Origin of the sequence: Aliirhizobium wenxiniae (genome assembly GCF_019511445.1) — a bacterium.
GTDB classification, from domain to species: domain Bacteria; phylum Pseudomonadota; class Alphaproteobacteria; order Rhizobiales; family Rhizobiaceae; genus Neorhizobium; species Neorhizobium wenxiniae_A.
In genome coordinates this window covers 1-45,189 of record NZ_JAEUAN010000035.1, presented here as the reverse complement: position 1 = coordinate 45,189, position 45,189 = coordinate 1, and the positions used below count along the sequence as shown (strand labels likewise).

47 protein-coding genes and 11 pseudogenes are annotated in these 45,189 nt (G+C 58.0%); 30 read left to right on the top strand and 28 right to left on the bottom strand.

Translation table 11 applies throughout. The features are described from left to right. Nucleotides 1-116: 116 nt before the first annotated feature. Both JNB91_RS28755 and istB (JNB91_RS28750) read left to right on the top strand, forming a co-directional pair. Nucleotides 117-1,058: pseudogene (locus JNB91_RS28755) on the top strand (Mu transposase domain-containing protein); the annotation flags it as partial. Next, entirely contained in the window at nucleotides 1,048-1,830 is a 783-nt protein-coding gene (gene istB / locus JNB91_RS28750) for an IS21-like element helper ATPase IstB (protein ID WP_220328857.1), read from the top strand. The pseudogene JNB91_RS28755 and the gene istB (JNB91_RS28750), both read left to right, overlap by 11 nt. Before the next feature lie 60 nt (nucleotides 1,831-1,890). Here istB (JNB91_RS28750) and JNB91_RS28745 read toward each other — a convergent pair whose 3' ends face one another. Continuing rightward, on the bottom strand, nucleotides 1,891-2,109 hold the full coding sequence (locus JNB91_RS28745; RefSeq protein WP_220328865.1) for a hypothetical protein: 219 nt from the start codon (nucleotides 2,107-2,109) through the stop codon (nucleotides 1,891-1,893). Between JNB91_RS28745 and JNB91_RS28740 the strand changes: the two genes are divergently transcribed. Continuing rightward, complete coding sequence (locus JNB91_RS28740; protein WP_220328856.1) at nucleotides 2,023-2,271, top strand: HNH endonuclease; 249 nt, start codon at nucleotides 2,023-2,025, stop codon at nucleotides 2,269-2,271. The genes JNB91_RS28745 and JNB91_RS28740 overlap by 87 nt on opposite strands. A 121-nt stretch (nucleotides 2,272-2,392) precedes the next feature. On the opposite strand, the gene JNB91_RS28735 is transcribed toward JNB91_RS28740, so the two are convergent. Continuing rightward, a complete protein-coding gene (locus JNB91_RS28735) occupies nucleotides 2,393-2,776 on the bottom strand; it encodes a hypothetical protein (RefSeq protein WP_220328864.1) in 384 nt (127 codons plus the stop codon). 32 nt (nucleotides 2,777-2,808) lie between these two features. Here JNB91_RS28735 and JNB91_RS28730 point away from each other — a divergent pair. Beyond that, nucleotides 2,809-3,243, top strand: a pseudogene (locus JNB91_RS28730) (NADP-specific glutamate dehydrogenase); the annotation flags it as partial. A 331-nt stretch (nucleotides 3,244-3,574) separates the two neighbouring features. Here JNB91_RS28730 and JNB91_RS28725 read toward each other — a convergent pair. After that, nucleotides 3,575-5,833 carry a methyl-accepting chemotaxis protein gene (locus JNB91_RS28725; RefSeq protein WP_223218449.1) on the bottom strand — a complete coding sequence of 753 codons (2,259 nt, stop codon included), beginning with the start codon at nucleotides 5,831-5,833 and terminating at the stop codon, nucleotides 3,575-3,577. 482 nt (nucleotides 5,834-6,315) lie between these two features. Between JNB91_RS28725 and JNB91_RS28720 the strand changes: the two genes are divergently transcribed. Further along, complete coding sequence (locus JNB91_RS28720) at nucleotides 6,316-7,533, top strand: GGDEF domain-containing protein (RefSeq protein ID WP_220328854.1); 1,218 nt, start codon at nucleotides 6,316-6,318, stop codon at nucleotides 7,531-7,533. A 561-nt stretch (nucleotides 7,534-8,094) separates the two neighbouring features. On the opposite strand, the pseudogene JNB91_RS28715 reads toward JNB91_RS28720, so the two are convergent. The 6 genes and pseudogenes from JNB91_RS28715 to JNB91_RS28690 form a co-directional block, all read right to left on the bottom strand. Beyond that, nucleotides 8,095-8,552, bottom strand: a pseudogene (locus JNB91_RS28715) (IS21 family transposase); the annotation flags it as partial. Between the two features lie 138 nt (nucleotides 8,553-8,690). Continuing rightward, nucleotides 8,691-9,137, bottom strand: coding sequence for a carboxymuconolactone decarboxylase family protein (locus JNB91_RS28710; protein WP_220328853.1), 447 nt, complete (start codon nucleotides 9,135-9,137; stop codon nucleotides 8,691-8,693). A gap of 94 nt (nucleotides 9,138-9,231) precedes the next feature. Beyond that, nucleotides 9,232-9,668 (bottom strand): annotated as a pseudogene (locus tag JNB91_RS28705) (cupin domain-containing protein). A 12-nt stretch (nucleotides 9,669-9,680) separates the two neighbouring features. Beyond that, complete coding sequence (locus tag JNB91_RS28700) at nucleotides 9,681-10,433, bottom strand: SDR family oxidoreductase (RefSeq protein ID WP_220328852.1); 753 nt, start codon at nucleotides 10,431-10,433, stop codon at nucleotides 9,681-9,683. 11 nt (nucleotides 10,434-10,444) lie between these two features. Further along, nucleotides 10,445-10,957 carry an RrF2 family transcriptional regulator gene (locus tag JNB91_RS28695; protein WP_112435186.1) on the bottom strand — a complete coding sequence of 171 codons (513 nt, stop codon included), beginning with the start codon at nucleotides 10,955-10,957 and terminating at the stop codon, nucleotides 10,445-10,447. 514 nt (nucleotides 10,958-11,471) lie between these two features. Then, complete coding sequence (locus tag JNB91_RS28690; protein ID WP_220328851.1) at nucleotides 11,472-12,308, bottom strand: alpha/beta fold hydrolase; 837 nt, start codon at nucleotides 12,306-12,308, stop codon at nucleotides 11,472-11,474. 229 nt (nucleotides 12,309-12,537) lie between these two features. Between JNB91_RS28690 and JNB91_RS28685 the strand changes: the two genes are divergently transcribed. After that, nucleotides 12,538-13,536, top strand: coding sequence for a GlxA family transcriptional regulator (locus JNB91_RS28685; RefSeq protein ID WP_220328862.1), 999 nt, complete (start codon nucleotides 12,538-12,540; stop codon nucleotides 13,534-13,536). Between the two features lie 390 nt (nucleotides 13,537-13,926). Here JNB91_RS28685 and tehA read toward each other — a convergent pair whose 3' ends face one another. Continuing rightward, the gene (tehA, locus tag JNB91_RS28680) at nucleotides 13,927-14,901 is read right to left on the bottom strand and encodes a dicarboxylate transporter/tellurite-resistance protein TehA (RefSeq protein WP_220328850.1); all 975 of its coding nucleotides are present in this window, start codon (nucleotides 14,899-14,901) and stop codon (nucleotides 13,927-13,929) included. A gap of 257 nt (nucleotides 14,902-15,158) precedes the next feature. Between tehA and JNB91_RS28675 the strand changes: the two are divergent. Next, nucleotides 15,159-15,263: pseudogene (locus JNB91_RS28675) on the top strand (Lrp/AsnC family transcriptional regulator); the annotation flags it as partial. Nucleotides 15,264-15,299: 36 nt separating this feature from the next. Here the strand turns inward: JNB91_RS28675 and JNB91_RS28670 are convergent. The 3 genes and pseudogenes from JNB91_RS28670 to JNB91_RS28660 all read right to left on the bottom strand — a co-directional run bounded on the left by JNB91_RS28670 (nucleotide 15,300) and on the right by JNB91_RS28660 (nucleotide 17,856). Further along, on the bottom strand, nucleotides 15,300-16,529 hold the full coding sequence (locus JNB91_RS28670) for an MFS transporter (protein WP_220328849.1): 1,230 nt from the start codon (nucleotides 16,527-16,529) through the stop codon (nucleotides 15,300-15,302). A 60-nt stretch (nucleotides 16,530-16,589) separates the two neighbouring features. Further along, entirely contained in the window at nucleotides 16,590-17,348 is a 759-nt protein-coding gene (locus tag JNB91_RS28665; protein WP_220328848.1) for an SDR family oxidoreductase, read from the bottom strand. A gap of 104 nt (nucleotides 17,349-17,452) precedes the next feature. Continuing rightward, nucleotides 17,453-17,856 (bottom strand): annotated as a pseudogene (locus tag JNB91_RS28660) (winged helix-turn-helix transcriptional regulator). A gap of 116 nt (nucleotides 17,857-17,972) precedes the next feature. Between JNB91_RS28660 and JNB91_RS28655 the strand changes: the two are divergent. The 4 genes and pseudogenes from JNB91_RS28655 (at nucleotide 17,973) to JNB91_RS28640 (ending at nucleotide 20,615) form a co-directional block, all read left to right on the top strand. Further along, the gene (locus JNB91_RS28655) at nucleotides 17,973-18,992 is read left to right on the top strand and encodes a zinc-binding alcohol dehydrogenase family protein (protein ID WP_220328847.1); all 1,020 of its coding nucleotides are present in this window, start codon (nucleotides 17,973-17,975) and stop codon (nucleotides 18,990-18,992) included. Between the two features lie 79 nt (nucleotides 18,993-19,071). After that, nucleotides 19,072-19,389 (top strand): putative quinol monooxygenase, encoded by a 318-nt coding sequence (locus JNB91_RS28650; protein WP_223218448.1) that lies wholly within the window; start codon nucleotides 19,072-19,074, stop codon nucleotides 19,387-19,389. 38 nt (nucleotides 19,390-19,427) lie between these two features. Beyond that, on the top strand, nucleotides 19,428-20,141 hold the full coding sequence (locus tag JNB91_RS28645; RefSeq protein ID WP_220328846.1) for an SDR family oxidoreductase: 714 nt from the start codon (nucleotides 19,428-19,430) through the stop codon (nucleotides 20,139-20,141). A gap of 49 nt (nucleotides 20,142-20,190) precedes the next feature. Next, nucleotides 20,191-20,615 (top strand): annotated as a pseudogene (locus JNB91_RS28640) (cupin domain-containing protein). A gap of 342 nt (nucleotides 20,616-20,957) precedes the next feature. Here the strand turns inward: JNB91_RS28640 and JNB91_RS28635 are convergent. Further along, the gene (locus tag JNB91_RS28635; RefSeq protein ID WP_220328845.1) at nucleotides 20,958-21,764 is read right to left on the bottom strand and encodes an SDR family NAD(P)-dependent oxidoreductase; all 807 of its coding nucleotides are present in this window, start codon (nucleotides 21,762-21,764) and stop codon (nucleotides 20,958-20,960) included. 121 nt (nucleotides 21,765-21,885) lie between these two features. On the opposite strand from JNB91_RS28635, the gene JNB91_RS28630 reads away from it, so the two are divergent. The 4 genes from JNB91_RS28630 to JNB91_RS28620 all read left to right on the top strand — a co-directional run bounded on the left by JNB91_RS28630 (nucleotide 21,886) and on the right by JNB91_RS28620 (nucleotide 24,362). After that, nucleotides 21,886-22,848, top strand: a complete 963-nt coding sequence (locus tag JNB91_RS28630) for a GlxA family transcriptional regulator (protein ID WP_220328844.1) — start codon at nucleotides 21,886-21,888, stop codon at nucleotides 22,846-22,848. Between the two features lie 317 nt (nucleotides 22,849-23,165). Next, nucleotides 23,166-23,627, top strand: a complete 462-nt coding sequence (locus tag JNB91_RS28625) for an alpha/beta fold hydrolase (protein ID WP_346269420.1) — start codon at nucleotides 23,166-23,168, stop codon at nucleotides 23,625-23,627. Next, nucleotides 23,627-23,770 (top strand): alpha/beta fold hydrolase, encoded by a 144-nt coding sequence (locus tag JNB91_RS31025; protein WP_223218446.1) that lies wholly within the window; start codon nucleotides 23,627-23,629, stop codon nucleotides 23,768-23,770. Before JNB91_RS28625 ends, JNB91_RS31025 begins: the two co-directional genes overlap by 1 nt. A gap of 55 nt (nucleotides 23,771-23,825) precedes the next feature. Then, a complete protein-coding gene (locus tag JNB91_RS28620) occupies nucleotides 23,826-24,362 on the top strand; it encodes a carboxymuconolactone decarboxylase family protein (RefSeq protein ID WP_220328843.1) in 537 nt (178 codons plus the stop codon). A 178-nt stretch (nucleotides 24,363-24,540) separates the two neighbouring features. On the opposite strand, the gene JNB91_RS28615 is transcribed toward JNB91_RS28620, so the two are convergent. Together JNB91_RS28615 and JNB91_RS28610 are read right to left on the bottom strand one after the other, a co-directional pair. Then, nucleotides 24,541-25,212, bottom strand: a complete 672-nt coding sequence (locus JNB91_RS28615) for an RraA family protein (protein ID WP_220328842.1) — start codon at nucleotides 25,210-25,212, stop codon at nucleotides 24,541-24,543. 31 nt (nucleotides 25,213-25,243) lie between these two features. Next, a complete protein-coding gene (locus JNB91_RS28610) occupies nucleotides 25,244-26,245 on the bottom strand; it encodes a hydroxyacid dehydrogenase (protein WP_223218445.1) in 1,002 nt (333 codons plus the stop codon). A gap of 148 nt (nucleotides 26,246-26,393) precedes the next feature. On the opposite strand from JNB91_RS28610, the gene JNB91_RS28605 reads away from it, so the two are divergent. From JNB91_RS28605 to JNB91_RS28575, 7 genes are all read left to right on the top strand, one after another. Then, entirely contained in the window at nucleotides 26,394-27,095 is a 702-nt protein-coding gene (locus tag JNB91_RS28605) for an IclR family transcriptional regulator (RefSeq protein WP_220328841.1), read from the top strand. 41 nt (nucleotides 27,096-27,136) lie between these two features. Then, the gene (locus tag JNB91_RS28600; RefSeq protein WP_112504271.1) at nucleotides 27,137-28,096 is read left to right on the top strand and encodes a tripartite tricarboxylate transporter substrate binding protein; all 960 of its coding nucleotides are present in this window, start codon (nucleotides 27,137-27,139) and stop codon (nucleotides 28,094-28,096) included. Next, entirely contained in the window at nucleotides 28,096-28,554 is a 459-nt protein-coding gene (locus tag JNB91_RS28595; protein ID WP_112504269.1) for a tripartite tricarboxylate transporter TctB family protein, read from the top strand. The genes JNB91_RS28600 and JNB91_RS28595 overlap by 1 nt, the downstream gene beginning before the upstream one ends. A gap of 21 nt (nucleotides 28,555-28,575) precedes the next feature. Continuing rightward, complete coding sequence (locus tag JNB91_RS28590) at nucleotides 28,576-30,084, top strand: tripartite tricarboxylate transporter permease (protein ID WP_220328840.1); 1,509 nt, start codon at nucleotides 28,576-28,578, stop codon at nucleotides 30,082-30,084. 73 nt (nucleotides 30,085-30,157) lie between these two features. After that, entirely contained in the window at nucleotides 30,158-31,345 is a 1,188-nt protein-coding gene (locus JNB91_RS28585; protein WP_220328839.1) for an alpha-hydroxy acid oxidase, read from the top strand. A gap of 394 nt (nucleotides 31,346-31,739) precedes the next feature. After that, a complete protein-coding gene (locus JNB91_RS28580; protein ID WP_220328838.1) occupies nucleotides 31,740-33,524 on the top strand; it encodes a PAS domain-containing protein in 1,785 nt (594 codons plus the stop codon). A 2-nt stretch (nucleotides 33,525-33,526) separates the two neighbouring features. Further along, nucleotides 33,527-33,907, top strand: coding sequence for a response regulator (locus JNB91_RS28575; RefSeq protein WP_220328837.1), 381 nt, complete (start codon nucleotides 33,527-33,529; stop codon nucleotides 33,905-33,907). A 271-nt stretch (nucleotides 33,908-34,178) separates the two neighbouring features. Here JNB91_RS28575 and JNB91_RS28570 read toward each other — a convergent pair. From JNB91_RS28570 to JNB91_RS28555, 4 genes and pseudogenes are all read right to left on the bottom strand, one after another. After that, nucleotides 34,179-34,652: pseudogene (locus tag JNB91_RS28570) on the bottom strand (penicillin-binding transpeptidase domain-containing protein); the annotation flags it as partial. 31 nt (nucleotides 34,653-34,683) lie between these two features. Then, nucleotides 34,684-35,064: pseudogene (locus JNB91_RS28565) on the bottom strand (PrpF domain-containing protein); the annotation flags it as partial. Nucleotides 35,065-35,109: 45 nt separating this feature from the next. Further along, a complete protein-coding gene (locus JNB91_RS28560; RefSeq protein WP_223218450.1) occupies nucleotides 35,110-35,568 on the bottom strand; it encodes a GNAT family N-acetyltransferase in 459 nt (152 codons plus the stop codon). Between the two features lie 192 nt (nucleotides 35,569-35,760). Beyond that, nucleotides 35,761-36,171: pseudogene (locus tag JNB91_RS28555) on the bottom strand (DUF1349 domain-containing protein); the annotation flags it as partial. Here JNB91_RS28555 and JNB91_RS31020 point away from each other — a divergent pair. After that, on the top strand, nucleotides 36,151-36,465 hold the full coding sequence (locus tag JNB91_RS31020; RefSeq protein ID WP_223218444.1) for a hypothetical protein: 315 nt from the start codon (nucleotides 36,151-36,153) through the stop codon (nucleotides 36,463-36,465). The pseudogene JNB91_RS28555 and the gene JNB91_RS31020 sit on opposite strands and share 21 nt — an antisense overlap. Before the next feature lie 241 nt (nucleotides 36,466-36,706). Here the strand turns inward: JNB91_RS31020 and JNB91_RS28545 are convergent. After that, a pseudogene (locus JNB91_RS28545) lies at nucleotides 36,707-36,877 on the bottom strand (DUF3606 domain-containing protein); the annotation flags it as partial. 462 nt (nucleotides 36,878-37,339) lie between these two features. Between JNB91_RS28545 and JNB91_RS28540 the strand changes: the two are divergent. Further along, nucleotides 37,340-37,621 carry a hypothetical protein gene (locus tag JNB91_RS28540; protein ID WP_220328834.1) on the top strand — a complete coding sequence of 94 codons (282 nt, stop codon included), beginning with the start codon at nucleotides 37,340-37,342 and terminating at the stop codon, nucleotides 37,619-37,621. A 12-nt stretch (nucleotides 37,622-37,633) separates the two neighbouring features. On the opposite strand, the gene JNB91_RS28535 is transcribed toward JNB91_RS28540, so the two are convergent. Together JNB91_RS28535 and JNB91_RS28530 are read right to left on the bottom strand one after the other, a co-directional pair. Then, nucleotides 37,634-37,993, bottom strand: a complete 360-nt coding sequence (locus JNB91_RS28535; RefSeq protein ID WP_220328833.1) for a hypothetical protein — start codon at nucleotides 37,991-37,993, stop codon at nucleotides 37,634-37,636. After that, the gene (locus JNB91_RS28530; RefSeq protein ID WP_222857659.1) at nucleotides 37,990-38,208 is read right to left on the bottom strand and encodes a hypothetical protein; all 219 of its coding nucleotides are present in this window, start codon (nucleotides 38,206-38,208) and stop codon (nucleotides 37,990-37,992) included. The genes JNB91_RS28535 and JNB91_RS28530 overlap by 4 nt, the downstream gene beginning before the upstream one ends. A gap of 226 nt (nucleotides 38,209-38,434) precedes the next feature. On the opposite strand from JNB91_RS28530, the gene JNB91_RS28525 reads away from it, so the two are divergent. The 3 genes from JNB91_RS28525 (at nucleotide 38,435) to JNB91_RS28515 (ending at nucleotide 41,276) form a co-directional block, all read left to right on the top strand. Next, on the top strand, nucleotides 38,435-38,575 hold the full coding sequence (locus tag JNB91_RS28525) for a hypothetical protein (RefSeq protein ID WP_220328863.1): 141 nt from the start codon (nucleotides 38,435-38,437) through the stop codon (nucleotides 38,573-38,575). Between the two features lie 181 nt (nucleotides 38,576-38,756). Beyond that, entirely contained in the window at nucleotides 38,757-39,554 is a 798-nt protein-coding gene (locus JNB91_RS28520; RefSeq protein WP_220328832.1) for an aminoglycoside adenylyltransferase domain-containing protein, read from the top strand. A 1,206-nt stretch (nucleotides 39,555-40,760) separates the two neighbouring features. Continuing rightward, nucleotides 40,761-41,276: a DUF6428 family protein gene (locus JNB91_RS28515; RefSeq protein WP_220328831.1), complete on the top strand. Its 516-nt coding sequence runs from the start codon at nucleotides 40,761-40,763 to the stop codon at nucleotides 41,274-41,276. 263 nt (nucleotides 41,277-41,539) lie between these two features. Here the strand turns inward: JNB91_RS28515 and JNB91_RS28510 are convergent, their stop codons facing one another. The 4 genes from JNB91_RS28510 to JNB91_RS28495 all read right to left on the bottom strand — a co-directional run bounded on the left by JNB91_RS28510 (nucleotide 41,540) and on the right by JNB91_RS28495 (nucleotide 42,822). Then, complete coding sequence (locus tag JNB91_RS28510) at nucleotides 41,540-41,893, bottom strand: YkgJ family cysteine cluster protein (protein WP_430736374.1); 354 nt, start codon at nucleotides 41,891-41,893, stop codon at nucleotides 41,540-41,542. A gap of 23 nt (nucleotides 41,894-41,916) precedes the next feature. Next, the gene (locus JNB91_RS28505) at nucleotides 41,917-42,231 is read right to left on the bottom strand and encodes a hypothetical protein (protein ID WP_220328830.1); all 315 of its coding nucleotides are present in this window, start codon (nucleotides 42,229-42,231) and stop codon (nucleotides 41,917-41,919) included. A gap of 56 nt (nucleotides 42,232-42,287) precedes the next feature. Next, nucleotides 42,288-42,485 carry a hypothetical protein gene (locus JNB91_RS28500; protein WP_220328829.1) on the bottom strand — a complete coding sequence of 66 codons (198 nt, stop codon included), beginning with the start codon at nucleotides 42,483-42,485 and terminating at the stop codon, nucleotides 42,288-42,290. A gap of 127 nt (nucleotides 42,486-42,612) precedes the next feature. Continuing rightward, entirely contained in the window at nucleotides 42,613-42,822 is a 210-nt protein-coding gene (locus tag JNB91_RS28495) for a cold-shock protein (protein ID WP_220328828.1), read from the bottom strand. 472 nt (nucleotides 42,823-43,294) lie between these two features. Between JNB91_RS28495 and JNB91_RS28490 the strand changes: the two genes are divergently transcribed. The 3 genes from JNB91_RS28490 to JNB91_RS28485 all read left to right on the top strand — a co-directional run bounded on the left by JNB91_RS28490 (nucleotide 43,295) and on the right by JNB91_RS28485 (nucleotide 44,562). Next, nucleotides 43,295-43,483, top strand: a complete 189-nt coding sequence (locus JNB91_RS28490) for a hypothetical protein (protein WP_112506273.1) — start codon at nucleotides 43,295-43,297, stop codon at nucleotides 43,481-43,483. Between the two features lie 666 nt (nucleotides 43,484-44,149). Then, the gene (locus JNB91_RS31300) at nucleotides 44,150-44,278 is read left to right on the top strand and encodes a hypothetical protein (protein ID WP_262928043.1); all 129 of its coding nucleotides are present in this window, start codon (nucleotides 44,150-44,152) and stop codon (nucleotides 44,276-44,278) included. Then, the gene (locus JNB91_RS28485; RefSeq protein WP_220328827.1) at nucleotides 44,278-44,562 is read left to right on the top strand and encodes a hypothetical protein; all 285 of its coding nucleotides are present in this window, start codon (nucleotides 44,278-44,280) and stop codon (nucleotides 44,560-44,562) included. Before JNB91_RS31300 ends, JNB91_RS28485 begins: the two co-directional genes overlap by 1 nt. Here the strand turns inward: JNB91_RS28485 and istB (JNB91_RS28480) are convergent. Continuing rightward, nucleotides 44,553-45,189 (bottom strand): IS21-like element helper ATPase IstB (gene istB / locus JNB91_RS28480; RefSeq protein ID WP_220328826.1); only part of this gene is annotated, 637 nt, incomplete at its 5' end. The two genes, JNB91_RS28485 and istB (JNB91_RS28480), sit on opposite strands and share 10 nt — an antisense overlap.

Sequence of the window (45,189 nt, the reverse complement as noted above, 5' to 3'; positions counted from 1 at the left end):
TGCTGTGCAGATGAAACGACGACTTTCCGAGATCGATTGCGAGCAATTCGAATGTCATGACTTCCTCCTTTGGTGGCCTTTCATTCTGAAGGTTCGGAGGGAGGCGTCCATCCCATAATATGAAGACAGCGGTCGATCGCGTCGGCCGGGGCAAGGAGCGACAGGTCAACATCCGGTTCCTTGCGATGACGAACCACTACGTCTTTGCACCTGAGTTCTGCAATCCTGCTGCGGGCTGGGAGAAAGGGCAGGTCGAGAAAAACGTTCAGGATTCTCGTCCACGCCTGTGGCAACAGATGCCCGACTTCCCGGATTTGGCAACGTTGAACCTCTGGCTGGAGCAGCACTGCCAGAACCTGTGGCAGGAGACACCGCACGGGAGCCTGCCCGGTTCGATCGCCGATGTTTGGGCTGATGAGCAGCCTGCTTTGATGGCATTGCCCGCTATGTTTGACGGCTTCGTCGAGCAGAGCAAGCGGGTCTCGCCGACATGCCTGATCACCTTCGAACGGAACCGCTACAGCGTGCCGGCCTCCTTTGCTAACCGGCCCGTCAGCCTGCGGATTTATCCTGAGCGGCTGGTCGTTGCAGCCGAGGGCAATATCCTCTGCGAACATCCGCGGATCATAGAACGCAGTCACGACAAACCACCGCGAACGATTTATGATTGGCGGCATTACCTTGCCGTTATCCAACGCAAGCCTCGTGCCCTGCGCAATGGTGCTCCCTTCCTGGAATTGCCGCTGGCCTTTCGACAGTTGCAGGACCAGATGCTGCGTCGCCTGGGCGGCGATCGGGAGATGGCCGACATCCTCGCTCTGGTGCTTCATCACGACGAACAGGTTGTCGTCAGGGCTGTGGAACTGGCTCTGGATCAAGGCGTCGCGACCAAGACGCATGTGCTGAACCTGCTGCATCGTCTGATCGATGGGAAGACAACCGACGGTCCTGACATCGACACGCCACAGGCGCTAACCTTGGCTCGCGAACCCAAAGCAAACGTGGAGCGCTATGATGGCCTGCGTGTTCGGATCGTGGGAGGTCGTCATGCGTCATGATCCTGCCAGCGCCGCCGTCGTCATCATGCTGCGTAGCCTGAAGATGTATGGCATGGCCCAAGCGGTCACCGACCTGATCGAGCAAGGAGCACCAGCATTCGATGCGGCCGTACCGATCCTGTCCCAGTTGCTGAAAGCCGAGATGGCCGAGCGCGAGGTTCGCTCGATTGCCTATCACATGAAGGCTGCCCGCTTCCCAGCCTACAAGGATATCTCCGGCTACGACTTCGCCGCCAGCGAGATCAACGAGGCGACGGTGCGTCAACTGCATCGATGCGAGTTCATGGACGGAGCACAGAACATTGTTCTCGTCGGCGGGCCGGGCACAGGTAAAACACACGTCGCGACTGCTCTCGGCGTCCAGGCTATCGAGCATCACCGCCGAAAGGTCCGCTTCTTCTCGACCATCGAATTGGTCAATGCGCTCGAGCAGGAGAAGGCAAAGGGCAAGGCAGGCCAGATCGCCGAGACCCTGGTCCGTCTCGATCTGCTGATCCTCGATGAGCTCGGATACCTTCCGTTCAGTGCCTCAGGTGGAGCGCTGCTCTTCCATCTGTTGAGCAAGCTTTATGAGCGCACCAGCGTCGTCATCACCACCAATCTCAGCTTCAGCGAATGGGCCACCGTCTTCGGCGACGCCAAGATGACGACAGCTCTGCTCGACCGTCTCACCCACCGTTGCCACATCCTGGAAACCGGTAACGACAGCTTCCGCTTCAAGGCCAGCTCGGCCGCAGCAGCACAGAAGAGAGGAGAAAAGCCGATCCCTTGACCAAACCCTGATCAGAAAACCATACTTAGAGGTGGCTCACTTCTCGGTGGAAAAACCGGCTCAGTTCTGCGTGGAAACCAACAGGTCGAGCCAAAAAAAGCTGATGATGGCGTCTCTGAAGGGTTGAGGATCGTACGGGAGCTGAACGTCATCAAGCGCAATCGGGCAATTGTCGAGAGAGCTAAAGCTGCGATGATGCCACTCGTATGTGAAGCCTGCGGCTTTGATTTTGAGAAACGTTACGGGGCGCATGGTCGAGGCTTCATTGAGGCCCATCATTTGGAGCCCCTCTCCGACAGAAAAGGTGTCGATAAGCCAACCACTCCAACGGATTTCGCAATGCTATGCGCGAATTGTCACCGCATGGTTCACTATGGTGGTGGCTGCCTGACCCTTGATGCGCTTAAAAGCCTTATTCGAGCTCACGCCGAGCAGGGATAGTAGCGGGTTAGAGAGAACGCCCTCTCAAAGCTGCACTCCGTTCCGCGCTTTGCAGATTGACCTGATTTGCTTCCAGCCATTTTTCGTCAGCCGGTCCGAGCAGCTCATACGCGTTCAGATATCAAGCTCCCTCGGCCTTAATAAACATCCGCAGACCAGCCTTCTCCTTCGGGCCGATGACCAAACCCAGGCTTGGAAAATCGAATTGATAGCGGTCGCGCCAGCACCAGTCCGGATGTTCGTTCCTCAAAATAGAGAGAGCCGGGTTGAAACGGCGGAGAGGCCAACCTGTCAGTTCGTGGAGTTCTGGGCTTTGCGCCTCGACATGTTCAAGCATCAATAGCGCATTTTGAACCGCGTCTTGTCGCGTCCCGCCTCCACCCCAATTCATGAACTGATGATCGAAGCTCTGATAAAACTGCTGAGTTGGCCGAATCCGCCATGCTCCAATTAAAGTCTGCACGCTCAAAAATCCAAGATATGCGAGTTTCGTCGAGCCTTCCATGTTCAGGGTTGGTCGGTAAAAAGGATCGTCCGGGAGCTGCATGTGTCCCGCAAGGGATCATCTGGGATGTGCCTTGCGACGTTGCACTACCTGCGCCACGCAGAACGAACTTTCCGGGCGTGATGCAAAGGCATTGATCGCAAATGGCGTTATTGCAGTGGCGGAAGGTGCAAATATGCCATCGACACCGGAGGCCGTTCGTGCGTTTCAGGAAGCCGGTGTTTTTTTCGGTCGGGGAACGCAGCGAATGCAGGTGGGGTGGCAACCTCCGCTTTGGAAATGCAGCAAAACGCCAGCCGTGACAGCTGGAGCTTTGAAATGGCGCGCGACCGGCTTCGCCAGATCATGAAGGGCTTCACGATCGTTGCGCGGAAACCGCCGAGGAATACGGCGCCAAGGCCAATTACGTGCTGGGGGCAGGCTTCACCCAAGTTGCCGAGGCAATGCGCGCGCAGGGCGTGGTCTAAAATCTAAATCTACTGAAGTTGGATGATGCAAAATAGCCGCCCTGCGGGTCGTTCTCATCGAGAGCGGCCCGCCGCTGTTCGTGGGCCACTAGTCCCGCCTAGGAAGGCGGACCAATGGCCCAGGCAAGCGCGGCGGTTGCCTAGTGCAACTCCACGACGATACGCATGAGTAACGGCGTTTTGGACCCGGCAGTTTGGAATGCTAGTATACGCAATCGGCTAACCACAGGGCGAACTTGCTCTGAAGGCGAGGGACGGGCTGAGGTCGCAGTCATGAAACGCCATGTTGGCGGGCCCCCGCCCGCCGTCATGGCGAATTACTATAACTCGGTCAGAATTCTTGCCAGTTATCTCGCGCTGCAGCAGCTGCCGCACTGCCGCGACCGGTTAAGGCCTGAGCAATATTGCCGACCATGCCGCGAGCCGGCGATGGTGCCGGGGTAGAGCGTGGAGAGGCGGCCATCACGGCTGCAGTCAGGCGCAGGGCGGCAGCTTGGTTTGCCGTGCCGCTCCCCTGATCAAGCTGAAACTGGCTGATCAACTCACGCAGACGGCCTGCTTCTGTGGCCAGTGTAGCGCCGGCGGCATTGGCTTCTTCCACCATCGCGGCGTTCTGCTGGGTCACCTGATCCATCTGGTTGACGGCAGTGTTGACTTCCGAGAGGCCGACCGACTGCTCGCGCGATGACGTGGCAATCGAATCCATGTGGTGGTTGATGGTGACGATATGCGCTTCGATGGCGCGCAGCGACTCTCCGGTCTCGCTCACCAGCTTCACGCCGCTCGCAACCTCGATCGAGGATTTGCCGATGAGATCCTTGATTTCCTTCGCTGCACTCGCCGAACGCTGAGCCAGCTCGCGGACTTCTTGTGCAACCACGGCAAAACCCTTGCCTGCTTCGCCGGCGCGAGCGGCCTCCACACCGGCGTTGAGTGCAAGCAGGTTGGTCTGGAACGCGATATCGTCGATCACGCCGATGATGTTGGAAATCTGGCCGGACGATTCCTCGATACGCCCCATTGCCTGCACGGCATTGGCAACGACCTTGCCCGACTGACGAGCACTTTCATTGGCCTGGATTGCGACCGCGCGGGCCTCCTCAGCGCGCTTGGACGAGTTGGACACGTTGACGGTAATCTGGTCGAGCGCGGCAGCGGTTTCTTCCAACGAGGCGGCCTGCTGTTCGGTCCGCTTGGAAAGATCGTCGGCGCTCTGGCTGACTTCGCGCGAACCGCTGTCGATCGAGTTGGTGGCCTGTGCCACCGAGCCGAGCGTGCCTCGCAACTGGCTGACAGCTCCGTTGAAATCGGCGCGCAGGCTTTCGAAGTCAGCGGCAAACGGGCGGTCGAGCTGAAAAGTCAGGTCACCGGAAGAGAGATGCTTCAGGCCGATTGCGAGACCATTGGTGGCCTCCGCCATCTGCTCGGCGCGAATGCGCGCCTCCTCAGCGTTCTGGCGACGCTGTTCTTCGGTCATGTTGCGCTGCTCGTCGGCCTGACGCTCCAGTTCCTTCGTCTTCAGCGCATTGTCCTTGAAGACCTGCACGGCGCGTGCCATGGCTCCTGTCTCGTCCGGACGGTTTTCGCCTTCGATCGTGGCATTCAGGTCACCGGCGGCCAGGCGTCCCATCGTGGATGTGAGACGGCCGATGACGTTGCCGAGCGACTTGGCAAACAGGAAAAAGGCCGTCAGCGCGATGATCGATGTAAGAAGTGTCACGCCGAGCATGGTCCAGAGCGCTGCACGCGCCTCTGTCATGATGTCGGTGGCATCAGTCCCGATTTCAAAGACACCAATTTTGTCGCCGGAAAACGAGGTGAAAGGCACGGCTTTGATGAGCATGTCGCGCCCATCGAGAGTGGCCGGCTCAAACACGGATTTGCCGTCAAAAGCTGCCTGGATTGCGCTAGCATCCAGAAGTGCGCCGCCTCCCTCAGTTGAGGACTGGTTCACCAACTTTCCTTCGGAGATCACATTAACCGAGATCTCTGCACCCAGGCGCTCCGCAAGCGGCGAAAAATATGCGTTTGAAAGCTCGGTTCCGACGTCAACGACGCCGACGACCGTACCGTTAACAAGAACAGGCGCAACGGCGTAGATGCCAATCCCTGTTCGTCCCGGCTCTATGCCAGCCGCCACCCTTCCGGTCGATATGGATGATGCAACCGTCTTACGACGAGCCAGATAGTTGTCACCAAATTTCTCTGGTGCGTGTGCCCGGATGATGACATTGCCTTGCGCGTCGGCGACAGTGATGTTCTGTAAGCCACCTAGCTGGGCAACCGCTTTGATGTTGGTTGAAAATTTGTCGAGCAGGTGCTGGCGATCGTTTGCGCGTATGTATCCCGCGATATCGGGTTCTCCTGCGAACGCCAAAGCAAGCGCTGAGGCGGACCGCTGGATGGCTGCCATGTCAGTCTGAATGACGTTGAGATCACTCGCCGCTCTATTGTAGAGCGCCTTCTCGTTCATGTCAGCTTGGCGGTACCAAGCCAGGCCGCCGATCGCAGCACTCGCGAAAAGGACGGCGGCAAATCCGTATCCTGTGATCTTGATCCAAAGCGGTTTTCTTACAGCGTCTGCAGTCAATTCAATCCCCTCCGCGAGATGCGTTCCCATCCGTCGGGACACTGTCTGAAAAGGATCAACATTTAATAAATCATCGCCTAGGTACGGACACGGTTTGGGGTATCGCTTGTGCCGCCGCAAACCAACCGGAAGAAGCAGACCGACAGCTGCATAGTGCCGTTAACTCGTACAACCCCTTTGGGAGGCCCTATGGCGGCCGCGCGAGTGTCGGATAAGCAAGTATGCGCGTGGTGAACGCTAATGACATGAAGTATCTGGTTGATTGATCTGTCGCAGTAGAAATTCTGCTCCTAACAATTCGAACAGTGCTACCACGAGCCGCCCCATGGTGTAGAGAATGATGCAGGTGAACCACAAGTACCGTGCATCAGTGGCGACCCATATGCAATCGAGCGGAAATCGTCGGATTTGAGCGAATTCGTTAACGCGGTATTTCATGCCCGCGGGTAGCTGTCGGCGCTCCTCCAAAAAAAGGGGCCGGTATGCCAGATTTTTTCACACTCTATCTCGTCGTGCTGCTTCTTAATCTCTCCCACTGTATCATCTGGGGGCTTATCGTTTTCCGCTACCCTGATCTGCGCGCCGCGCGTTACTGGCTCGTGGGGAGTGCGCTTAACGCCGCAGGTGGAGTACTTCTCTCAGTACAAGGCGAAGTAGCGCATATCGCATTGACGGTCGGAGCAAACACTCTCGTCGTATTGGGCTTCTACCTCAATATGTGTGGCGTCCGGCGCTTCCACGGCGCGGCCATAAGATGGAAATTGGTCGTTTCTCTGATCTGTATCAGCAGCCTGGTCATGCTGGGAACGTTCAACATGTGGTACGGACGCAACCCGATGTACACCGCCGCTCAAGCGCTGCCGCTTTTCTTAACAGCCACCTTTTTAGTGCGGAATTACCGACGAGAACTTGGTGCGATTGTGTCGAGCTCGGCGCTGATAGCGGGGGGTCTCACCCACGGAACTATAGCCGTCGGCAACACCCTGATCGTCACTGGGCTGGCGCCTGAGATGAATATGCGCAGTGCTGCATCGATTGATCTGCTTGTTTTCCTCTTTGCGGGTGTCGTTTGGAATTTCGGGTTCCTGCTTTCAAGCGTCGACGAACTGCGGGCTGAGGTGGAACGGCTGGTCAACGAAGACGACCTCACAGGGCTTGCCAGCCGGCGTCTATTCCTGAACCGCCTCTCGACGGAGTGCGCGGCGATGGGGCAAAACTCTGTATTCAGCCTCATGGTGTTCGATCTTGATCGGTTCAAATCGATTAACGACAAGCATGGTCATGCAGCAGGGGATGCGGCGCTGAAGCACGCTGCCCAGGTTATCCGTCTCCAATTGCAGCAGAGAGACGTTTTTGCGCGGCTAGGGGGCGATGAGTTCGCCCTGCTGCTACCTCGCACAGATGTGGATCGCGCGTCGGCGGTAGCCAAAAATATCGTCTCAGCGTTGATGGAAGCCCCTTTAATTTGGCGCGGTATTCAAATTCCCGTGGCTGCCAGCATAGGAATCGCTCCGGCCCAAGGGCCCGCTGTGAATGCCGAAACGTTGATGGAAGCAGCCGACAACGCACTGTACGAAACTAAACGGCGGGGACGGAATGGCTATACTGTTGCCAATGGTGCGCACCGCGCGCGGCTACCCCCAGCACAACATTTCGCCATCGAGATTCCACACAAAGAAGTGGCATTGGCAGCAGGCTGACGACCAACCGCTACGACCCGGGTGTGCACAATGACCGAACAGATCTGGATGAGGAAACTGGGTTAAGTGTTGTAGGCGACACGATCTGGTCGCAAACCAGACCGGCTCGCGGCTTCTGGAGGTGCCGCATACTGGGAGCTGACATCAATCCATGACCCGCGCCTTTGCCCGTGAGCCGGAATATGAGATCAGGGAAAGAAGTTCAGGCGACCCAGGTGCCTCGCCATAGAAAACTCATGACCCGATGTGAGTTCGCCCCCCACATATTGGCTCATTGCGATACCGAAAGCTGAGGCCGCCGATAGCATCAGGTCAAAAGGTCGAAGTTCATATCGGGTCGAAACCTTAATGACTGGCCACGAACTGCGTCCTGGGTAGTGACGTTCACTCGACGGCGGCACCGCGATCAGGTGCCAAGGTCGTCCCATTGAGAGTTGGCCGCCCTCAGCCAATCATCGGCGTCTTCCAGTTCCGATAGAGGATGAAGGCCGCGACCACGAAGATCAGTCCGGCAAACAGGCGGTTGAGGATGTTCTTGTAGGCGCTGAGGCGCGTGGCAGTCAACTTCGAGCGCTCACCGCCGATCACAGCATAGTCCTCACTCCAATCGAACTGGAATGCTTCGCCTGGGCGGAAAGACAGTGGGACGAATATGCCGCGGCCCGTCGGCTGCTGCTCACGCTGTCGTTCCGCTCGCCAATCACCGGCGAAGGCGACAACCCGACCATAGGAGCCGGTAAAGCCGAGAGCCACCAGATCGGCATGAAGCCGCTTTAGAGTTCGACGCGGTTGCGTGACCTCCCGGCCTCGGTCTTCAGTCAGGCCGCCAGCTTATCGGAAAATGGATCAAGCTTGCTAGGTCGTTCCGGTATCGTGAACGGTGGCTCGATCGTACCGGCGTTCAGATACTTCGCGATCGTGTTGCGCGACAGCCCGTTGCGCCGGCTGATCTCCCGGATCGACTGCTTCTCACGCAGCGCCATCCGACGGATGATGTTTAAAATTCCCATTTGGATCACTCCGTTGCCCCCGTCGCTCACCGCGTTGGGGAAAGGTTCACATGGCTCAATTCTCAATCGAAATTATGCCCCTAACCGGCTCAGTTCTGCGTGGAAACCAACAGGCAGGGAGGGCCCTATGCGTTGCGCTGCTAGCGATCAGGCCTTGGCTGCGACTGGAAGCCTAAATGGCGCTCCGAGGCGATTGAACGCGTTCATCGCAGCGATCGTAATCGTCAGATCGACGAGATCCTTCGGTTCGAAAGCGGCGGCGGCGGCGGCATAGGCCGTGTCGGAGGCATGGGTCTGGCTGACATTCGTGACTTCTTCAGCCCAGGCCAGTGCTGCTCGTTCCTGCTCGCTGAACAGGTGATGCACCTCGTCCCAGACCGGTAGCAGTGTGATCTTGTCTAGGGACATCGTCTTGCGCAAATCGCGACTATGCATGTCGATGCAATGGGCGCAGCCGTTGATCTGCGACACGCGCAGGAATACGAGATGAATCAGCTCTTCAGGCAGGTTCGTTTTCTTGGTGACGTAGTGATGGACGCCGAAGAGCGCCTTTGCGCCGTCGGGGGCGACTTCGGACCAGTTCATGCGGGACATACTGTTTTCCTTTCTCGTGGACACGGTTCTCCGTTCGCCGGAGAAACCGTCGTTGCTTGTGCAGCAGGGGAGGGTGTAGGTCTGGTAGCTAGCGCTACGGCTTGCGCGGTGTCGTCAGGGCGGTGTCATCGGTATCTACGACGAAGACGGCGAGCAGTTTCGCCGGCTCGGTCTTGCTGGCGTTGGCGCTGACGTCGTGGCGTCGCCCGGCAGCTCGGTGAAGTTCTGACCGGCGATGAAGGTCTTCGTCCCGCCACCGGTCACGGCGCTTAGGATCGCTCCTTCGAGAACCGTCGCATAGATCAAGGCGGATTTTGCATGCGTATGAGCGGAACTGTAGCCGCCGGGGCCGTACTCGACGAGGACGCCCTTCACGCTCTTGCCGGGAACGTCCGGGAGGGGATGCTCGTAAACCAGCGTCACCTTCGCGTCCTTCGTGTCGTAAGCAAGTCCAGGATTGGCGACGTCATGAGCGGAAGCTGTGGCCAGAGAGACTGCAAGTGCTGTAGCGGCATAGAGGATGGTCTTCATGATTCCTTCCTCCTATGTTCTGAGCCACTCGGCGATCGTGATCGCGCCCTTGACGTAGTCTCCGCCGGGGACCAGTGAGCCGGTGACAACGGGAGCGCCGAAGTAGTCGACGGCCGCGTCGGCGTTGACCGGACGAGCGTCGCTCTTGGCATCGAGATAGGTCCGGATGAAGGATTCGAGCGGTCCCTGTTCAGGCCCGGCAAGATCAACGGATCCGTTCTTCGGCTCGCTGAGCGCGCCTTCCACCAAAGCAGCGGCGACGTCGTCGGCCGCGATCGACTGGAAGTCGATATCCGGCACTTTCACCGCGCCGTCGGCCGAGTAGGCGTCCACCAGCGTCTCCATGAACTCGTGGAACTGTGTCGCACGCACGATGGTGTAGGCCTGGCCCGATGCTGCAACGGCCTCTTCTTGGGCGAGTTTGCCGGCCATGTATGGGTTAGCGGCGAGGCGTTCCGCGTTGACGATCGAGAGGACGACGTGATGACGCACGCCCGCGGCCCGTTCGGCGCTCGTCAAGTTCCGGCTCGACGTGCCGAAGAAGTCGTTGATGACGGCCTTGTCGAAGGACAGCATGTTCGACACGTCGATGACGGCGTCAGCGCCCACGAGGGCTTCGGCTAGTCCTTCGCCCGTGTAGGCGTTGATGCCGTTGCGGGAGCTTGCGACGACGGCTTCGTGACCGGCGTCCTGCAGCAGTTTCACTGCCTTCGAGCCGATCAGTCCCGTGCCGCCGATAACGACGACCTTCTTCATCTTGGTCATGGTGCTTTCTCCTATGACGAGGCGCGATTGCCCGTCCTGCGTTCGTGGAGTTCGAGGAAGGCGCATCCGCGGGCGGCGATACCGCCGTCGTCGTCTGCACCAAGGTTCGCCAGAAGGTCTGCGACGGACACCTTGGCGAGTTCTGCGCGATAGGCCTTCTCGGCCTTCAGCATCGCGGCGTTAATCTGGCAGGGCTTTGTAAAGTAGCGCTGCGGCAGAGGGTTCGGCCCCCGCTGGCGGATCTCGGCGCACCGGAAGGCGGGCGCCGGACCTTCAACCGCGAGGACGATGTCCAGGAGACTGATGTCCTTCGGCGTCTTGGCCAGACGGTAGCCACCTTTCGGTCCAGGCGTCGTCACGACGATCCCGGCGCCGGAAAGCGCCTGCAGGTGCTTAAGGAGGTAGCTCGTCGAAACGCCGTGGAGTTCGGCCAGTGCTGCTGCAGACAGTACGCCGTCGTCCGAAAGGCCCGCCAGGAAAGCCGTGCAGTGAATGGCTTGCTCCACGCCTTCGCTTAGTTTCATGTTGCATCTCCTAATCGTGGATATAAATTATCTATGATTAGGCCGGTGTCAATCCCCGATCACGTCGTGTGCTCACAATTCATAAAATGAGATCACAAAACGGGTTTTGGGTGCGGGTGCCTCGCCTTAGTCAGAATGCTCGTATTTCCCATCTGCTGACGGGATATTCATACTGCGCCAAGAAGGATGAGGCAGGCGCGATGCCTCTGTTGCAAATATTTCAGACGGCAGCGAAGAAGCTTTCTCGGGTGCGATCATACGGGTTTGGCGTAGAAGTTCTGTTCGAGCATTGCCGCCACCTCGGGTAGCGTTTGGACCAGCCCCTAAGGCCCGTTGAACGATTTAAGCCCCTCCACGAATGCGCCGATTATGCCGTAGCAATCGGTACGGAGAACACTGCGAGGCCGAGCGCGGCCTGCGGGGCGAAGCTCGGTAAAAAGGGGCGCAGACGCCCCTTTTTATTTTCGATCGGCCACAAACGGCCGTGGCATGGTTCATCCACGCCGGATTCGGATCAGCCCTTGATAAAAGTCAGCAGATCCTCGTTCAGCACGTCGGCGTTGACGGTAAGCATGCCATGCGAGAAGCCGGGGTAGGTCTTGATCTGGCCGTTCGGCAGAAGCTTGATCGACTTCCTGGCAGCATCGGCAATCGGCACGATCTGGTCGTCTTCGCCATGGAGGACGAGTGTCGGGACGGTGATCGCCTTCAGGTCCTCAGTCTGGTCCGTTTCGGAGAAGGCCTTGATGCCGTCATAATGAGCCTTCGCGCCGCCCATCATGCCCTGACGCCACCAGTTCTGGATCACGCCTTCCTGAACCTTGGCGCCGTCACGGTTGAAACCGTAGAATGGGCCGGCCGGAACATCACGGAAGAACTGCGCGCGGTTGGCGGCAAGCGCTGAACGGAAACCGTCGAAGACTTCGATCGGCAAGCCTTCCGGATTAGCGTCCGTCTTCAGCATCAGCGGCGGGACGGCCGAGACGAGAACCGCCTTAGCGACGCGGCCGGCCTTCTGGCCGAACCTTGCGACATAGCGGGCAACTTCACCGCCGCCGGTGGAATGGCCGATATGGATGGCATTCTTCAGGTCGAGTGCCTGGACGACGGCGAATGCGTCGGCTGCGTAATGATCCATGTCGTGACCGTCGGCGACCTGGGCGGAGCGGCCGTGGCCACGCCGGTCGTGAGCAACGACGCGATATCCCTTGGAGAGGAAGAACAGCATCTGCGCATCCCAGTCGTCCGACGACAGCGGCCAGCCGTGATGGAAGACGATCGGCTGTGCGTCCTTGCGCCCCCAGTCTTTGTAAAAAATTTCAGTGCCGTCGTTGGTTGTTACGAAGCCCATGTCGATATCTCCTTGTGATGAACTGTTTGTGGAAGAGTTGTGTGAGAAGGCGAGCGCCGGAACACTCACGCTGGCAAGTGTGATGCTTCCGATCAGTACGCTGCGTCTCGACACGAAAAATCGATCTGTATCGGATTTCATTGCATTTCCCCTGTCGCGCTGTGTTTGCGAATTCCGTATTTGACAAAGAGAAAGTATCCCCATCTTCTGCCCAAGACACGTGGCGGAAATGACTTTATCCGAGGCAAAAGCGGCAAAACGCAAAGAAGCTGATTTCATTGAGGTGGGGTTGCTGGTCTACCCGGATTGTCAGTTGGCTGCGGTCTATGGATTGACCGATCTGTTTCGCGTCGCCAGCGATTGGTCGATGGATCTGCAGGCGCCGACAAGTCTTCGCAGCATCCGCGTCAGTTACTGGAAGATGGAGGACGGGCACGTGACCTGCACATGGGATTCACACCCTGGAATCCCGCACTCGCTGAGCTACGTGATCGCGCCACCGAGCATCATCATGCCGGAGAAAATGCAGAGCATGAGCCCAGCTTCGCAATGGCTCGCGTCCCAGCATGCGCGTGGTGTGACCGTGTGTTCAATCTGTGCCGGAGCGTTTGTCCTTGCCGAGACCGGGCTCATGGACGGCCGGCGCGCCACAACCCACTGGGCTTTTGCCGAAAGGCTTGCTGAACAGTTTCCCAAGATCGACGTCTCGCCCGACAACATGATCATAGACGATGGCGACGTAATCACCGCTGGCGGCATCTTGGCCTGGGCGGATCTCGGCCTGCTGCTTGTCGAAAAGCTGCTCGGACAGGCCGTGATGCTGGAGACGGCACGCTTTCTCGTCGTAGATCCACCGCGTCGCAGTCAGAGCCAGTACAAGGCTTTTCTTCCGCGCTTCGATCACGGCGATATGGAGGTCCTGCAGGTCCAGCATCAGTTTCATGCAACACCGGAGCTACAGAAATCGATTGGCGAGTTGGCGGAGAGCGTACATCTTTCAGAGAGGACGCTCCAGCGACGATTCTACCGTGCGACGCGGCTTAAGCTAACCGAATATCTGCAGAACGTGCGCATCATGAAGGCGCGGCAATTGCTTGAGACGACAAACGCTTCGGTCGAGAGCATCGCATATACAGTCGGTTATACAGATCCAGCCGCATTTCGGAAGATATTTGGCCGGCTGACGGGCGTCAAGCCAAACGTCTACCGCGGCGATGCGCGATTCTAAACATCGGCAAATTGATGCCTTCAGGTGATCGACGGGCCGCCAGTTTCTTAATGGCAGCTCGCGCCGTGCGCGGGCACCGGCGCGAATGGACCAGGACGGAGCGCGGCGCGTAGAAGCCGAAATCGTTGAGCGACGAATAAGAAACGGGAGTTAAGTGTCTTCTGAGGCCGCCGGTCTTAAGACAAGCGCGATCGAATGTAAGGGTCGAGGGTTCAGCTCTCATCAAGGCGAAGACGCTGATCGGCCATGGCGTCCGCAGCACCGGCGGCTTGCGCCCGACAACGGGTAACCCGATGTTTAACGCGCTTTCCCTTATGCTCCCAAACCAGCTCATGCCTTTCGCACTCGCAGTTGAGCCAGGGCCAAGAGAGCCAGTGCGGTACAAGCCACTCAAGCTCGTGTGGCCGGCGGACCTGCAGTCAGCAGCTGTCCCTTGATTGCCAAACGAATTGTTGCCATCGCAATGATCAGCACGACTAGATTGGCAGAGATAAAGAGCACAGGTGCGATAACGACGGTAGCGCCGTGATCGCCTTTGACAGCCAGCAGCATGCTGGCGGCGGCCAGCGCCGTCGACCCAAAGGTGAAGGCCCAGAACGATGGTGAGAAACCTTCTTCCATAATCCACGGTAGCATCCGCACGAGTAAGATCGCCTGCAGCATCGCATAGCCGAGCAACGCGTGCGCGAAGATGTCTGGAAGACCGCCGCCGACGGAAAGGTAGGCAACAGCGCCAACGGCTGGAGGTGCTAGTTGGATCCCGAGTGTGGCACGAACACTGGCTGGCATCATCGGTCCAGAATAAAGGCGATGGAGTAGGACCGATTCGATTGCGAGCCACGAGAACAGGGCGGCGCCGAAGGCTAGCTGACCCCAATCTGGTGCACCAAACAGGGCTGCCGTGGTTCCGGTCACGAAACCTCCCGCGACCGCCGGCAAGTAGAGCACTGGCGTTGTTGCTCCGATATCCCTTTCGCCTCTCAACAAGAGCCCGGTGCGCCAAATAGCGAACGCTAAGGTATAGGTCGCACCTAAAGCAAATAGGCCGGTGGCGAATGCTTTTGAATAAGGTAGGATCCCTTGCGCGACGAGCATGGTGGCAACCCCGCCAAGACCTATGAAACAGCATTGGACCGGATGCGCCGCCTCAGCTTTGGCCATGGCCGGTCGAAGAACCCATTTTGCCAAATAGAGGATGGAGACCCATAGCCAGGTGGCGGCTGCTGCGAATGTTAAGAGCTCGCCGATCAACTCCGGCAGACCCCACAGGTTGTGCGCAAGCCGCCATGTATTGGCAAGGCCCGCTAATCCGAGAACCATGCCAAAGAAAGATGCAGGGATTAGCGGCAATTTGCTAGGCTCCATCACGATTTTACCCTCTTCTACGCTTTGGGGACATCAGCTTGGTTACAAGCATCTGCCCAGCATATCGACTTAAGCTCTAGCCTCCCGACCGTTCACGTGAGGCTGCGAGCGCTAAGGATCCGTGTATGTTTGCAGGTAAGTTCAGTTGCTGAGCGATCTAGATCATTTCGGTGCGACGCTTGCCCTAGCCACCAAAACCACACGCTCACCACGTAGACTAGTCCAGTGGCAAAAGCAGGTGTGACGTCGTCTTCGTGTTGGACTGCCTGACGCGGATACTGAGTGTCGCCAACATTCGCTCGAGTTTCGCCCTCAACCAGGTCAGATACACAACGGCGCTGCCGACAGGACACCTGCGGTAGCGCCGTTGTCTGACAATAGTGGCCGTGGCCTGCGGATTAACTTCCATTCCGCTTCCAGATCTTGTCGAGAGCCAAGGCTACCAGTTCCATCACTGCGGCAGCCGCACCGACCATCCAGACATCACCCACCGCGATGATCCCCGCGCCGATTGCGCTGCCGATGGAAAAGCCGAGATACATGGTGGACGTGTTGAGGGAGAGCGCGACCGAGGCTTGGCCCTGGCCGCCCGCAACGATCAGACGGGCCATCTGGGCGGGAAAGAAGGACCAGACGCTGAAGCCCCATCCGGCGACGGCGAGAAGTGCCAGAGAGACGGCAGCCCCCGGCAATGCTGTGGCTACCGCCAAAGCTGCGAAAGAGAGGGCGAGCACGACAAGCGAGATGCTCACGACCTTGAGCGATCCGAAGCGATCGTTCAATGCGCCGCCGGTGAACACGCCGAGTGCCGCGAATATGCCCCAGAGCGTGACGGTTGCCGCAATGCCCCTGTCGGCGAAGCCCAGCGTCTGGGAGAGATAGGGGGCGATATAGGGATAGGCCGTGTAGGCGCCCATCGACCAGAACAGTGTCACCGAGAGGAGTTTCAGAACGGGAGCCTGGCGGATGACGCCGATACGGTCAGCAATGCTTATGATGGCCATATGCGCACCGGCATTGCGTCCAACGCCTGTCAGGATGCCGATGATCGCAATGGCTCCCATGGCGGCAACCATAAGAAATGTCGAGCGCCAGCCGAATGCATGGCCAATGATCGAACCGAGTGGCAGGCCGAGCGCAATCGCAATGGTCATGCCGCCGCTGACGATGGCAAGCGCACGCCCCCGTTTCGCCGTCGGTACGATCATGCCGGCAAGCGCATTGGCGTTCGGCGCATAGAGACCGGCGGCGACGGCCATCAAGATACGGGCAAACATCAGCGTGCCGAACCCGGGCGCGAAAGCCGCAATCAGATTGCCGACTGTGAATATCGTCATGGCAAGCAGCAAAGTATCCCGCCGGCGCAGTCCGCCGGTGATGACCGTTGCAATGGGCGAGCTGAGCGCCAGCACGAGTGTGAAGACGACAACCAGCGTCGCTGTCGCGGAAAGGCTCATTCCCAGATCAGCAGCGATGGTCGGCAACAATGGGGCTATCATAAAACCCTCGGTGCCGATTGCGAAAGTGCCGAGTGCCAGGAACCATGCCGGCAGCATGGATGACTCGGGCTGCCCCAAACGCTCGCCCTTCAAGGGAATGGCGGATTTCAGATCATGTTTCTGCAGCATGGTAACCTCCTGCCGAATGCCCGGCTGCCCGTTCGGCAACCGGGTCGCGGCCTGTCTCTGTCAAACGGGGATCGGGTTGGCAGCGAGAGACTCGTTGAAGGCGTTGAAGAGTGCGTGCTCCCCGCTGCCCGGATTGTCGCGGATGGCCTTGATTTCCTCGACATAGATTTCTTCGGATTCCGTGCCGAGGCCCTTCATGGTCTTCTCGATGAAAATGTCGAGCGGCATGGCGCGAGGATCCCCGCTCTTCTTGACGAGGTCGGTATCGACCCACGGCGGCGCGATTTCCTGGACGCGGACATTGGTGCCGCGCAGCTGGAAGCGTTGCGATAGCGCATAAGAATGCAACGCTGCCTTTGTGGCGGAATAGACTGCGGTGGAAGCGAGCGGCAGATAGGCCAGAACCGACGTGTTATGGATGATCGTGGCCTTCGACTGAGCCTTGAGATGGTCGATAAGAGCCGAAGTCAGGCGGATCGGACCAAGCAGGTTCGTGTCGATAATCCGACGCGACTGAGCGTCATCGATCTTTGCGCCAGCATCATCAAAAGGCATGATGCCCGCATTGTTGACGAGGACATTGAGTGTCGGGTAGTCGCGGATCAGTAGGGTAGCGACGCGATCGATATCGGCCGGATCGGCAATGTCGAGCTCGATGCCTTCCATGCCCGGATTGGCGGCGGTTACCTGATCGAGCAACGCCTTGCGGCGGCCGGCGATGATGACCTTGTTGCCAAGGCGATGGAAGGATTCCGCCAATGCGCGGCCGATGCCGGATGTGCCGCCAGTGATGAAGATCGTGTTGTTTTCGAGTTGCATGGGTCTCTCCTTTGAACCGCGCGGCTGAAGGCCGCGCTTCGATGGAGAGATCTTGCATCAAGAAATCCATGTCTGAAATGACATCTAAACGTCAATTTAGGACATTACGCTGATTGACTGCTCGGCGCATCCATGGCAATCGTATCGCGCGGATCCATCCCGCGTGGTTTGCCATAGAGACTGATATTGGCGTCACCCCAATATTTAAGGGCGAGCAGGATCGGTTCCATGCTGCGGCCGAGCTCTGAGAGCTTGTACTCTACCTTTGGCGGCACCTGAGCATAAACCTTGCGTTCGATCAGGCCGTCGTCCTCAAGCTCGCGCAACTGGTTGGTCAACATGCGGGGGTCACGTTGACGATGTGTTTGCGCAGTTCGTTGAACCGCAGTGTCCCTGAAAGTAGGTGAAAGAGCACGACCGATTTCCATTTTCCGTCAATGAGGCCAACGGCAGCCTCAACCGAGCAGCCGGGAGAACAATCGAAGCGCGAATGGCGAGCTTTGGCCACAACAGTATCCTTTTTGATACTACGTGTGTAATTTGTGCGTATTGCGCCCTGACGATAATAGCTCGATTTAGCTCCATATCAATCGACAACGCAGTCGATCATCAAAGGAGCACATCATGAAGGCCATCGGTTATGAGGCACCGGGAGCTATCGAGCGCCAAGACGCATTGCAGGACATCCAGCTTCCCCGGCCGGTTCCGGCAAACCGGGACATTCTCGTTGAGGTGAAGGCCATTTCGGTCAATCCCGTCGATACGAAAGTTCGCAAGGGCGCCAGTCCGGAAGCCGGACAATGGAAGGTGCTTGGCTGGGATGCGGTCGGCACTGTCGTGGAGACCGGACCTGCAGCGAAGGACTTCAAGATTGGCGACGAGGTATTCTATGCCGGCTCTCTAATCCGCCCCGGAGCCAACAGCCAGTTTCATCTCGTCGATGAACGTATTGTAGGGTTCAAGCCGAAATCAGTCTCCGCTGCGCAGGCCGCGGCCCTGCCGCTAACGGCCATCACCGCCTGGGAAATGCTGTTCGACCGGCTGGATATCCGCAAAAGCGTGCCGGGTGCGGCAAACGCCATCGTGATCATTGGTGGTGCTGGCGGGGTGGGCTCGATCGCCATTCAGCTCGTGCGAGCGCTGACCGATGTCACCGTCATTGCGACAGCCTCGCGGCCTGAAACGCAGGACTGGGTGAAGACGCTTGGCGCCGATCATGTGATCGATCATTCCAAGCCGATCGCCGGGCAGGTGGCAGCTCTGGGCATTGGCGCCCCCGCCTTTGTATTCTCGACAACCGAACCCCATCGCCATCTCAAAGAAATCATCGAGCTCATCGCGCCGCAGGGCCGGTTCGGGCTGATCGATGATCCGGAAAGCCTCGACGTGCTTGGCTTCAAGCGCAAGGCTGTTTCCACTCATTGGGAGCTGATGTTCACACGCTCGATCTTCGAGACCGCCGATATGGCCGAACAGGGCAAGCTGCTGAACGAGGTGTCTCGTCTGATCGATGCTGGCAGTATCCGCACGACCGTGACCGAAGTCTTGTCGCCCATCAATGCCGCAAATCTGCGCAAGGCGCATGCCGCCATCGAAAATGGGCGAACAAAGGGCAAGGTGGTGCTCGAAGGGTTTTCCGACTGAGGCAGCCCGATCTTGAGGCGGTGATCGTTCACAGTCGTTCACCGCCTGAGCTACTTGCAGTGACTTTCAACGAAAAAGGATGACCGTCATGAGTGCTCAGCCCTCTGACCAAATTGAACTTATTGCGCTTTTGCGCGCGAAGCCGGACAAAAGCGTAGCCTTGTTCAGTGCACTGGCTGCCATCGTGCCTGACGTCCGCAAGGAAGATGGATGCCTACGATACGATCTTCACGTCGATCGCGACAATCCGGAAATGGCGGTCATGATCGAGAGCTGGCGGGATGAGGCCGCTCTCGCTGCCCACGCCGCCGGCGCGCCGTTTCAATCGCTGGCCTTGCGTCTGGATGAGCTGCTTGCCGAACCTCTGCGTTTGCAACGCCTCCAGCATCTAGCCTGACAGCGCGAATTCACACGTGAAGGGAAAGGAAAAGGTTTATGACTTTGCTCAAAGATCAACGCGTCCTGGTGATCGGCGGCAGCTCCGGTATCGGACTTGCGGTCGCCGAAGCCGCAGTCGCCGCAGGCGCGCATGTCACAATTGCCTCTCGCTCACAAGATAAACTGCTCGCCGCCATTGAGAAGCTGGGACCTAGAACCGATAGCGCGGTATTGGATACCACGGATGAGCCGTCGCTTCAGAGCTTCTTCGTGTCACGGAGGGCTTTCGACCACGTCGTGGTCTCAGCGGCACAGACGCCGATTGGTCCACTGCGCAAGCTAGCTCTTACCGATGCCCAGGCGGCAATGGAGAGCAAGTTCTGGGGCGCCTATCGGGTTGCGCGTGCGGCCCGCATCGCGGAGCGGGGCTCGCTGACATTGATCTCCGGCTATCTGAGCGAACGGCCATCCGCGTCCTCGGTTCTGCAAGGAGCGATCAATGCAGCGCTTGAAGGCCTGGCGCGTGGCTTTGCGCTCGAATTTTCGCCGGTGCGTGTCAACACCGTGTCACCCGGGCTGATCGATACGCCGCTATGGTCGAAGATGGCCGACGATGCCAAGGCGGCGATGTTCTCTCGCGTGTCGGAAAACCTGCCGGCAAAGACCATCGGCAAGCCTGAGCACATCGCCAACGCGGTGCTGTTCCTCATGACCACGCCATTCGCCACCGGGTCGAACGTGCGGGTTGATGGCGGCGGTGCGATCGCCTGAGCGTGGTCGGATACTTTGTAGAGGCGAAGCAAAGATAGGGAAGATCACCATGTCTGATCAAAGCACTGCAACATCCGCCCGTTTCGACATCCTGGCGATCATGAATGAGTTTCCGCAAACGGCGGACACGTTGCTGGTGGATACGTATTTGCGCGATACGCCTGCAGCAAGCTCGCGGGTGTTTCGCGTCTACAAGGGACGCCGCCGCATTACCATCGCGGTAGCGATGAGTATCTTTACGTCCTGTCCGGGCGGGGCACCTTCTGGATGGAAGACCCTGCAACGGAGGCCGAGTTCCAGCCCGGACAACTCCTCTTCTTCGAAAAGGGCACGGTTCATGCGCTGCCAACCATCCTTGAGGAGCCGGTCGTGTTCCTTTCCGTCGATACGCCCCGCCGCGATCCGAAAGACATTGTCTTCGTGAACAGTGCGGACGGATCGCCCGAAACCTTTATCGCCTCAACGCGCGGTTGAGCGACGCTCCCGTTCGCAGTCTAATTTAAGGGAATGTGACCCGTGGTCCGAACCTGGTTTATCACCGGCGTCAGCAGCGGCTTTGGTCGAGAGATGGCCGAGCCGCCAGCCGCTCGGGGATCCGATCAAAATAGTTCAGGCCATGATTGGGTCGGTTGATCAATCGCCGGCGCCCCGTCGGCTGGTGCTCGCAGTGATGCCTATGACGCGATCACAAGGGCGCTCAGCGAAAGGCTGGCCGAGGTGGAGCTGCAGAAGGACAGCGCCGCCGCCACGGACATCGTTTAACCGAGAGAAGGGGAGCGGAATGCCGGTGAGGACCATTCCCCTCCATGATACTTATCAAGCCGTCTGGCTGTGCGCGGAGTATCTGCCTGCCGGTCGGGCACTGGACAAATGTGGAAGCATGGCTGCCCGGGCAGCTTCCCATTTGTCCCATTCAGCTGCATCCATGAGGGAAGGAATGGTGGCGAATTCGCCGCGATCAAGTCCGACCAGCGCAGCGTCGACGAGATCCGCAGGCGACATCACCCATTCGCTCGGCAGGTTGCTTGCCGGCAGTCCGGCAATGTCCCAGAACTCGGTTCCCGTTGCGCCGGGAAGCACGACCTGAACAGTGACCCCTGTCTCGTGCAGTTCCTTGCGAAGCGAATGACTGAAGGCCAGCAGGAAGGACTTGGTGCCGCCATAGATGCCGTCCAAGATTTCTGGTCCGATCGCCACAATGGAAGAGATGTTGATAATGGTACCCTTGCCGCGCTGCCTGAAGAGCGGGACGATGGCATAGGTCAGACGCATCGGCGCCGTGACATTGATGGCCACCATGGCCTGCATATCGGAAATGTCGGCAGTCGCGAAAGGCGCGGCACTGCCAAAACCTGCATTGTTGACCAGATGCGTGATGGTTTCGTCCTGTGCAATAACCGCTTCCACCGCAGCCAGGCCGTCTTCCGTGCCGAGATCCGCGGCAAGTGTCCTGACCGATACGCTATAACGCTCCGTCAATGCGGCGGCGACATCCTTCAAGCGGGCGAGATTGCGCGCCACCAGAATGAGATGATGGCCGCGCCGGGCAAAGCGGTCGGCATAGACGGCGCCGATGCCCGATGATGCGCCTGTTATCAGAATGGTCCCGTGTATATTGCTCATTGTTCGCTCCGTTGGCTGTGGATTGGAACGTCCAACCCTGTGTTTCGACGGAGGGACATTAGCCGTAGACAATGATGTCTGAAATGACATACAAACGGCAAAATAGGACAAGGATACAAGCATGCGGCACATTGGCTTCATCATGGAGAATGGGTTTCAGGTGATGGGCATGGCTGCGTTGAGCGCCTTTGAATTCGCCAACGAGACCCTCGGCAGTGAGGCGTACCGGCTGACCGTCATGTCAGAAAGCGGCGGTTCAATTCGATCCTCGCTTGGCATCGGTATTGAGACACAGCCGCTCGCGGACTTCCCGGATACGCTGATGGTCGTCGGCGAACTGCTTCCGAAGCCTGTCTCTCCAGCATTGAGGAATTACATTGCCCGTGCGGGGCGAGAAAGCCGACGGGTAGCTGGCGTCTGCACCGGTGCATTTCTGCTGGCCGAGGCCGGCCTTCTGGATGGAAAAAGCGCCACCACCCACTGGGCTCACGCGCGCAGCCTGCAGGAACGGTTCCCCAACATCCATGTCGATGACGACCGCATCTTCATCCAGGACGGTTCGATCTGGACGTCGGCAGGCATGAGTTCCGCCATCGATCTGACGCTGGCACTGATCGAAGATGATCATGGGGCCGAGCTCTCGCGATCCATTGCGCGCAAACTGGTGGTGTATCATCGACGGCCAGGAGGGCAGTCGCAGTTTTCGGCGCTCCTGGAGCTGGAGCCGCGCTCGGACCGGGTGCGTCGTGCGCTTGTCTACGCCAAGGAACATCTTCGAAATCCGCTAACGGTGGAGGAACTGGCGGAAGCCGCAAGCCTCAGCCCGCGCCAGTTTAGTCGCCTGTTTCGCGAGGAGACGGGGCAGTCGCCTGCTAAGGCCGTCGAGCGCCTGCGGCTCGAGGCGGCAAAAGTGATGCTCGAAGACGGCCGTCACCCCCTCGACATCGTCGCCCGCGATACCGGCTTTGCGGACCGCGATCGGATGCGTCGAGCATTCTTACGCTTTTTCGGCCAGCCGCCGCAGGGCCTGCGCCGCAGCCTGAAGCTGATAGAGGGCGTCGAAGACCCTGATCTGGTGTATTGACGCCCGCGTCCTGAATTGACGTTTCTATGTCATTCAAGACGCGGCCGACCAGATCTATCTTCTTTCATCAGAAGACCTCACAGCGGGTGATGAAAGGAAAACCTCGTGTTCTCTTCCAGATACAATGATGGAATCGAGACCAGCCATGGCCGGCTCGCCATCCGCCTCGACGGACCGCAAGGAGGCATCCCGCTCCTTCTCCTGCAGCGCTTTCGTGGCACCATGGATGATTGGGATCTGGCTTTCATTGCAGCGATTGCCAGGGATCGCCGCGTCATTCGTTTGACAGTGCCGGCGTTGGAGGATCGCAGGGCGCCGTGCCGGACACCATCGGCGGGATGGCAGTCATCGCTGCGGATGTCGTAGCATCGCTTGGTTTGTCTCAGGTTGATGTCCTTGGCTGGTCGTTGGGTGGAGCGGTTGGCCTGGAGTTTGCACTCAGCTTCCCGCATCTGGTCCGTCGGCTGATCGTCGCGGGCTCAAGTCCCGGACCCGTTGCAGACGGTCCGCAGCAACATCCACCCGTGCCGCACGTCATGACGAAGAGCGAGAATGACGAGGACGACTTTCTTTTCCTGTTCTACCCGTCAAGCGAATGCGCCACCGCCGCAGGCCGCTCCTCTCTCGCCCGTATCCGGTTACCGCCTGATTGTGGACCGGCAACGTCACCGCTAGCACTGATGATGCAGGTGAAGGCGATCTCTTCCTGGCCCGGTGTATTGCACCGGGCGAGCGAACTCAGGCTGCCGAACTGGTCGCCAATGGCGCGCATGACGTGATGATCCCGGCCTTTCACTCTTACGTGCTGTCGCAGCAAGCACCCGATGCCAAGCTCATCCTCTATCCGGATTCGGGTCATGCATTCCTGTTCCGAGAAATTGAAAGCTTCTCGCGCGACGTCGAGCAGTTCCTGGAAGGCTGAATTAGAAAACTCGCCACAAACCGACCAATCCACGGTCCCACCAAGGAGAATGATCATGTCTGCCATTACCACTCTTTCGGATGAAGACGTCACACCGCATGTTGCCGAAGTCTTTGCCGGCGCGAAGGCCTCCATGGGCAAGGTGCCAAATCTATTCCGCGTTCTCGCGCATGCTCCGGCCGCGCTGGATGTGTACACCGGCAGCAAGCGCCTTCTGCATGATGGGGTGCTGAGCCCGCAGGCTCAGGAGCAGATCGCCATCGCTATTGCGGCTGCCAATGGCTGCGACTACTGCCTTGCCGCCCACACCGGTGCGGCACGTGCAGTTGGTGTTTCGGCAGAGGACCGCGCCTCAGCACAGAGTGGCTACACCTCGGACGTCAAAATCCAAGCCGTCCTCGACCTCGCACTTGCCATCAACGCGACACATGGACAGGCATCGGCGCCAGCTCTTGAAACGGCGCGCGCCTATGGATTGTCGGATGCTGAGATCCTGGAAACTGTAGCGCATGTCGCAATCAATATCCTGACCAACAGCGTCAACAACATCGTCGGAACGACGCTTGATTTCCCGAAGGTCGAACGCGTCTAGATCTTAGCGCGACACGATTTATAAGGCGAATGGCGGCCGCTGTTATACGGCCTCCAAGTGTCGTCTTTCGCTCTCTAACAGGGTCGGCAGTCCTGCTCGATCAAGACCCTAATCTTGGCTGTCAGCAAGTCACATAGGTAAGGGATTGGGCGACCACAGGAGCGGCCGCCCTCGTAGATCACAGCCCCTCGCAACCGAGCTTAATAAGGGACGCATCGACCCAGCTCCGGTCGTTGGCTCCAGCCTTGATGTTGGCCATTTGCTGAGTTTCCGCTTCATGCTTTTTGGTGGCGGCCGCATGAACCAAATCGACGTCATCTATCGCGACGCTCAGAAGTCCATCTGCATCCCCGCAAACGAGGTCGCCTGGATTGATGACCATGCCCGCTATCGAGATCGGAACATTCACCTCACCCGGGCCGTCCTTGTACGGTCCGCGATGGGTAACTCCCGCCGCGAATACCGGGAAGCTGCCGGCGGAAAGTTCGGCGCTATCTCGGATTGCGCCGTAAATAACGATCCCGCCCAGGCCGCGCTGTTCCGCATGAGCCACCATCAGTTCGCCAATAATCGCATTGGACAGGTCACCTCCCGCGTCCACGACAACAACGTCACCAGGCTCCGCGATATCGAGGGCCTTATGGACCATCAGGTTGTCGCCGGGGCGAGCCTTAACCGTCACGGCCGGTCCAACCATGACGCCGCCCGTGTAATAGGGGCGCAGTGCAGCTCCCCCGGCAGTCATTCGGCTCATCACATCGCTGACATTGGCAACCGGAAGTGCCCTAAACGCATCTACCCATTTTGCATCGACCTTACGCTCGCGTTTGCAAATGCGAAAACCAATCATTGCATTCCTCCTTTTTAAAATATTGCGCCACTCACGCGGCGGCGATGAGATCGCGATTGGCGAGAGCCCGGTCGTCAAAGATTCGGCCTTCCAGCACGTCGATGATGTGCTGGGCGCTTTGGACCGCCATGTTGCGCAAGGCCGAGCGGCTGGCTCCGCCGACATGCGGTGTTGCAAGCACGTTGGGCAGCGACCAGAGTGGATTGTCTGCCGCAGGGGGCTCGACCTCGAAACTGTCCAAAGCAGCGCCGGCGATCGATCCAGATCGCAATGCCTGAATAAGTGCAGCCTCATCGACAATGGCGCCGCGAGCCGTGTTGACCAGAAAAGCCGTGGGTTTCATCAAAGCCAGCTTTTCGGCACTGATCAGGTGATGGGTCTGCGGCATGAGCGGGCAATGTAGGCTGACGATATCGGCAACCTTCAAAACGTCATCAAGGTCACGACTGACCGTTAATTCGTCGGTGCCACTCGCAATCGGATCATATGCGGCAACCTGCATACCAAGGCCTTTTGCTAGCGATGCGGCGCGCTGGCCGATTTCGCCATAGCCGATGACGCCAAAGACGGCACCAGCCAAATCACGGCCCACATATTTCGTCTTTGGCCAGCTACCCCCCTTCACGGCCGTGTTTAGGGGAACGACGTCCTTCATCAGGCTGACCGTCAGCCCGATAGCCAGTTCTGCCACGGACTGAGCGTTGGCCGCGAGCGCCCGCAGGACCGGAATGCGACGATCCGAGGCCGCTGCTAGATCGATATTGTCGACGCCGCTTCCATGCTTGGCAATCACACGAAGGCGCGGCGAAGAAGCGATAACCGATTTGTCGATCCTGCCCTGACGGACGAGGATTGCGTCGATCTCCTTTTCTCTAGCAATTGCGGCAAGATCTTCCGACGTGGAGTAGGCCGGCGCATAGATTGTTTCGACACCGTGCGAGGCAAGCAGGATCCGGGCCTCCTCGACAAGTTCGGCACCAGTGACCATGACCTTCGCCGTGTGGGCGCTTCTCGCCTGGGTTGTCGTATTCATATGCTCCTCCATGCAATCCGATCGACAGAACGTCTGAACGGGTGGCTTGCCCGTTGACGAATGTCATTTATCGCGTATTGTACTAATTGAAAAGGAGTTGTACTTAGTACAACGTACGAAGTGATGAACACCTTTTTGGGAGGAGCCCATGCCTGGAAATTCAGCCGGCGTTGCAGCTGTTGAGCGCGCCGCATCATTGCTGGAAGCATTTACCGACCGCGATTACACGCTGTCGTTGGGCGAGCTCGCGCGCCGCGTTGAGCTCGACAAATCCACGGTTCTGCGCATCGCCCGTTCACTGGCAAAGCATCAGTTGCTCGTCCGCAACGATGATGCGAGCTGGCGCCTTGGCCCCACGCTCATGAAGCTTGGAAATATCTACCAATCGACCTTCCGTGCCTCCGACATCATTGAGCCTCTGCTTGCCGATTTGGTGACGCAGACGGGCGAAAGCGCTGCGATCTATGTTCGGGAAGGCGACGAGCGCGTCTGCCTGTTCCGACATGACTCGCATCAGTCAATTCGCCATTCTGCACGCGTCGGTAGTACTTATCCGCTCGACCGGGGTGCGCCCGGGCGAGTAATCCTGGCTTTTATTGATCGCCCGGGTTCGATTTACGACGAAATCCGCAAGGCAGGTTTTTACGCGACGGCCGGTGAACGCGATCCGCAGGTCGCCAGCGTCGCGGTGCCGATATTTCGCGATGGCGCCACTCTTTTTGGTTCACTCGCTTTGACCGGTCCGCCTGCGCGTTTCTCGGAAGAGGCAATCAGGAAAAATCTCGAAATTCTTCAAGTGGCTGCGCGGAAACTATCCGTAGCCATGGGGGGAGAACCCGGCACAACTTAGCGCGGGAGCCGGGCCCGCCACTATCCAATGGAGGATTGGACATGACGCATTGCAAGATAAAATTCGCATTCGCTGCCGCGGTATTTGCCGCGTCGGCCTCTTATGCTCACGCCGAATGGCCGAATGACCGCCCGATCCAGATGATTGTGGCCTTTGCTCCGGGCGGCAGCACGGACGTCATGGCGCGCGCCATCGAGCCGTTCCTGGAAAAAGAACTCGGCGCCGACATCGTCATCGAAAACCGGCCCGGCGCATCTGGCGAGATTGCCTATACGGCGCTGTCCAAGGCAAAGCCGGACGGCTACACGTTCTCCTACATCAACACACCGGGCTACCTGTCGATGCAGGTGCAGCGTAAACTTGGCTATGATCCGAAGACGATCAAGCCGATCGTCCGCATCGTAGATGACCCGACCGCGATCGTCGTGCCGGCCGCTTCCGAGATCAAGACGCTGAAGGATTTCGTCGACGCTGCAAAGGCAAAGCCAGGTGCTGTCTCCTACGGTTCTTCCGGTGTCGGCACGGATGACCATCTGGCGATCATTCTGCTCGGCGCTGCGACCGGCACGACCTTTACCCATATCCCGTTTTCCGGCGCCGGCGAAACCCGCACGGCAATTCTCGGCTCGCAGGTCTCCGGTGGTGGTCTCAACATCAGCGAGTTTGCCGGCAATGACACGTCGGGACTGCGCATGATCGCTCATTTCGGTACGGATCGTTCGCCGCAATTGCCGGATGTGCCGACGGCCAAGGAACAGGGATTTGACGTCGAGATGACGTCCGAACGCGGTATCGCGGCGCCGCGCGAACTGTCGGATGAAATCACCCAGAAATTCGGCGAAGCCATGAAGAAGGTTCTCGACAATCCCGAATTCCAGAAGCAGGCCAAGCAGCTTGCGCTTCCATTGGCTTATCTGTCCGGGCCGGACTGGGAAAAGCAGATGCCGGATCGTCTGGCACGCTTCCAGAAGATCTGGAATGAAACGCCTTGGGTGAAGTGATGAGCGGCTCCTCCACAGCAAAGCGGGATTTTCCCGATATCTTGGCGGGGGGCGTGATGATCGGGTTGGGAGCGCTTGGTCTTTGGGCCGGGCGTGACCTCCAGTTCGGCTCGGCTGCGATGATGGGTGCGGGCTTTTTGCCGGATGTGATCTGCGGAATGCTGATCGCGATCGGTGCGTATGTCCTGATCAAAGCGTTGGGCAAGGCCTACGAACCGTTCGACGAGTCAAACTTCAAACCTCTGATCATTCTCGTCGTCGCAATCGCCGGCTTCGCTTTCATGTCGGAAACGTTGGGTTTTATCGTCTCAACGATCTGGCTTCTCGTGATCGGCAGTCTTGCTGATCAGGAGTCGCGCTGGCGCGAGATCGCGATCTCCACCGTCCTGCTGACGATCTTTGGCGCTCTCGTCTTCATCTACGGCCTCGGCGTTCAGATGCCGATCCTGCCGTTCTGATCGAGACTGGAAGGAATACCCATGGCATTTCTCGATGTCCTCATGCTGGGCTTCTCCGAAGCCTTTACCCCGACCAACCTCTTCTTCTGTTTCCTAGGTGCATTGCTGGGTACGCTGATCGGCGTCCTGCCGGGGATCGGCCCGACTGCCACAGTCGCGATCCTGCTGCCTGTCACGTTTTTTCTGCCGCCGCTCGGCGCTCTCATCATGCTGGCAGGCATTTTTTATGGTGCGCAATATGGTGGCTCGACGACTGCGATCCTGGTCAATCTGCCCGGTGAGGCCTCTGCGGTCGTCACGGCGATCGACGGATACCAGATGGCCCGAAAGGGACGAGCGGGGGCAGCACTCGCGATCGCGGCCCTCGGCTCCTTCTTTGCCGGTACGGTAGCGACTATCGGTCTTGCGGTAGCCGGCCCGACGCTTTCGTCCTTTGCGCTGTCCTTTGGACCGGCCGAATATGTCTCGCTCTGTATCTTCGGTCTGCTGGCGGCAACGATCTTGGCGCATGGATCGGTGATCAAGGCGATCGGTATGGTTTGCCTGGGCCTCGTCCTCGGCATGGTCGGCATCGATGTCAACAGCGGCTCGACGCGCCTTACCTTCGGTTCGACCGAACTTTATGACGGTATCGATTTCGTCGTTATCGCCGTCGGCCTGTTCGGTGTCGCCGAGATCGCCAGCAATCTCGAATTCAAGGAAGCACGCGGCGTGCTGCAAAGCACGATAGGCCGTCTGTGGCCGACTAGGCAGGAGTTCAAGGAAAGCTGGGGCGCGGTCCTTCGCGGCACCGGTGTCGGCACCATTCTCGGCGTTTTGCCGGGCGGCGGCGCGACGCTCAGCGCATTCAGTGCCTATTCGGTTGAGAAAAAGATCTCCAAGACGCCTGAAAAATTCGGCCATGGGGCGATTGCCGGCGTGGCCGGCCCGGAGGCCGCCAATAATGCCGGAGCGCAATCATCATTCATTCCGCTTCTCACCCTCGGCATTCCATCGAACTCCATCATGGCAATGATGCTCGGCGCCATGACGATCCACGGGATCACGCCCGGTCCATCGGTCATCCAGAACCAGCCGGAACTGTTCTGGGGGCTCGTGGCGTCGATGTGGATCGGCAATGCGATGCTGCTCGTCATCAACCTCCCGCTGATCGGCGTTTGGGTTCGTCTGCTGAAGGTGCCTTACCGCCTTCTCTATCCGGCGATCCTGTTGTTCTGCTGCATCGGCGTCTACAGCGTCAACAATCGCGGCTTCGACGTCGCCTTGGTGATCCTGTTCGGCGTACTCGGCTATGTCCTGCGCAAAGCCAAATGCGAAGCGGGGCCGTTGCTCCTTGGCTTCGTACTGGGGCCGCTCCTCGAAACGAACCTGAGACGTGCTCTTCTCCTGTCGCAGGGCGATCCTCTCGTCTTCGTCGAGCGTCCGATCAGCGCTGTGCTGCTGCTGATCACAGCAGGCATGCTTTTGACTTTGATCCTTCCGGCGATCCGCAAGGGGCGTAAGGAAGCGTTCGAGGCAAGCGAAGACTGACATCATCGGACTCAATGCGGCCGGCTTCTGTCGGCCGCAATTGCTATCTAGCATCAACCTAGAGAGGCCAGCCGTGCCTGGATCAAGAAACACTGCCCGGGTACGCGGCCTGTCCGGAGTCCTTAGTCTCGACGATTTCGAAAAGACGGCGCGCCGACATCTTCCGCGGCCACTGTTTGGTTATATTGCCGGTGCCAGCGAGACGAATTCATCGCTTCGGCAAAATTCCGAGGCTTTCGATCGTTTTGCCTTCCGGCCGCGGGTTCTACGCAACGTCTCCGGCCGAACCATGGAGACGACGCTTTTCGGGATCCGCTACCAGGCACCCTTCGGCATCGCTCCGATGGGGATCAGTGCCTTGATGGCATATCGGGGTGACATCATTCTTGCGGAAGGCGCCGCAGAGACCGGGATTGCCGCGATTATGAGCGGATCTTCGTTGATCCGGATGGAAGATGTCGCAAAGGTTGCCCCTGGAACCTGGTTCCAAGCCTATCTTCCGGGCGAGAACGACCGGATCGATGCGCTCATCGATCGTGTAGCCGGGGCAGGTTTCAAAACATTGGTACTCACTGTCGACACGGCGGCGCTTGCCAATCGTGAGAACAATGTTCGTGCCGGGTTTTCCACGCCGCTCCGCCCGAGCTTGCGCCTTGCCTGGGAAGGCATTTCTCATCCTCGCTGGGCAATTGGAACATTTCTGAAATCGATTGTTCGTCACGGCATCCCGCATTTCGAAAACTCCTATGCGACGCGAGGCGCTCCGATCATTGCCTCCAACGTTATGCGTGACTTCGGAAAAAAAGATCATCTCGACTGGAGCCATCTCGAGCGGATCCGCAGCCACTGGAATGGCAATCTCGTCGTAAAGGGGATCATGCATCCGGAGGACGCGGCTCACGCAGCAGACGCCGGGGCGGACGGTATCATTCTTTCCAATCACGGCGGGCGCCAGCTCGACGGAACGGCCTCCCCGCTGCAAGTGCTACCGGACATCGTAGCGAGGATCGATGGTCGAATTCCGGTTATGATCGATGGCGGCTTCCGCCGCGGCACGGATATTGTAAAGGCGCTCGCTATTGGGGCCAGTTTCGTGTTTGTCGGGCGGCCTTTCCTCTACGCAGCCGCAGTAGGCGGGGCTGATGGTGTGCGAAAGGCGGCCGAAATTCTTAAATCGGAGATCAGTCGGAACATGGCTCTACTGGGAGCGACAGGTCTGCACGATCTTTCCCGCGACGTAATTATCGATAAGCATCTGTGAGCCACAGCCTTTACGCTTCGAAATTCTTTCGACTTCAGCCTAAAAATTGTACGGTGTTTGCTTCAGCCGCACAGCGGCTTTGCGTCACTTCGATCGCCACGTTCCGCTCAGGACCAATAAGCGTGGCATAGGTGCGCTTTGGGCAATTACGTTGTTTCAGACCGCTTTCTGTGACCTTCGCCTGACATTGCTTTGGCTTCAACGGTGCAAGCGGGATGGTGGTACGGGCGACATCTGCAATAATCCTGAGAAAGCAGCACAGGCCCGTGAAATACCGCACCGTTGTGATGAGAGAATGCTAGAAGCTTTAGCTTGAACTGCTCTTGCGAAGAAGCCCGCGATCTTGCACGCTTATCTTCCATTGACCGACAGCTGCCCCATATGCCCGCTATACGTGGCCGAGGACCCAATTCTGAAACATTCCGCTACCCTTGATAAGGCGCTGGCCTGGTCCATTGCAAACCGCTTTTCGTTGTCGCGTCAGTTCGCAATTGTGACCGTGGCTGTGCTCGTGGTTGGCCTCGTCAGAGGTCTTTTCATCACCGAGCTTGTGCCGTGGCTTTTCTTCATACCGGTGATCATAGCAAGCGCTCTGTTGTTGAGCCGCGACGCGGGGGTTTTCGCCAGCGTGCTTGCGGCGATTGTCGCGGGCTTCACGATCGGAAGCTCCGACAATGCGTTCTGGATGACCGGCCCGCAATGGGCGGGCAGCATCCTGTTCCTTCTCGTGGTCGTGGGACTTGCGGTTCTCGTGGGAGAGCTGCGCTATACCTTCGCGCGCAACCGGGGTCTAACGGAAACGAATGCCGAGACAAATATTTTGCTCGGGGAGCGAGAAGCGTTTCTGGCTAGTGTGCTGGCTAGCTCGACCGACTGTATCAAGGTGCTTGATCTGGATGGACGGCTGACTTTCATGTCCGAGGGCGGACAAAAGGTCATGGAAGTGAGCGACTTCAATGCAATCTCCGGATGTCCGTGGCCCGCTTTCTGGAATGGTGCGGGCAACGTCCAGGCTGAGGCGGCAGTAAAGGCCGCAAGGAAGGGACAGTCCAGCAGCTTCATTGCCAGGGCAAGTACTATGGGAGGGACCGAGAAATGGTGGGATGTGGCGGTTAGTCCGATCCTAGGTGTTGACGGCCAGCCGAAGCAAATTCTCTCGGTGTCCCGCGATATTACAGCGTCACGCTACAACGAAGAGCAACATCGCCAGCTCGGCCGGATTGTCGAAACAACGACGGATTTTGTCGGCATGGCCGATCTGGATGGCACCGTGTACTTCCTCAATGACGCCGCCCTTAACATGGTCGGCCTGTCGAGGGAGCGGTTGGGCAGGGTGCATGTCACGGATTTCTTCCCGCCAGCCGAGGCCTCGCAGGTGGAAAAGGAAGTCCTTCCGGCCGTCGCCGAAAAGGGGCACTGGATCGGTGAGCTGTCGTTTCGGCACTTCTTGACGGGCCAGCTTATCCCTGTTCTGTACAACGTATTCCCAGTGTCCGATACCGATGGCAAGCTCGTCGGCTATGGCACGGTCACCCGCGACTTCACAGAACGAAAAAACGCCGAGGCGCGACAGCGTCTGCTGAATGACGAGCTGAGCCACAGGCTCAAGAACGTCTTGTCGGTAGTCCAGTCCGTCGCATCACAAACCCTCAGGCAATCGCAAGACCTTGCTTCTGCAAACACCGCGTTGATGTCGCGGCTCGTCGCGCTTGGAGAGGCTGCAAGTGTTCTGACGGCAAACGAGTGGTCGTCGGCCGGAATTCACCAGCTTGTCCGCACCGTGCTTGGACATCACGCCGATATTGGCGACCGCATCATCATTGACGGACCCGAGCTTGTCTTGCATCCGCAGGCCGCAATGGCATTTGCACTCGCGCTCCATGAACTTGCCACGAACGCGGCGAAATATGGCGCTCTGTCAAACGAGACCGGAAAAGTACGCTTGACCTGGTCTGCTGGCGAGGCTGATGACGGAAATGGACCGAGACTGAAGCTGTTGTGGGAAGAGGTTGGTGGGCCGCCGGTTCAGCCACCCTCTCGCCGAGGCTTCGGTTCAACCATGATCGAAAGATCGCTGAGAGCCTATTTTAAAGGCGAGGCAAAGCTCGAGTATCGAACGACAGGTCTTCGTTTTGAAATCGATTGTCCGCTTGACGCGGCTGGAAGTCTGGAAAGCTGAATATGGGGCAGAGTAAACTGTTCAACACCCATTCGATCCTCATCGTCGACGACGAGGCGATCCTGCGTTTCGACCTGGCGGACTTTTTCATGGACGCTGGTTACCATGTCTACGATGCTGCTGACGCGGACGAGGCGATCGCCATTCTTGAGGCACACGATTCGATCCGTGTTGTTCTAACAGATGTCCAGATGCCTGGTTCAATGGACGGGATGAAACTGGCACACTACATCCGCGACCGTTACCCGCCGACCGTACTTCTGGTCACGTCCGGTATGCGAAAAATCGAACTGGACGAAATGCCCGAAAACAGCCTGTTCATCACGAAGCCGTTCGACCCAAATCGCTTGCTCAAGCACATCGAGGAGATCGTCAGAACGTGACGACCCGACTCTGCCCGAGCAATCAGTCGGGTGGCGACGGGGTGCATTTATCAAAGTCGGGGCTGGGTGGGCCACGAAAACGTCGGTTGGCGCTCCTTGTTCGAGAACGAGATCCTAATTGGGTTTTTTAAAAATGAAAGCGGTACGAAGCGATGAGTTCTTGAACTCTGTAATAGTTAGAAGGACCTTCGTCCTTGGGCACAGGAGCTGACCGGATGGAGATCGCTCAGTGCCTTCAGTAAGTGACGCATTTGATCCGCTGCAAAGTCGCTCAATAGTTGATGAGGAGATTCCGAGTATCGCCAAAGGTAGGCTGCACTCCCAGTAGCGAAGCTGATCGAGCGATTATTTCTTTCACCATAGGGGCGGCGGTGTAAGCGGCTGTTCTACCACCTTTCTCCCCTGTGAGTGGAGCGTCGATGATTGTCAGAACAACGTAGCGCGGGTGGTCGATTGGAAAGCCGGCCAAGAAGGCGTTGAAGTTAAGGTGTGAAGCATACCTGCCGTTGACAACCTTATCGGCAGTACCTGTTTTGCCGCCCACGTTGTATCCAGACACTTGCGCATTTCGCCCTGATCCTTTCTCACCGTTCCACTTGAACAAATAACGCATCGCTGCGCTTGTTTCGGGTTTGATTATCTGTGTTCCACGGGGAGATATTTCGTCTGAGTGTAGAAACTTCGGCGAGAACAATTGTCATCCATTCATCAAGGCGGCACCTGCCATAGCGGTCTGCAGCGGCGTCAACCTCTTCGCCAGGTTTTACCGTGATGAACCCAGTATCAGCTGCCCAAAGCGGGAGGGCGGACGACATATTCCCACAGTTAACGCTCCAATCAATGTTTCCGTGATCACTGGCAAGTTGCGCGAAGGTAGTCTCCAATATCGTAGGGTCATCGCGCCCGCCCTTCACGATGAAGACCTTGTTACTGGTTGCAGTGCCTCGGCCCAAGCCTGTGATCTGCCGGTTGCCCTTCAGCGGTCCGCTTAAAGGCACGCCCATAAGATGGCGCAGAAGTTCCTCGCGCAGTTCGAGGTTTTCCGGCAGAAACTCATCCCACAGCACCAGACCTGTCGAGGTGCCGCCACGCATATGGTGAACGGGGAACTCAGCAACGCCGTTGTTCAATCGAGGCTTCAGGAGAGATTTGTTCATTGTAGCTGTGCCTGTGAAGGGGTGAGAGGAATTGATGTGCCGGGACTATTGAGTGATGACCAATTTGAAGCCTGTATGACTTGGCACAAAGCCGAGGTTTTCATAAAACCGGTGAGCATCTTCGCGGGACTTATCGCTGGTTAACTGCACCAGTTCGCACCCGCGCTGACGACAGTAGTCGATCGCCCATTCAAAAACAGCATGGCCCAGTCCGTAGCCCCTATGACTCCGGGCCACTCGAACACCCTCTATCTGCCCACGTAGAGCGCCGGAGCGCGCAAGAGTTGGAATGATCGAGACTTGAAGGGTGGCAACGGGCACCCCATCCATCTCACCGATCGCTAAGAACTGGTTTGGATCGTCCTTGATCTTAGCGAAAGCGTCGAGATACGCCTGAGAAAGTGGAAGCTGGATTACCTCGCGGACTGCCCCTAGTTCGTCATCTGCAAGCATTTGAACGATGTCCGGGAGATCTGCTTCCGTAGCCATCCTGATCGTAATCAACTTCAACTCCTCAATGTAATTCAGCAAAAGCACCGATACCTACGCATCAGACACCAGCGCCAACTGGCCGTTTTATGCATTCGTGAGAGGTTAAATACCAGGCGGTCGCATCACAACTACGATACCGGATGCCAGAAGAAGACGTTTAGCATTGATCGGGTCGCCGTGACGCCAAGTCATCGGGTAATGCAGCTATGTCAGGTCGTGAAGGTCTTTGCCCAAGGCCTGACCCAATCGCCACTCACTAAATCTCACCTTCAAGCCTGCACGTTCGGGCGTGCAGCACATTGGACCAACTAGATAGCGATTCGCTTCTGGGAATGGGCAGAGGCGGACCAAGGGCCAAATCTGCCCATCGCCTGAAGCTTGTATTCTCAGAACGCCGCTCTGGACGGTCACCCTTATCCAGAAATCTGATGGGTTTCCCTCGTACCGCCCCGTTGCCCAGTCGGATACTCCATCCGTCAACACACTGCCTAACAATCCATATCCGTCCGAGAACTCGATACCGGTCTTGACCCAACGTCTTTCGTCGAGCCTGACCATGAGGCCAGCCTGGTCGTAGAGATGTTCAAAATGTGCTTGGACTCGAACCTGGGCGGTGACCCGACGCATGTCTACACGATCGGCTACGTCGCTGTGCTGACCGGCGAAAGCCTCGAACTCATCCAGGAAATCGCCAGCAACTCCGACAATATCGACTATGGTGAGATGATCCATGCCCATGACGGCAGCGAAGAGGGCATCACGACATTCACCGACCGGGGCGTCGAGAGTCTAAAAGAATTCCTCGCCGATATCCGCACCTGGGAGGGAGGCGTTCGCCAGTTCCTTGCAGACGAGCAATGCGACCAGGAAAAGATCGAGCGCATCATGGCAGACCAGCCAAAATCATAAACGGTGCGGCCTACGCCGGATGGATACTCTGGAACGGCAAACGTTGGCGGACAAGGCTGCTTTGCCCCCTAGCGGTCCTGATGTCGGGATTTTTCCGCCCCACTCAAACGGGTGAGAAGGGCGGCAAAGTCGCCGTCATTGGGCGGTGGCTGGCGCGAAGGGTGGCTTTGCAACGCGCTGCGCACCATGGCGCTGGATGCCAGGCGGATAAAGTCGGAGGAAGACCGATCGGCCGACGCCATCACTTCTTACGATCCAGCTCAGCCTCAACCTTGGAACGGCTGTTGCCGACTTCATGCACGGCATCTTTCACCGCGTCCTTTGAAACGTTTTCCTTGTCTGCCTCGTAACGAACTTCATGTTCCTGTCCGCCGGCGACTTTGGCGCGATCCTGTGCGCGACCCGCTCCTGTTTGACATGATTGACCCTCTTCATGATGTCATGAGGCGCCACAACCGACGATAGGGGTAACTTGTTCCCGTTTTCCCTCACGTCACCCAAGACATTCACGAGCACGCCGAAACGCCGCCTGCCCTCTTGCAGCTGCTTCGCGGTGGCAAGCGGCAGGTCTATGACAGGTTCAAGGATCTGCACGACCCGGGCGGCGGCACGGCGCACACCTGGATCTTCGCTTTCGCTCGAAATCTCTTTTGCCAACGCGTACATGCGTCGAAAGCTACCGCACTCTTCGGCAGCTCTGAGCCAATCATCATTTTTGATCATCTGCCGACACATAGTCGGATAGCAGGCCGCGTCGCTGTTCCAATGAAGCTGTAGTCAATGTCAGATTAACGGATTAGTAACATCTGAAATGCGCGGAATCTATGGCCTTGAATTAAGTTGGATTCCACTAACTCTCCAAGGAGTGTAGCGTATGGCAGGCCAGTTTGAATCGGGTCGAAAGACCTTCTCGCAAATGGATATATCCGAGCGCGATGCGGTCTTACAGGAATTGAGCAAGAGTTTGCGTTACAAGGCAATGGCATCGCGCGCCGCGTCCTACCCTCGTTGGAAGGATATGGAAGTCCTTGGCGAGCGAATTGAGCGCGATCATACGACGATCGCGGCAGACCTCGACGGAGCGGCAGTGACTGTTATCGAGGCGGTGCGGCTTCTGTCCGAGGTAGAGCGCGAGTTTACCGAAACGAGGCATTAAAGGCTGGCAGGCTCACGATGGGCGGCGGCGCGCGCGCCGTTTTGCTCGCTTGCTTCGCATGGTGGTGATTGGGCTTGCGATGTTTCCGCCATCCCGCCTGAAGCGCCAGAGCAGCCCGTAGACTGGCAGGGCGAGCAGTCCAACATAGGCTGTGCCTTCGGCATGACACGACGCATTGTCGGCCCATCGCTCGACCGTCGCCGGCTTCCCGAATGCGCCCGTAATTGCGAGAGTTGAGCCCGCGGCGAGGGCGACAGTTGCCAGTACGCTGAAGGCCCAATGCAGCGAGATCGCCTTAGCGTGATCGAGATAGAGGACCAAGCCTGCGATCGCGCCGAGCAACAGTCCGAAGGATCGGTAAAACAGCGTCATGGCCACGGACCTGGACGCAGCTTGCCACGCGTTTCAAGATCCTCGTGATTCAGCTCGTCCACTAACTCATTGACCTGCTCATCTGACAGGCCGTCCATGACGATGCCGTCGACAACCATCGGCAGGCCTGTGAAGATATCAAGAACTGTCCATGCGTCAGCATAGACCCGGCTGGCGGCGGCTTGGTATCGAAGTGTTTGGCGCGTGATGGTCATGGTACAAGAAAGAAAGAGGGCGGTATACGGAGAGGTTATATCTCTCTCAACATGGCCCAATTACACCGAACGGAATGGGCTGCGTCAATGATGCGCGGTCCCGCCAATTTCGCCGCTACGCAACGAACTCGGTTCCCCCACGCCCCGGAGGCGGCCTTTGGCCGTCATTGACCCATCCCCTCCCTTATCGGTTGGCGACCTTTGTTTTCATTCAAAGGAGCTGACGATGACCACTTACGATCACATTCAGCAACTGCGTGCCGAGCTGGCGGTATCGACGGACGCAGCAGAGCGCCGTCAGTTGCAGCCGAGCTTGCAGCAGCAGAACAGCAGCACGCAGCGGAAGAGGCTGCATTCGACGCGATGATCAGCGCAGCGCCGCCCGAATAGGCGGCTTTGCGCCACATCCGGACTTTGCTGGTGATGCCGCAAAGGTCGCCTCTCGACCCCAAGAGAGACGCTAGCCAGCCGTTGCCCGGTTGCCGAAAGCGGCCATTACAACTAAGCATGATAGCAAGTCTCTAACCCTTAATGGTTGCCTGTGCCGCATGGACGCCTGTACCGACAAGTTGAGCATTCCGCCCGAGGCGACGAACGCGCTGCAAATCCTGAAGCGTCGGCTCGGGTCGTCTCTTACGGCGGTCTATCTGCATGGCTCCGCCGTAGCCGAGGGACTGCGTAAGCGGAGCGACGTGGACCTTCTCGTTATTGTAGGCAAGGCGCTGCCCGTTCAGGTACGCGCGTGCCTATCAGCCGATCTCATGAAAGTCTCCGGGCTCTATCCGTTCGACCCGATGGGACGACGGCCGCTGGAGGTTATAATCGTCCGGTTGGCCGATCTCGAACCGATACCGTATCCAGCACGTGCCGAGTTCGTATACGGTGAATGGTTGCGGGGCGCTCTTGAAGGCGGCGCAGTTCCGCAAGCCGAGACGAATCCCGAGTTCACTCTGCTGCTTGCTCAAGCACGAGGAGAAGCGGTGCCTTTGGGTGGCCCGAGCATCGCCGATTTGGTTCCCGACATACCTTCAGACGTCATAAGCAGGGCAATTTGTGATCTTCTGCCGGAACTTGCCGGATCTGCAGAAGGGGATGAACGCAATGTCCTCCTGACGCTCGCGCGAATGTGGAGGACGCTGAAGACAGGTCAATTCGTTTCCAAAAATACCGCTGCGGAGTGGGCAGGTCCGCTGTTGCCTGACCAGGCGGCACGAACCCTCGCACTTGCGCGGGATGCCTATCTTGGTCACGGGGATGACGATCTACACCTTCGGAGAACGGAAGTAACGCAGACGGTAGTGGAGATGAGAGATCGCATTCTCGCAATCCTGCAACATCACTCATGACGTCTGCTATCTCCGAACATGCACCAGAAGCCGACTGTCAACTTCCCACCCCATTGCTGCCGTTCGATTTGACGCGGGCGAATGGCAGCAATGGGCCGAAGGTAGACATGGCGCTAGATCGCCATACGCGGACAAACGTGAACACTTCGATCGCGATCGAAGCTTCGACACGCTGAACCTGCGACAAGGGTCAAACAACAATGAGGCCCAAGTCATGACATCTCCACTAACATCCGCGACCGTGCCCTTTTTTGGATGGTACGTGGTCGCGGCGACCTTCGTTCTGGCGACGTCCGGCTGGGGGGTGGGTTTTTACGGGCTACCAATTTATCTGCAGATGGTGGTGCAGCGAACGGGTTGGTCTGTTGCACTCGTATCGAGCGCCGTAACGCTGCATTTCATCGTGGGCGCGGTGGTTGTAGCAAACCTCCTTCGATTATATCGGCTTTGGAACATCTCAATCATAACCGTCGCCGGAGCGGTTCTACTCGCAACGGGTGTCGTCGGCTGGTCTTTGGCATTCCAGCCCTGGCATCTGTTTGCGGCCGCTCTCCTTAGCGGCACAGGCTGGGTTGCTTTGAGCGCTGCGGCGGTCAATGCCATTATCTCTCCCTGGTTCGTCCGCAGACGCCCGGCAGCCCTGTCCATGGCATACAATGGCGCGAGGTGGCGTGATATTCTCACCCTTGTGGGTTATCCTCATCGTGTCGAGCGGGTTTGCGCAGGCCACGATCATCGTCGGGATTTCGATGATTCTCACCATAGGTGCGTTGTCTGTCCTGGTCTTTTCCAAATCACCCGAAGTTATGGGTCAATCACCGGATGGAAACGGGTCGCACGTGGTGAACTCGCCAATGTCGGCACCACTGGTTTCGTCGGGGCCGCGGAGCTCTCTGTGGAGGAACCGCCGTTTCCTAACGCTTGCAATAGCAATGGCTGTGGGATTGTTCGCCCAGATAGGACTGCTATCTCAGCTATTTTCAATGGTGGTGCCACTCTTTGGGCCGCAAACGGCTGGGCTGGTCATGGGCGGAGCGACCGTTGCGGCAATAGCCGGGCGAAGCAGCATCGGTGGGCTGATGCCAGCAGCTGCAGATCGTCGTTTGGAAGGCGCGTCTCCTGAGACAGCGCCGCGAACGATGAAAGGGCTTGACGTTCATCCATACTTCAATAATCCTTGAATTACTGGATAGAGGGATAGCCCGTATGAGCGCGATCGGCAAGTCCGTTTCGACCGACATCAGTCTCGGCCATCTCCTCGATGTGCTGGCGGTGGCGCCGGATGCACCACTGATCTTCAATTATGATGGTAGTTCGGTCCGGCCTGGCTATCACGTCACCGAGGTGAAGGCCGGGCAGTTCTCGGCGCTCGACTGCGGTGCGAACCCGGAAACCTGGGCAGAGACCTTCGTGCAGCTCTGGGATATCGACGAGGACGACCGGACACACATGCCGGCCGGCAAGTTCGCGGCGATCATCCGCAAGGTAGCAGACCATGTGCGGCTCGAGCCGACGGCAAAGCTGACGTTCGAGGTCAGCGACGGAGAGCGGCCGATGGCCCTCTACTGCGCGGCAGCGCCGCGGCTCGTCGCCGGCTCCTTCGAGGTTTCCCTTTCCGCTCGGCCGGCGAGCTGCAAGCCAAGAGATCGGTGGCTGGCGGAGGAGCAGGCGAAGTCATCCTGCTGCGGGCCGGCTGTCGATGAGTCAGCTTGCTGCACGTAACCTCGCTGGTCGAGTGATGACGTGATCTTCTTGTCGATCCGCAGCGGATTAAGCTTCTGAGTTTTATCAGATTTCACTCGTTATGATAACGGGTCGATGGTTCGATCCCGCTCAAGCTTAAGGTGAAGCGTCTTGAGCTGATGCTGATGTGATTTGGCGGAACCGGCGGGTGGCGCACACTAAAATAGCCATCGGCGGGTTACCGGCAAATGCATACGGAACGTGCACGCCGCCATCGAGGCACGATGCCGAGCTCTGCTGCCCTATGCTCGGGGAGCACAACCCGCGGCGATATCAAAGGCTGACCGCGCAGTTGTACAGGCATAGTCACCGGGAGAGCAGGCACGGCAAACGTCGGGTCGCTCCTCATAGACGAGGCAAGTCGTGGTTTCGCCCACGGTGCCGGAGAGAGCGGAGCACCTCGAACTCTCGCAACGCATGCCTCTTTGATCTGCGCTCACGAAACGAGCAGGAAGTCTGTCCAGCGCCGCGTCGGTCTCAGTGGTAAATCGTGGCCAGTCCGGCGAGTACGAACAGCAGGCACCACATGTCTGGCAGTCCAGATCTGTTGCTTCAGGCGGAGAAACACTCCAAGTCGGCTCATTCGCGTGAAGCAGCTCGGCGTATGTCTCGTCGGAAATCACTTGTGTTTCAGCAGCCACATCTTGCCCGCCATGGTTATGCCATGTGCTGAAACCGCCGGATCGACGTCGGCGTTGAGCAGCTGCAAAAGACCGGCATCCCGCAATTGGTTTATGGTCGCTGTCGACGCGAACTTGACCTTGATAGGACGTTCCTTCAAGCGATCAGATTTTTTGTAGGTTACGTCCGCATTGAGATGGGTCCATCGACCGCCATCCTGCGGATAAAGATCACCCTCCTTGACGAGCTTCAGGCCCCTGATCTGGACCGGGCCCAGTTCGACCGGAAGAGAGGTGGATGTCGTGCTGTTCATCGTATAATTCCTTTGTCTGGGGCTCAATCAGCTGCGATCAGCGATTGGGGTCAGCCTCAGCTCTTGTTCCTCTCGACGTCGGTCGCTCGCCCTTGAGCAAGGCGGGCCTCTCTTAGGCGGGACGTTTTGTCCCGGCGTGCCTTCTCGGCAGCATCAAGTTCTTCGTGAACGCGATCGCGGGTCACGGTTTCGACCTTCGCCCTGTCGAACGCCTTTTCTGCGTTCTGACGGGCCGAACTGTATTTTTCGGTCATCGTGATCCTTGCGCCAGTCAGAGACACCAATGAAAAAAAGGCCAGGCGTTGGCCTGACCTTCGGTCGTTCCTTGCTTCGGCAGTGCCAGTACATCCGTGGTCAAAGCTAAGCTGGAACAGAACTATGTTAAGCAGCCTGAAGGTTGCCAGCCGACATCTTGCCGGACTTCCTGTCAGTTTCCAGCTCGAAGGCGATCTTCTGGCCTTCAACAAGCTCGCGCATGCCGGCCCGCTCAACTGCCGAGATATGCACGAAGGCATCCGGACCGCCGTTGTCGGGTTGAATGAAGCCGAAGCCCTTGGTGGGATTAAACCATTTTACTGTGCCGATGGTCATGAATAACCCTTTCATAGCAACAATTGGGGATCGCGCCGCGGACGCGACACGATTGGTGGTAGCGATGCTTTAAAGGGAGGGTCGTTCAACACGCGATGTCAATCGCGCAGCAAGCAAATCTCGGCAGGAAAATATCGTTAAACCCAAGATGGAGGTCCTGGCGCACAAAGTCAATCAAAAGTTTTGGCGGGCTGCAACTGGGGTGGCCGTTCAGGCGGGCTCGCGCCTGAAATTGGCGGTGAAACCGTCAGCCAGGCTGCCCGCCCATCCACTGAGCTTTTGAGTGGCGAAAACCGTCGGATCGAACGTCAGGCGTCGATGACCATCTTTCGACTTATGATTTCTTGTGCGTTGTAGCGAGATATCAGGGCAGCGGGCTGTCTTTATTCCATGTCTGCACTACTTAACTAATATCGCGGGCTTACCAGCGACTGGGAGATCCTTGAGCTCTCGCGTTATCGCGGAGAGTTAATTGGTCGCCACCGAACCCACCTATCGCGCCGTTCAGGAACCCGATTACAGCTGGACTGTGATTGTCGTCGAGACTGGCCTCGCCTACTGCGTCCAGGGTTTTCCCATGGCACTACTACGTGAAGAAGTGGCGCTCGCATTGGCTGACGCGCTGAACATGATGATGCCCGAGGGCATGACGATACATTGAAGGATGGTCCCGATAGCAATTAGGTGGAGGGCGTCTTGGCGTTGTCCGCCGCGGACCTTCCTTCAGCGAATGCGATGCTGGTGCGGGGAGCTCTGTCGGAAACACTGCGGGCAGCCTTCATACGTCTGCATCGTTGAGTTTTTCCTTGCTATCCTTCTGCAATAGGCGCGTTGTATTCGATGGGGCGCTACGCCTCCGAGGAGAATCCTATGTCTATTCAATGGAGAGATCTTACCGGGACGCTGACCAAGAGATATTCGCTAGTCAGAAATCAAAACGAGAATTCAACCTGTGACAGCGGAGATCTGAAGGAGACCTCGAACCTACAGCAAAGAGTAGCTTTCGAAACAGGACGGCACGAAGAACGCATCACCCGCGAGAGACATGCAGCAGCGAAGATCTCACGCTTTCAACGCGGAATAACCGGAGCTGGCATCTCCCTTTCGCAGCCATCCAAGCCATCCGATCCGAAGCATGGCGCAGAGCGTGCGTCGTTAAGTGAGCGCCGTGACACTCAGGAAGAGCGCTAGTCGTCAGGGGTACTTGAGCCTACATCGCAGCGAGAAAGTCGACGGACTGATCGACGTGCTCAGCCTGCAAAGCTCCGATTTCCCGTGCTATATTATCAAATAAAGCGGCTAGCTCGCTTTTAACGAGGAGAACGCCATGGCCAAAGGTCAGGTACGCGGAAACAAAGAGGCTAGGAAGCCGAAAAAGGACAAGCCTGCCCCGAAAGAGGCAACGGCGCTTGGATCACAGGTCAAAGACGGCCAATCTTCAAAGAAGAACAAGTGATGGCCCGCGGAGAAGGCCGCGCGGCCTTCTTTTCGATCATTTTTGCAGCTTTGATCTTCGCTGTTGTTGCTGGAGGACTATGGTGGATGACGGATCATGCTGGAAACCTCGACACCAAAAGCAGCATTGCGTATTCCAATGAAACCGGACAGGAATTCCGATCTTTAACCGGACGCTTATTCCAGCGTTATACCGGACGCGGCTCCGAGGCTAAGCCGGACGGCCGCAATGTCTCTGGGTCGTGGTTTATCAATGTCGGCGTATATCGGCTCGGTCAAGCCTGAGTTGCATCCTCGGCTGACAGGTTTCGATGTTTGCGCAGGCTCTCGCCGGAAAGTTCGATGCGATAGGCGTTGTGAACGAGACGATCCAACACGGCATCAGCGATCGTGGGATTGCCGATCATATCGTACCAGTGGTCCACGGGGATCTGGCTGGTAACGATGGTCGAGCGCTGCTCGTAGCGATCTTCGACAATCTCCAGGAGATCGCGTCGTTGCTCGTCGCTGAGCTTCTCCGGTCCCCAATCGTCCAGGATCAGAAGGTCGGTCTTGGCCAGGCTCTTGAGCAGCTTCGCATAGCGGCCGTCGCCTCGTGCCAGGGCGAGTGAGGCGAATAGCCGGGGGACGCGGTGGTAGGCGACGGAAAGGTCCTCGCGGCATGCCTTGTGGCCAAGGGCGCAGGCCAGCCAACTTTTGCCGACGCCGGCCGGCCCGATCAATAGCAAGGAGTGCCGCTGCCTGATCCAGTCGCAGGTGGAAAGCTTGAGGAAGAGATTACGATCGAGACCGCGTGCTGCGCGAAAATCGACATTCTCGACCTGAGCGTCATGGCGGAGCTTGGCAGCACGCGCTCTTGCCTCGAAGCGCTTCTGGCGACGCGAGGTCTGTTCCCGTTCGAGCAGGATCGCA

Excerpts from the sequence above, each read along its gene's own strand:
- tehA (WP_220328850.1), bottom strand. The coding sequence starts at position 14,901 with ATGGAGCCTAGCAAATTGCCGCTAATCCCTGCATCTTTCTTTGGCATG.
- JNB91_RS28690 (WP_220328851.1), bottom strand. The coding sequence starts at position 12,308 with ATGGGCTTCGTAACAACCAACGACGGCACTGAAATTTTTTACAAAGAC.
- JNB91_RS28605 (WP_220328841.1), top strand. The coding sequence starts at position 26,394 with ATGCCTGGAAATTCAGCCGGCGTTGCAGCTGTTGAGCGCGCCGCATCA.
- JNB91_RS28485 (WP_220328827.1), top strand. The coding sequence starts at position 44,278 with ATGGCCCGCGGAGAAGGCCGCGCGGCCTTCTTTTCGATCATTTTTGCA.
- JNB91_RS28670 (WP_220328849.1), bottom strand. The coding sequence starts at position 16,529 with ATGCTGCAGAAACATGATCTGAAATCCGCCATTCCCTTGAAGGGCGAG.
- JNB91_RS28615 (WP_220328842.1), bottom strand. The coding sequence starts at position 25,212 with ATGATTGGTTTTCGCATTTGCAAACGCGAGCGTAAGGTCGATGCAAAA.
- JNB91_RS28540 (WP_220328834.1), top strand. The coding sequence starts at position 37,340 with ATGGCAGGCCAGTTTGAATCGGGTCGAAAGACCTTCTCGCAAATGGAT.
- JNB91_RS28665 (WP_220328848.1), bottom strand. The coding sequence starts at position 17,348 with ATGCAACTCGAAAACAACACGATCTTCATCACTGGCGGCACATCCGGC.
- JNB91_RS28535 (WP_220328833.1), bottom strand. The coding sequence starts at position 37,993 with ATGACGCTGTTTTACCGATCCTTCGGACTGTTGCTCGGCGCGATCGCA.
- JNB91_RS28650 (WP_223218448.1), top strand. The coding sequence starts at position 19,072 with ATGACCGTCATGAGTGCTCAGCCCTCTGACCAAATTGAACTTATTGCG.
- istB (WP_220328857.1), top strand. The coding sequence starts at position 1,048 with ATGCGTCATGATCCTGCCAGCGCCGCCGTCGTCATCATGCTGCGTAGC.
- JNB91_RS28740 (WP_220328856.1), top strand. The coding sequence starts at position 2,023 with ATGATGCCACTCGTATGTGAAGCCTGCGGCTTTGATTTTGAGAAACGT.
- JNB91_RS28495 (WP_220328828.1), bottom strand. The coding sequence starts at position 42,822 with ATGACCATCGGCACAGTAAAATGGTTTAATCCCACCAAGGGCTTCGGC.
- JNB91_RS31300 (WP_262928043.1), top strand. The coding sequence starts at position 44,150 with ATGGCCAAAGGTCAGGTACGCGGAAACAAAGAGGCTAGGAAGCCGAAA.
- JNB91_RS28735 (WP_220328864.1), bottom strand. The coding sequence starts at position 2,776 with ATGGAAGGCTCGACGAAACTCGCATATCTTGGATTTTTGAGCGTGCAG.
- JNB91_RS28520 (WP_220328832.1), top strand. The coding sequence starts at position 38,757 with ATGGACGCCTGTACCGACAAGTTGAGCATTCCGCCCGAGGCGACGAAC.
- JNB91_RS28505 (WP_220328830.1), bottom strand. The coding sequence starts at position 42,231 with ATGAACAGCACGACATCCACCTCTCTTCCGGTCGAACTGGGCCCGGTC.
- JNB91_RS28745 (WP_220328865.1), bottom strand. The coding sequence starts at position 2,109 with ATGATGGGCCTCAATGAAGCCTCGACCATGCGCCCCGTAACGTTTCTC.
- JNB91_RS28695 (WP_112435186.1), bottom strand. The coding sequence starts at position 10,957 with ATGAAACTAAGCGAAGGCGTGGAGCAAGCCATTCACTGCACGGCTTTC.
- JNB91_RS28720 (WP_220328854.1), top strand. The coding sequence starts at position 6,316 with ATGCCAGATTTTTTCACACTCTATCTCGTCGTGCTGCTTCTTAATCTC.
- JNB91_RS28575 (WP_220328837.1), top strand. The coding sequence starts at position 33,527 with ATGGGGCAGAGTAAACTGTTCAACACCCATTCGATCCTCATCGTCGAC.
- JNB91_RS31025 (WP_223218446.1), top strand. The coding sequence starts at position 23,627 with ATGATCCCGGCCTTTCACTCTTACGTGCTGTCGCAGCAAGCACCCGAT.
- JNB91_RS28620 (WP_220328843.1), top strand. The coding sequence starts at position 23,826 with ATGTCTGCCATTACCACTCTTTCGGATGAAGACGTCACACCGCATGTT.
- JNB91_RS28710 (WP_220328853.1), bottom strand. The coding sequence starts at position 9,137 with ATGTCCCGCATGAACTGGTCCGAAGTCGCCCCCGACGGCGCAAAGGCG.
- JNB91_RS28700 (WP_220328852.1), bottom strand. The coding sequence starts at position 10,433 with ATGACCAAGATGAAGAAGGTCGTCGTTATCGGCGGCACGGGACTGATC.
- JNB91_RS28630 (WP_220328844.1), top strand. The coding sequence starts at position 21,886 with ATGCGGCACATTGGCTTCATCATGGAGAATGGGTTTCAGGTGATGGGC.
- JNB91_RS28610 (WP_223218445.1), bottom strand. The coding sequence starts at position 26,245 with ATGAATACGACAACCCAGGCGAGAAGCGCCCACACGGCGAAGGTCATG.
- JNB91_RS28600 (WP_112504271.1), top strand. The coding sequence starts at position 27,137 with ATGACGCATTGCAAGATAAAATTCGCATTCGCTGCCGCGGTATTTGCC.
- JNB91_RS28530 (WP_222857659.1), bottom strand. The coding sequence starts at position 38,208 with ATGACCATCACGCGCCAAACACTTCGATACCAAGCCGCCGCCAGCCGG.
- JNB91_RS28525 (WP_220328863.1), top strand. The coding sequence starts at position 38,435 with ATGACCACTTACGATCACATTCAGCAACTGCGTGCCGAGCTGGCGGTA.
- JNB91_RS28685 (WP_220328862.1), top strand. The coding sequence starts at position 12,538 with ATGACTTTATCCGAGGCAAAAGCGGCAAAACGCAAAGAAGCTGATTTC.
- JNB91_RS28590 (WP_220328840.1), top strand. The coding sequence starts at position 28,576 with ATGGCATTTCTCGATGTCCTCATGCTGGGCTTCTCCGAAGCCTTTACC.
- JNB91_RS28635 (WP_220328845.1), bottom strand. The coding sequence starts at position 21,764 with ATGAGCAATATACACGGGACCATTCTGATAACAGGCGCATCATCGGGC.
- JNB91_RS28595 (WP_112504269.1), top strand. The coding sequence starts at position 28,096 with ATGAGCGGCTCCTCCACAGCAAAGCGGGATTTTCCCGATATCTTGGCG.
- JNB91_RS28645 (WP_220328846.1), top strand. The coding sequence starts at position 19,428 with ATGACTTTGCTCAAAGATCAACGCGTCCTGGTGATCGGCGGCAGCTCC.
- JNB91_RS28655 (WP_220328847.1), top strand. The coding sequence starts at position 17,973 with ATGAAGGCCATCGGTTATGAGGCACCGGGAGCTATCGAGCGCCAAGAC.
- JNB91_RS28500 (WP_220328829.1), bottom strand. The coding sequence starts at position 42,485 with ATGACCGAAAAATACAGTTCGGCCCGTCAGAACGCAGAAAAGGCGTTC.
- JNB91_RS28515 (WP_220328831.1), top strand. The coding sequence starts at position 40,761 with ATGAGCGCGATCGGCAAGTCCGTTTCGACCGACATCAGTCTCGGCCAT.